The sequence below is a fragment of the Mesorhizobium intechi genome (assembly GCF_002879535.1).
Taxonomy (GTDB): domain Bacteria; phylum Pseudomonadota; class Alphaproteobacteria; order Rhizobiales; family Rhizobiaceae; genus Mesorhizobium; species Mesorhizobium intechi.
Map to the genome: position 1 here is coordinate 1 of NZ_PNOT02000203.1, position 50,676 is coordinate 50,676.

The following is a 50,676-nucleotide window of genomic DNA, read 5'->3' on the forward strand; positions in this document are numbered from 1 at the left end:
GCCGCGCGCATTCGAACAATCCGCGGGCTTCCTGCGCATCGCCAATGGCAGCGAGCCGCTCGACGCCTCCTCGGTGCATCCGGAAGCCTATGGCGTGGCCAAGAAAATCGTCGCCGCCTGCGGCCGCGACGTGGGCTCGCTGATGGGCGACAGTGCCGCGCTCAAAGCGCTCGATCCGCGCGTCTTCGTCGACGAGCGTTTCGGCCTGCCGACGGTGCGTGATATTTTGGCGGAACTGGAGAAGCCCGGCCGCGATCCGCGCCCCGGCTTCAAGACGGCGACCTTCGCCGACGGCGTCGACGACATCAAGGACCTCAAACCCGGCATGCTGCTGGAGGGCACCGTGACCAATGTCGCGGCCTTTGGCGCCTTCGTCGATATCGGTGTCCATCAGGACGGGCTGGTGCATGTCTCGCAACTGGCCGACCGCTTCATCAAGGACGCGCATGAAGTGGTCAAGGCCGGCGATGTGGTCAAAGTACGCGTCGTCGACGTCGACATCAAGCGCAAGCGCATCGCTCTGTCCATGCGCAAGGATGGCGGCGAGGGTGGTGCGCCGCGTGCTGGCCCGCGCGACAATGGCGGCGGCAGGCCGGCGCCGCGCTCGCCGGCGCCGCAACGCCAGCCGGAACGGCCGGCCCAGCAAGGGGCCTTCGGTGCGGCACTGGCGGATGCGCTGAAGCGGAAGTAGCTACCACGCCAGAACAGCCGGCTCCTTCTCGACCTGGTCTCGCAGCCAGTCGCGAAAGCTGGCGACGGGGGGATGGTCGCGCTTGTCGTGCGGGACGACGAGGTAATAGGCGCTGCGGCTTTGCATGGGCTGGCCGGGTGCCGGCACGAGTTGGCCGCGCTGCAATTCGCCCGCGATGAGGAGCAGCGGCAACAGCGCGACGCCAAGCCCCGCCATGCAGGCCTGGGCGGCGGTGCCGAATTGTTCGAACTGCATGCCGGGTCCGGCCGGAGCGCTCAGGCCCTGATGCTCGAACCATTCGGTCCAGGCGCCGGGGCGCGTCGCCATGTGCAGCAGTGGCAGGCGACCGATATCGGCCGGCGTGGTGATGGCGCGGCCGGCGAGGAATTCGGGCGAGGCCACCGGCGCCACGGTTTCGCGCACCAGCAGCGTCGAATCGGCCCCCGGCCAGTCCGGCAGGCCGTAGTGAATCGCGGCGTCCAGCCTTTCCCTGGCGAAGTCGAAGCGGCCGACGCGGGTGACGAAGTTGATGGTGATGTCGGGATTGTTCGCGACGAAATCCGGGATCATCGGCATCAGCCAGCGCGTTCCGAAGGTCGGCAAAATGGCGAGGTTCAAGATGCCACTATGCCGATTGCTCATCAGTCCCAGGGCTGCGTCGCGCAACTGGCCGAGGGCCGAACGCACCGCTTCGGCGTAGATTTCGCCTGCCTGTGACAGCCGGACATTGCGGCTGTCGCGCTCGAACAGCCGGCGCCCGAACTGGTCTTCGAGCAGCCTGATCTGCCGGCTGACCGCGCCTTGGGTCAGATCCAGCTCCTGCGCAGCGGCGGTAAAAGACCCAAGCCGGGCCACCGCCTCGAAGGCGGCGAGGGCGCTGATGTTGGGCAAAAGGCGGCGCTGGACACTCATGATCCATTCCTAACGCTCATTGATCCGTGAAGCAATTTCGTTTGATTTTTTGAGACCACGGGCCGATAAGCCGGGCTTCACCCGTTGAGGATCGAGAAGCCATGGCCGCCGAAAAGAATGCATTCGTCTGGGAAGACCCGTTCCTGATCGAGGACCAGCTCTCGGAAGAAGAGCGCATGGTGCGCGACGGCGCGGCGGCCTTCGCCGCCGACAAGCTCGCGCCGCGCATCGAGGATGCTTATCTCAATGAAAAGACGGATGCCGGCATCTTCCGCGAGATGGGCGAGGCCGGCCTGCTCGGCATTACCATCCCGGAAGAGTATGGCGGCCTCGGCGCCAATTATGTGACCTACGGGCTGGTCGCGCGGGAAGTCGAACGCGTCGATTCCGGCTATCGCTCGATGATGTCGGTGCAGTCGTCGCTGGTGATGTATCCGATCCACGCCTATGGCTCCGAAGAGCAGCGCAAGAAATATCTGCCCAAGCTCGCCAGCGGCGAGTGGATCGGCTGTTTCGGCCTGACCGAGCCGGATGCCGGCTCCGACCCGGGCGGCATGAAGACGCGCGCCGAGAAGACCGCGAACGGCTATAAGCTCTCCGGTTCCAAAATGTGGATCTCCAACGCGCCGATCGCAGACGTCTTCGTCGTCTGGGCCAAGCTGAAGGGCGAGACCGGCAAGGACGAGATCCGCGGCTTCGTGCTGGAAAAGGGCATGAAGGGGCTGTCGGCGCCTAAGATCGGCGGCAAGCTATCGCTGCGCGCGTCGATCACCGGTGAAGTGGTGATGGAAGGCGTCGAGGTCGGCGAGGACGCGCTGCTGCCCAACGCCAAGGGCCTTGGCGGCCCGTTCGGCTGTCTTAACCGGGCTCGCTACGGCATCTCCTGGGGCTCGATGGGCGCGGCGGAAGATTGCTGGCACCGCGCACGCCAGTACGGTCTCGACCGCAAGCAATTCGGCAAGCCGCTGGCCGGCACGCAGCTTTACCAGAAGAAGCTCGCCGACATGCAGACAGAGATCGCGCTTGGGCTGCAGGCATCCTTGCGCGTCGGACGGCTGCTCGATGCAGGCAAGATGGCGCCGGAGATGATCTCGATCGTCAAGCGCAACAATTGCGGCAAGGCGCTCGACATCGCCCGCCAGGCCCGCGACATGCATGGCGGCAACGGCATCCAGATCGGCTACCACGTCATGCGCCACGCGCAGAATCTGGAGACGGTCAACACCTACGAGGGCACGCATGACGTGCATGCGCTGATCCTGGGACGGGCGCAGACAGGATTGCAGGCGTTCTTTTGAACTGTGCCGATAATCAGGTAAGGCCGGCCTGCGAATGGCAGGCTTCCTGCGCTTCCCCGTTCTGCTGCGTCGCGGTAGAACCGAGCTCACGTACTTCAAAGTACGCTCCGCCGTCGCCAGGGCGACCCCGAAAGCCACCACTCTCGACTCGGCCTGACCTGAATCTCAACACACCGCACGCGAGCGCCAGCTGCTTAAATTAGGTGCACCGCAACATCTGTGCTTGGAGAATGGCCAGCAGATGTGTCAGGGTTCGGCGAATTCGTTTGAAACGCCGATCTCCGGGGTCCCATGGCAATTCTGGCAGCCGTCTACCATCTGACCCATTATAAATACGACCGGCCGGTGGTTCTCGGCCCCCAGATCGTCAGGCTGCAGCCCGCGCCGCATTCCCGGACAAAGGTGTTGAGCCATTCGCTCAAGGTTGAGCCGGCGAACCATTTCGTCAATCTGCAGCAGGATCCCTACGGCAACTTCCTCGCCCGCTTCGTTTTTCCCGAACCGGTGGCGGAACTGAAGATCGAGGTCGATCTCGTCGCCGACATGACGGTCTACAATCCGTTCGATTTCTTCGTCGAGCCGTCGGCCGAGACATTCCCGTTCGAATATCCGGAAGAGATCAGGGATGACCTTGCCATCTACCGGACACCAGAACCGGCGGGCCCCCTGCTCTCGGCCTTCCTGAGGACCATCGACACGAGCGCGAAGAACACCGTCAATTTCCTCGTCGACCTGAATGCCCGGCTGCAGCGCGAGATCGCCTATATCGTGCGCATGGAGACCGGCGTGTTCTCGCCGGAGGAGACCTTGGCCGCCGGCAAGGGCTCGTGCCGGGATTCGAGCTGGCTCCTGGTGCAGATCCTGCGCAATCTCGGCATCGCCGCGCGCTTCGTCTCGGGCTACCTGATCCAGCTGAAGCCTGATCTCGTGGCGCTGGACGGGCCGGCCGGAACATCGGTCGATTTCACCGATCTGCATGCCTGGTGCGAGGTCTATCTGCCGGGCGCCGGCTGGATCGGCTTCGACCCGACCTCGGGTCTCCTCACCGGCGAGAGCCACGTGCCGCTGGCCGCGACCCCGCATTTCCGCAATGCCGCGCCGATTTCGGGCATGGCGAGCTTTGCCAATGTCGAGTTCGGCTTCGACATGCGGGTCGACCGCATCGCCGAGCATCCGCGCATCACCAAGCCGTTCTCCGACGAAAGCTGGCAGGCGCTCGATGCGCTCGGCAACAAGGTCGACGCGGCACTTGCGGCAGGCGACGTGCGGCTGACGATGGGCGGGGAGCCGACCTTCGTGTCGATCGATGATTTCGAGTCCGCCGAATGGAACACCGCCGCCGTCGGTCCGACCAAGCGCGAAAAGGCCGATGCGCTGATCCGCAGGCTGCGGGAGCGCTTCGCACCGGGCGGCTTCCTCCACTACGGTCAGGGCAAATGGTATCCGGGCGAGAGCCTGCCGCGTTGGACCTTCTCGCTCTACTGGCGTGCCGACGGCCAGCCGGTGTGGAGCGATCCGTCGCTGATCGCACGGGAGAAAAGCGAAGCCAAGGTTGGCCCGCAGCAGGCCGAAAGCCTGCTGACGGCGATCGCCGGCGAGCTCGGCATCGACAAGGCCATGGTCAGCGAAGCCTATGAGGATCCTGCCGAATGGCTGCTCAAGGAAGGCAAGCTGCCGGAAAATGTCGATCCGTCCAACTCCAAGCTCGAGGACCCGGAAGAGCGCAGCCGCATGGCAAGGGTGTTCGAACGCGGGCTGACCAAACCGTCGGGCTATGTGTTGCCCGTGCAGCGCTGGAACAGCCAGGCTTCTGGACCGCGCTGGCGTTCGGAAAAATGGAAGACACGACGCGGCCGGCTGTTCCTGGTGCCGGGCGATTCACCGGTCGGCTACCGCTTGCCATTGGGCACGCTGCCCTACGTGCCGCCGGCACAATTCCCCTACATCGTGCCGGTCGATCCGTCACTGCCGCGCGGTCCATTGCCGGTACGCGAAGCGATCCTGCCCACCGTGGCGCCAGCCGAACTGGAGGGCGCCGACGAGATGGCGCGCCGGCAGCAGGCGGCGTCGTTCACCGCCGCGACCGGTCAGCAGGACCGGGTCGAACAGGAGATCACCGAGATTGGCGGCGCGGTGCGTACCGCACTTTCGGTCGAGCCGCGCGACGGGCGGCTGTGCGTGTTCATGCCGCCGGTCGAAGCGCTGGAGGACTATCTCGAACTGGTCGCCGCCGCCGAGAATGCGGCGCGTTCCATCGGCCTTCCCGTGCACATAGAAGGTTACGGGCCGCCGCATGATCCGCGCCTCAACGTCATCCGCGTCGCGCCCGATCCCGGCGTCATCGAGGTCAATATCCATCCGGCGTCGAACTGGCAGGATTGCGTGGCGACGACCACGGCGATCTATGAAGAGGCGCGGCTGACGCGGCTTGGCGCCGACAAGTTCATGATCGACGGCCGCCACACCGGCACCGGCGGCGGCAACCATGTCGTGGTCGGCGGTGCGACGCCCAATGACAGCCCGTTCCTGCGCCGGCCTGATCTGTTGAAGAGCCTGGTGCTGCAATGGCAGCGGCATCCGTCGCTCTCCTATCTGTTCTCCGGCCTGTTCATCGGCCCGACCAGCCAGGCGCCGCGGTTCGACGAAGCACGCCACGATTCGCTGTATGAACTTGAAATCGCCATGGCGCAGGTGCCGCATCCGGACCAAGGCTCGGCACCCTTGCCGTGGCTGGTCGACCGGCTGTTCCGCAATTTGCTGACCGACGTCACGGGCAACACGCACCGCTCGGAAATCTGCATCGACAAGCTGTTCTCGCCGGACGGCCCGACCGGCCGGCTGGGGCTGGTCGAATTCCGCGGCTTCGAGATGCCACCCAATGCGCGCATGAGCCTGGCGCAGCAATTGCTTGTCAGGGCGATCATCGCCCGCGCGTGGAAGAACCCGCTGGACGGCCGCTTCGTACGCTGGGGCACCTCGCTGCACGACCGTTTCATGCTGTCGCATCATGTCTGGGCGGATTTTCTCGACGTGCTCGACGACCTCAAGCTCAACGGCTTCGAGTTCCGCCCCGAATGGTTCGATGCGCAGCTCGAATTCCGCTTCCCGTTCTGCGGCGAGGTCCAGCATGCCGGCATCAAGCTGGAGCTGCGGCAGGCGCTGGAGCCGTGGCATGTCATGGGCGAACAGGGCGCGATCGGCGGCACCGTGCGCTTCGTCGATTCCTCGGTCGAGCGGTTGCAGGTCAAGACCGAAGGCCTCAATCCGGAGCGCCACGCCATCGTCTGCAACGGCCGCGTCGTGCCGATGAAGGTGACCGACAACCGCGAGGTCGCGGTGGCCGGCGTGCGCTTCAAGGCCTGGCAGCCGGCTTCGGGCCTGCATCCGGCGCTGCCGGTCAACACGCCGCTGGTGTTCGACATCTATGACCGCTGGTCGGGAAGGGCGATCGGCGGCTGCGTCTACCATGTCGCGCATCCCGGCGGCCGCAATTACGACACCTTCCCGGTCAACGGCAACGAGGCGGAAGCGCGGCGGCTCGCCCGCTTCGAACCGCGCGGCCATACACCATCGACCTATGTGCTGCGCGAGGAACAACCGGCGGAAGATTTCCCGATGACCCTTGACCTCAGGCGACCGGCAAGACTCTGATCAGCGATGGCAAAGGGGAATCACAAAAGGATACGCGGCAAGCCGCAGATCCATAGCCTGCTGGAGCACTACCAGCCCATCGACGGCGTCGTCGACGAGATGGTCGACGCCACAGGCAATCCCCGTCCGGTCTGGAAGCATTTCATCGAGGCGCTCGACGATCTCGGTGCCGAGAAGCTCGGCCAGCGTTTTGCCCGCGCCGACCAGTATCTGCGCGACGCCGGCGTCTATTACCGCGTCTACGACAAGGCCGGCGCCAATGAACGCGAATGGCCGCTGGCGCATGTGCCGCTGCTTATCGAAGACAGCGAATGGGCAGCGATCAGCGCCGGTCTCGTGCAGCGCGCCGAATTGTTCGAGGAAACCATCGCCGATATCTATGGGCGCAACCGGCTGATCGAAAAAGGCATCCTGCCTGCGGGATTGATCGCGGCCAGCCCCGAATATTTGCGGCCTGTCGTCGGTACCACGCCGGTCGGCGGCCATTACCTGCATATCTGTGCCTTCGAGCTTGGCCGTGGGCCTGACGGCCAGTGGTGGGTGCTGGGCGATCGTACGCAGGCGCCGTCAGGCGCAGGCTTCGCCCTGGAGAACCGCGTCGCGACGACGCGCGCGCTGTCCGACATCTATGGCGAGATGCATGTGCATCGCCTGGCCGGCTTCTTCCGCCGTTTCCGCGACGCGCTGATCGGCATGGCCAGGGAGAGCGACGGCCGCGTCGCCATTTTGACGCCGGGGCCGCTCAACGAAACCTATTACGAACACGCCTATATCGCCCGCTATCTCGGCATCATGCTGCTCGAAGGCGAGGACCTGACCGTTTCCGGCGGCAGGCTGATGGTGCGCACCGTTTCCGGCCTGATGCCGATCAGCGTCTTGTGGCGGCGTCTCGACGCGGCTTTTGCCGATCCGGTCGAATTGCGGTCGGATTCGCAGATCGGCACGCCGGGACTGGTCGAGGCGATCCGCCAGGGTGCGGTGGCGACCGTCAATGCACTCGGCTCGGGCCTGATGGAAACGCGGGCGCTGCTCGCCTTCCTGCCCAAGATCGTGCGCGAATTGCGTGGCGAGGAGCTGCTCTTGCCAAGCGTCGCGACATGGTGGTGCGGGCAGGCGACCGAACGCGCCCATGTGCTTGCCAATATCGACCGCATGGTGGTCGGCCCGGCGCTGTCGACGAGACTTGCCTTCGAGGATGATGGCCAGACCACGCTGGGCTCGGCGCTGTCGGCAGGCGAGCGGGCCGAGCTGGTGGCGCGCATCGAACGCGATGGCGGCGCCTTCGTCGGCCAGGAAGCTGTGACGCTGTCGACGACACCGGTCTTTGTCGGAGGCTGGCTGGAGCCGCGTCCGGCGAGCCTGCGCGTCTATCTGGCGCGTACGCCCGATGGCTGGACGGTGATGCCGGGCGGGTTCGCCCGTGTCGGCCTGTCGCTCGACCCGACGGCGATCGCCATGCAGCGCGGCGGCCAGGCGGCCGACGTCTGGGTGGTCAGCGACAGGCCCGTCGAGCGCGAGACGCTGCTGCCGCAGGAGAGTGATAGTTTCACCCGCACCAGGCCGGGCAGCCTGCCCAGCCGCGCTGCGGAAAACCTGACCTGGCTCGGCCGCTATATCGAGCGTTCGGAAGACACGGTGCGCATCCTGCGTGCCTATCATGTGCGGCTGGCCGAGACATCCGATCCGGACATGCCGCTGCTGGCCGACATCAGGGACTATCTCGAACCGTTCGGCATCGACGTCGAGACGGCGATCCCGTCGGGGCTGATCGGAACGCTCGATAGCGCCGTCTACAGCGCTGGCCAGATCCGCGACCGGTTTTCTCCCGATGGCTGGCTGGCACTCAAGGACCTGTCGAAGACCATCCACCAGTTCGCCACGACGGTGGCGCCGGGCGATGACGCGACGCGGGCCATGACGGTGATCCTGCGCAAGCTCGCCGGTTTTTCCGGCCTTCTGCATGAGAACATGTACCGCTTCGCCGGCTGGCGGTTCCTTGAGATCGGCCGGCGGCTGGAACGCGGCATCCAGATCGCCCGGACGCTGTCCCGGCTGACCAGCCCCAACGCGCCGGACGGCGCGCTCGACATGATGCTGGAGATCGGCGACAGCGTCATGACCCATCGCCGGCAATATCCGGTGCAGACCGGCCGGCGCACGGTGGTCGATCTTCTGGCGCTCGACCCGCTCAATCCCCGCTCGATCCTGTTCCAGCTGGAAAGGCTGAAGGCCGAGATCGGCCTGTTGCCGTCCGTCGGCGGCGAGGGGCACATGTCGGCCGCGGCGAAGGAGATCCTGCAGCTCAACACGGCCACAGCCATCAAGGAGCCTTCAGACATGACGGCAAAGGCGCTGGACGAACTCGCATATGAAATCGGCGGTCTCTACAACAGCCTCGCCAAAGCCTATTTCGGCTAGTCCATGCTCTACGACATCAGGCTTCATCTTCACTACGACTATGCCGCCGCGGCGGGCGGCGGCCGCCACCAGATCCGCGTGCTGCCATCGACGATATCAGGCGTCCAGCGCGTCATTGCCGCATCGCTGTCCTTTGCCCCGGCGCCCAATGAGCGGTCGGATTTCTCGGACTTCTTCGGCAACAACGTCACTTCGATTGCCTTTCGCGATGCGCATGACGCGCTCGACATCAGGATGAGCGCACGCGTTTCGGTGTCGCGGGCGGAGCCGGGGCTCGACGTGTCGCCCGATATCGGGCGGCTGCGGCAGGAACTGGCCGCGGTACGGTCGTTGGCGTCCGACTCGCCGCACCATTTTCTGGCCGGAAGCGTGCACTCCGGCCTGGACGCGGCGATCACCTCTTATGCGCGGGACAGCATCGGTACCTCGGCCGCCGGCACGGCAATGGATCTGTGCAATCGCATCCATCGGGAGTTCACCTATGACGGCGAGGCGACCACGGTGCGGACCCGGGCCAGCGATGCCTTCAGGCTGAAGCGCGGCGTCTGCCAGGATTTTTCGCACATCATGATCGCGGGCTTGCGCGGGCTCGGCATTCCGGCCGGTTATGTGAGCGGCTTCCTGCGCACCATCCCGCCCAAGGGCAAGCCGCGGCTGGAAGGCGCCGACGCCATGCATGCCTGGGTCAAGGTCTGGTGCGGACGTGACGCCGGCTGGCAGGAGTTCGACCCGACCAACGGCATGCGAGCCAGCAACGACCATATCACCGTCGGCTACGGCCGGGACTATCCCGACGTCGCGCCGATCGTCGGCGTGCTGAAGACCACGGGCGGACAGGTCGGCGAGCAGGCCGTCGACGTCATTCCGGTTGCGCTCGAGAAGGTATGACAGCGGGCGAAAAGCGCGAAGCGTTCCTGTACTGCAATTGTGGGTGGAGGAAGCGACTTCTCAAACATTGAAGGGGTCGCTAATCTCTATTTGTTTCGAGGGACAGCCATTTTTGCTGCCAATGGGCGGGCGCGGGGTCTTGTAATTGAAAGCGGTCAGCGTCGTCATCCCTGCCTACAATGCGGCGGCCACCATCGCGACAACGCTGGCGTCGCTTGGCAGTGAGGCCGACGTCATCGGCGAGGTCCTGCTGGTCGACGATGCATCGACCGACAACACGGCCGATGTCGCACGGCGGGCAGCGGCGCAACTGGCCTTGCCGCTGCGCGTGCTGCCGGCCGAATGCCGTGACGCCGGCGGCGCCCGCAACGTGGCGCTGGCGCAGGCGCTCCATCCCTGGGTGTATCTGATCGACGCCGACGATTTGCATCTTCAGGGCGGATTGCGCGCGCTGCTGCGGCAGGCGGAGAACCAGCCGAAAGCCGGCATGATCGTCGGCGCCTACCGGCGGCGGGTGAACGGCCAGGATCGGCAGATCAAGATCCCGAACGGCTATCAGGCTGCGTGCCTGGCAAATGCTTCGGCCTACGTAAAGGGCGACATACGCTCCGTCGCCGTGGGCAGCGTGCTGGCGTCCCGGCAACTGATCGGCGACACACGGTTTCCGGCGGGCCTCGCCTATGACGAGGACACGCTGTTCTGGGCGCGGCTGATGGGCAAGGCTTCGCTGGCCATGACGCCGCAACCCGTCATGGTCTATGAGGTTTCGCCGGCCCGTTCCGACGACCGCTTTGCAATCAACCCGGTGCGGCGCTTCCTGGAGTGGCGCCGGGAATTGCGCACGCTCACCGATTGCGGCATCCCGCTCTCGGCGCTCAAGACCAGGGAGGGGCTTGTCGCCCTCAAGATCGCCCGCGTCCACTATGCGCGCGGCGACCTGGACATTGCCGCGCGCTTCCTGGCAGTGGCCGCGGCCGCGCCAAAGCGACGGTCAGAAGCCTGGCGCTGCCTGCGCTACAGGCTCAAGCTCGCGGTGCGACGGCGGCTGTCGGCGCCGCCGGTGGAACTGCAGGGCGCCTTGTAGTCGTACGGTCCCGTCATTCGCTTGCCGCGGCCAGCCGACTTTCGCGCGGGGCGTGGAACCAGCTGTCGGCCAGCAGCTTATCTACGCATATTCGCGTGGAGCTTGCATGCTGCAGAGATCCGGATTGCCGCCCTGCCGGTCAACCGACGGTGACGCCGCGTCGAAGAACGGGGCGCAAAGCGCGGCCGAGCGCGCCGCACTGACCTATGTCAGCGATGCCGAGCCCGGTATCCGCCGGGTGAAGGCAGGCAAGGGATTTTCCTACAAGGGACCGGACGGGAAAGCGGTTTCGGATGCCGCCAGGGCGCGTATCGAGGCGATCGGCATTCCGCCGGCATGGACGGATGTGTGGATCTCACCGGATGCCGATGGGCACATCCAGGCGACCGGCAGGGATCAGCGGGGGCGCAAACAGTATCGTTATCATCCGCAATGGGCCGAAGAACGCGACGGTGCCAAGTATTCGAGCCTCGTCGCCTTCGCCGAAAGCCTAGCCACCCTGAGGGGCACGATAGACAGCGATTTGCGCCGCCACGGCCTGCCATTCGAGCGCGTCGTCGCCGCGGTCGTCTGGCTGCTCGACAACACGATGATCCGCGTCGGCAATGCCGCCTATGCAAGAGACAACAAGAGCTTCGGCCTGACGACGTTGCGCGACCGCCATGTCGATATCAAGGGATCCAGCCTGCGCTTCGCCTTCAAGGGCAAGTCCGGCAAGGAATGGAAACTGAGGCTGGTCGATCGCCGTATCGCCGGCATCGTGCGCGGTGCGCAGGACCTGCCGGGCCAGAAACTGTTCCAATATCTCGACGGGGAAGGCAACAGACGCCCGGTCCGCTCCGACGACGTCAACCGCTACATTAGGGATGCCGCCGGCGATACGTTCAGCTCCAAGCATTTTCGCACCTGGGGGGCCACAATCCATGCCGCGTCGCTGTTTGCGCAGACGGAGCTGCCTGGAACCCAGGTCCAGCAAAAGCGGGTGATGAACAGCGTCATCGACAAGGTGGCCGAGCGGCTGGGCAACACGCGCGCGGTCTGCCGCAAATGCTATATTCATCCGCTGGTCTTCGAGGCCTGGTCGCAGGGACGGCTGCTGGCAGAAATGGCGGAAGCCAACAAGCGCAAACGGCCCATCGAGGGTCTCGATGACGAGGAAGCGATCGTGCTGAGATGGTTAAAGATGCATCAACGGTGACTGGCGGCGATTGACGGTCGCCCTCCGTCTTTTTTTATCGACGCGGTGTCGGGATCGGTCATACTGTTTCGTCCTTCGATACAGAAAAGGACCTGCCATGCTCTACGCCATACTCTGCTATGCCTCCGAAGACGTCGTCAGCTCCTGGAGCAAGGCGCAGGACGACGAAGTCATGGCCAATCTCATCAACGTACAGGACAAGTACGCCAAGGCTGGCCGGCTTGGCCCGGTGGCGCGGCTTTTGCCGACGACGGCGGCGACGACGCTGCGGAAAGTGAAAGGCGAATCGGTCGTCATCGACGGGCCTTTCGCCGAGACCAAGGAGCAGTTCCTGGGTTTCTACACGCTCGAATGCGCCGATCTCGACGAGGCCGTCGAATTCGCCCGTGAGCTGTCCGAGGTCAACCCGAGCGGCGGCTCCTATGAGATCCGGCCGGTCTCGGTGTTCAATCCCACCGGTGTTGCGGTATGACCGAACTGGCCTGGATCAGCTCCGCGATCAGCGTCGCCAGGCCGCAGGCAATGGGCGCGCTGCTGCGCTATTTCCGCGATCTCGATACGGCGGAGGAAGCTTTTCAGGATGCCTGCCTCAGGGCGTTGAAGAACTGGCCGCAGAACGGGCCGCCGCGCGACCCGGCGGCCTGGCTGATCTTCGTCGGCCGCAACAGCGGCATCGACGCGGTGCGCAAGCGCGCCAAGCAGGCGCCGATGCCGGAAGAGGACCAGATCTCCGATCTGGAGGATGCCGAGAGCGACATCGCGGAGCGGCTGGACGGCGCGCACTATCGCGACGACATATTGCGGCTGCTCTTCATCTGCTGCCATCCGGACCTTCCCGCAACGCAGCAGATCGCGGTCGCGCTGCGCATCGTCTCCGGTCTCACCGTCAAGCAGATCGCGCGCGCCTTCCTGGTCGGCGAGAGCGCCATGGAACAGCGCATCACCCGCGCCAAGGCGCGCATCGCCGACGCCGGCGTGCCGTTCGAGACGCCGGGCGCGGTCGAACGCTCCGAGCGGCTCGCCGCGGTGGCGGCGATGGTCTATTTGATCTTCAACGAAGGTTACTCGACCAACAGCGGCGAGGCGCCGGCCCGCGCGCCGCTGTGCGAGGAGGCGATCCGGCTCGCCCGGTTGTTGCTGCGGCTGTTCCAGGCCGAGCCGGAGATCATGGGGCTGACGGCGCTGCTTTTGCTGCAGCATGCGCGCGCGCCGGCCCGCTTCGACAAAGACGGCGAGATCGTGCTGCTCGAGGACCAGGATCGCAGCCTGTGGAGCCGCAAGATGATCGACGAGGGGCTGGCGCTGGTCGACAAGGCGTTACGCCATCGCAAGCCCGGTCCCTATCAGGTGCAGGCGGCAATCGCCGCTTTGCATGCCCGGGCAGAGAAGGCCGAGGACACCGACTGGGTGGAGATCGACCTCCTCTACGGCCTGCTCGAACAGATGCAGCCGTCGCCCGTCATCACGCTCAATCGCGCGGTGGCGGTCTCCAAGGTGCGCGGCCCGGAAGCGGCCCTTGCGATGATCGAGCCGCTGGAAGAAAGGCTTTCCGGCTATTTCCACTTCTTCGGCCTCAAGGGCGGGCTGCTGATGCAGCTCGACCGGGGTGAGGAGGCGCGGGTTGCCTTCGACCGCGCCATCGCGTTGGCCAACACGGCGGCGGAAGCAGCCCATATCCGCATGCATATCGACCGTTTGATGAAAGACGGCGCCGTGCGCGTGCCGGCGAAAAAGGCCAACTGAGCCGCGTTCGCCCATCTGGCTCAATCGTGCCGCTCGGGCTTAGACCATGCCGGGGTGGCGATTTTCCCCTGAAACGAGTAAGGCCACGCCATGACTATGCCTGAAGTGCCTTTTCGGCACGCGGGCGGCGCGAGGCTTTGACCCGACGCCATATGATGACGACGGGATCCGAAAGGGACAAAAATGACCATTGCGAAGGAAACGGCCGAACTTCTGGCGAAACTGGGTGTGGCCAAGGACGCGCTTGTCGGCGGCGACCTGATCGTGCGCAGCCCGGTGACGGGCGAACAGATCGCCGCGCTGAAGACCATCTCGCCGGCCGATGCGGCCAAGACCATCGATGCCGCGCACAAGGCGTTCCAGTCCTGGCGGCTGGTGCCCGGGCCGAAGCGCGGCGAGCTGGTAAGGCTGCTCGGCGAGGAATTGCGTGCGCACAAGGCCGAGCTTGGCCGGCTGGTGTCGATCGAGGTCGGCAAGATCCCGTCCGAGGGGCTCGGCGAAGTGCAGGAGATGATCGACATCTGCGATTTCGCCGTAGGTCTGTCCCGGCAATTGTATGGTCTGACCATCGCGACCGAGCGTCCGGGCCATCGCATGATGGAAACCTGGCATCCGCTCGGCGTGGTCGGCGTCATTTCCGCCTTCAACTTCCCGGTTGCGGTTTGGTCGTGGAATGCGGCACTGGCGCTTGTCTGCGGTGACGCCGTGGTGTGGAAGCCATCGGAGAAGACGCCGCTGACGGCGCTTGCCTGCGAGGCGATCTTCAAGCGCGCGGTCAAGCGTTTCGGCACTGATGCGCCGCAGGGGCTGGCGCCGGTGCTGATCGGCGACCGCGCCGTCGGCGAGATCCTGGTCGACCATCCGAAGGTGCCGCTGGTTTCGGCGACCGGCTCGACCCGCATGGGCCGCGACGTCGGCCCACGCCTGGCCAAGCGCTTTGCGCGTGCCGTGCTGGAACTCGGCGGCAACAATGCCGGCATCGTCTGCCCGACCGCCGATCTCGACATGGCGCTGCGCGCCATCGCTTTCGGCGCCATGGGCACGGCTGGCCAGCGCTGCACGACCCTGCGGCGCCTGTTCGTGCATGAGAGCGTCTACGATGCCTTGGTGCCGCGACTGAAGAAAGCCTATCAGAGCGTCTCGGTCGGCAACCCGCTGGAGACCTCTTCGCTGGTTGGGCCGCTGATCGACAAGGCGGCGTTCGATGCCATGCAGAAGGCGTTGAAGGAAGCCACCGCCCATGGCGGCAAGGTGACCGGCGGCACGCGCGTCGTGAACGGTCATCCGGACGCCTACTATGTGCATCCGGCCCTGGTCGAGATGCCGAAGCAGGTCGCGCCTGTGACGGAAGAGACCTTCGCGCCGATTCTCTATGTGATGAAGTATTCGGATTTCGACGCCGTGCTCGACGAACACAATGCGGTGGGTGCGGGCCTGTCGTCGTCGATCTTCACGCGCGATCTGCAGGAATCGGAGCGTTTCCTGGGTGTCGACGGCTCGGATTGTGGCATCGCCAATGTCAATATCGGCACGTCGGGCGCCGAGATCGGCGGTGCTTTCGGCGGTGAAAAGGAAACCGGCGGCGGCCGCGAGAGCGGCTCCGATGCGTGGAAGGCTTATATGCGGCGCGCCACCAACACGGTGAACTATTCCAAGGCGCTGCCGCTTGCCCAGGGCGTGTCGTTCGACATCGACTGAGAACGCCGAGGTCTGCCCAAGATCAGCGTCGGTGATGCTCGGCGAGCATCAATCGACACAGGGTGTACACGGGGCTCTAATGCTGGACAGGTTCTGACGATTGTCCAGCATCGGCCGTACCGGTCAGCGGCCGGCGGCAGGGCCAAAGGCTACGTCGCCGGCGGCATCGATGATGGCCGGCTTCACCGCCTGGGCGGTCTGTATCTCCGACAGAATCGCGCGACACCCACATCACCGAATGACCGCGTTGGCCGAGCCAGCCGACGCTGCCGAGGTCCTCGGCGGCGCGCAGCTTGCGTGCAAGACTACCTTTTCAACTTTCGCGGCTTGTGCCCAGACGCCGCCCATCGATAGTGGTGACTGGGTGCTGGGCACTATGGTGGACGCAGCTTCTTCGCTACGCGGAAGCGCAAGATCGGCATCTCTCCTTGTCCGCCCCAATTACAGGCGGAAATCCGCCTCGCGCTTTCCCCAAGATCGGCCCTTGTGCGGGGCGCTGCTCAGTCATCGCGGTGGCGGAAAACAAGCCTTGAAGGCATTGTCGACGACAGCCAGCTTGGCTGCCTGCACCGTCATGTATTCCTCGTAGAACCCGTGCGACACCCACATCACCGAATGACCGCGTTGGCCAAGCCAGCCAATGCTGCCGAGTTCCTCGGCGGTGCGCAGTTTGCGGCCGAGATGGGTCCGCGACAGCTTCAGCCATTTGGCGAAATCGCCGATCGAAACCACGCCGGTCGGAATCCGCTCCAGGCCGGCATGATCCGGATCGATGCCGGACATCAGCCAGTCCATCACGATGCCGCCATTGTTGAGCCAGATGAAAAGGGAAAAGGTCTGGTTGGGTTCGCGCACCGGCTTTGATGCCAGCAGGCCGTCAGCGATCAGTGGCTGCAGCGTGGCAAGCATGTCGGGCCGTTCCAGGTACCTGCCCAGCCGGTCGCCGCCATCGATATGGTCAAGTGTGCGCAGATGGGCGGTCACCCAGCCGGTGAACCTCTCGATGGTGGCGGCCGTCGGTTGCAGGGGATGCGTGCGGCCGTCCCCGCCCGCCACATACTCGGCGATGTTGTAGTGCAGCATCTCCTTGATGAAAGCATCCGCCGTATTGCGGCTGGCCACGGCGTTCCTGTGCACGACCTCGATGAAACGCGATACGGTCAGTTCCTTTCGGCGGTCGTTCGGGTCCCGCCGGAAGTGCATGGCAAGGCCCACATGGGCCATCAACCAGCGTTGCTGCGTGGCAAAGATTGAAGCCAGTCGCGGGGTTTCCTCATAGATTCGGATCAGGGACTGCGACTGTTCCTGTACGTAGCGGTGCAAGGCCGGATGGGCGGCTATGTCTTCCAGATTCAGCGCGGATCTCCCGATCTCTTGAAAGCAACTCGGATAGCGAAGTTGCGTTCCCTATTTTTCAGCCTTCAACACTTGTGTCCAGACGTACCATTTGCTGACAACAGGGCCAGCCGGGGCATGGATCGGCAGGCACCGGTCCGTGGTTCAGTCCGCTAACTGATGCTTTGGCTTGGAAACTCCCGGGCGATAGTATCGCGCGGCGGCGGACCCTTGCCGCGTTCTACTTGGAAATGCGATCGACCGCCTGGATTATCGAACGAGTATCGCAATTCCCGCCATTTGCCAGGACCTTGGCGACGCCGCTTCCATCTGCGCCATCGCAATCGCAGGGATTGCGGCTCACTCCGCCGCTTGAACGCGGCTAGCCTGGATGAGGGCGCGGATCTCGGACCGGCAGGAGCCGCAATTGGTGCCGGCTTTCAGCGCGCCGCCGATGGCTTCGACGGTGGTGCAGCCGGCCGCCACCGCGGCGGCGATCTGGTTGGCTCCGACGTTGAAACAGGAGCAGACGGTGGCACCGGCGTCCGGCCGTTCGGCACCGGCGCGGCCGGCGACGATCCTGAAGCGCTCGCGCTGACTGGCGTGGACCTCTTCGAGCTGTTCGGCCGCCCAGCCGCGCGACACCGCAACCGGGCCGGGCGCGACGAACAAGGCGCCCGTCAGGTGCTGACCGTCGAAGGCGGCGATGCGGTGCTGGCCGGCGTCGCGGTCGTGATAGGCGAGCATTTCGGCCGAGGGGGCCTCGAAGAGCGAGGCGGCGAAGGCTGTCCAGTCGGCGCCATCGTCGGCAAAGGCGAGTTCGACACGCCATCCGCCCTTGCAACGAGCGACCGCCCAATAGTCAGCAGCAATCGCCTCGGGACGGCGGCGCATCACGGCGAAACCAAAGGCCTTTGCGGCAAATTTCTCGATACGGGCCGCGACATGTTTCAACGCCGGCTGACCTGAAACCGGATCGATGAGTGGTGCGGTCAATGCGTCGAGCCGGCCTTTTGCCGCGAACTGATCGGTCCAGTGCATCGGCGCGAAGACGCTGCCTTGGCGCTGGCGGGATGTGATCAGGGCGCGCACCAGGACGTCGCCGCGCGGGCTGGAGATACGTACGATGTCGGCGTCGCCGATGCCGTGGTGCTGCGCGTCCACGGGGTGGATTTCGACAAAGGGCTCGGCGATGTGCTGCGACAGGCGCGGGCTTTTGCCGGTGCGCGTCATGGTGTGCCAGTGGTCGCGGATGCGGCCGGTGTTGAGGATGAGCGGGAAGTCGGAGCTGGTACGGCTTTCCGTGGTGGCGCGGATGGCGATGAAGCGGGCTTTGCGGTCCGGCGTGTAGAAATGGCCGTTGGCGAAGAAACGGGTGGGATGGCGTTCGGTCGTGCCGCCTCGTGGACTGGGCGCTGGCCATTGGAACGGCGCCAGCCCTTCATAGCCCTCCGCATCCAGTCCACTGTAAGCGCCAATATCGAAATCCCGCTCACCGTCATTCTCGAACCCGGACAGGGCGGCATGCTCAGCAAAAACTTCCGCCGACGTCTGATGCCCGAACGCCTCGCCGAAACCCATCCGTCGCGCCACCTCCGCAATGATCCACCAGTCGGGCCTTGCCTCGCCGGGCGCCGCCAGAAACGACCGCTGGCGCGAGATGCGGCGCTCCGAATTGGTGACGGTACCGTTCTTTTCACCCCAGGCGGCGGCGGGCAGCCGGACATGGGCGTGACGCGCTGTGTCCGTGCTGGCCAGCACGTCCGACACCACAACGAACGGGCAAGCCTTGATCGCCGCTTCGACGGCGTCTGCGTCCGGCATCGAATCGACCGGGTTGGTGGCCATGACCCACAGCGCCTTGATGCGGCCGTCGGCCACGCCTTGAAACATCTCGACCGCCTTCAGCCCGGGCTTTTGCGCGATGTCGGGGGCATTCCAGAAACGCTGGACGCGATCACGGTGTTCGGGATTTTCGATCTCCATATGGGCGGCCAGCATGTTGGCCATGCCGCCGACCTCGCGGCCGCCCATGGCGTTGGGTTGGCCGGTCACCGAGAACGGGCCGGTACCCGGTTTGCCTATGCGGCCGGTGGCGAGATGGCAGTTAATGATGGCGTTGACCTTGTCGGTGCCGGACGACGACTGGTTCACGCCCTGGCTGTAAACGGTCACCGTCTTCGCGGTCGCGGCAAACAGGCTGAAGAAGCGGGCAAGCTCGTCTTCGCCAAGGCCTGTTGCGGTGGCAACACTGGCGAGATCGAGCGCCGATGCTGAAAAAAGAGCTTGTTCGAAGCCGGTCGTGTGCGCCGTGATATAGGCGCGGTCGAGCGCATTGTGCTGGCCGAGCCAAGCGAGCAGCCCAGTGAACAGAGCGACATCGCCATCTGGTGCGATCGCCAGATGCATGTCGGCGATATCAGATGTCATGGTGCGGCGCGGATCGACCAGCACGACCCTCATCTCCGGCCGCTTTTCCCGAGCCGCCGCGATGCGCTGATAGAGCACGGGATGACACCAGGCGAGGTTGGAGCCGACCAGCACGACCAGATCGGCGCGTTCCAGATCCGCATAGGTTCCCGGAACCGTGTCGGAGCCGAAGGCGCGGCGATGGCCGGCGACGGACGAGGCCATGCACAGGCGCGAATTGGTGTCGATGTTGGCCGAGCCGACGAAACCCTTCATCAGCTTGTTGGCGAGGTAGTAATCCTCGGTCAGCAGTTGGCCGGAGACATAGAAGGCAACCGCATCCGGTCCGTGCTCGGCAATGGTCCGCGAGAAGGTGGAAGCGACGTGGTCGAGGGCCTCGTTCCAGCCTGTCCGGCGGCCGTGGATTTCTGGATGCAGCAGCCTGCCGTCGAGACCGATGGTCTCTGCCAGGGCGGAACCCTTGGAGCAGAGCCGGCCGAAATTCGCGGGATGATCGGGGTCGCCGCGGACGGACACCTGCCCGCCCGCGGCGACCTTCGCAAGCACGCCGCAGCCCACCCCGCAATAGGGGCAGGTGGTCCTCACCTCGCGTGCTTCGTCGATCTCCATGGTCAGGCGGCGCGGCTGGCCAGCGCTTCCTGCGCCAGGAACAGGCGCTCGCCCTCGACCTTGACCGGAATGACGCGGACTGCGCCCTCGTCGGCGCCGAGCGCCTTGCCTGTCTCCAGCGAGATTACCCAATTGTGCAAGGGGCAGGTCACCGCCGCGCCATGGACAATGCCTTGGCTCAGCGGCCCGCCCTTGTGCGGGCAATGGTCGTCGATTGCGTAGACCTGATCGTCCTGGGTGCGGAAGACGGCGACCTTGCCTTGCGGGGTGGCGACACATCGCGCACCACGGCGGGGGATGTCGGAAATGACGCCGATCGATATCCAATTCATCTGAATTCCCTTCTTGCGCGTGTTCTTGACCGAAACCGGTTCGCACTTTTTCGCGAACACGCGCTTACTCCGCCGCCTGCGCAAACCCGACCGAAGCCATCGGCCGAAACTCGTGCTTGTCCTTGCCGGAGACGCGTTCCGACCACGGGTCGACCTGGGCGAATTTCTGGGAGAAGACAAAGCGGTCGTAATAGGCCTTGCGCTTGGCATCGTCGTCCATGATCTGGCGCTTGATCTCGGGAACGCCGATGCGCTTGGCCCATTTGTAGATGCGTTCGAGATAGCGGCCCTGCTCGCGGTACATCTGCGTCAGCGCCACGATATGCTCCAGCGCCTCGTCCTCGGTCTTCACAAGGCCGAGCACCTCGGTGCCCTTGATGTCGAGGCCGGCCGCGCCGGCGAAATGGATCTCGTAGCCAGAATCGACGCAGATGATGCCGATATCCTTGCAGGTCGCCTCGGCGCAGTTCCTGGGGCAGCCCGAGACCGCCATCTTGACCTTGGCCGGGGTCCACGAGCCCCACATGAATTTCTCGATACGGACGCCCAGGCCCGTCGAATCCTGCGTGCCGAAGCGACACCAGTCGGAACCGACGCAGGTCTTCACCGTGCGCAGGCCCTTGGCATAGGCGTGGCCGGAGACGAAGCCGGCCTGGCCGAGATCGGCCCACACCGCCGGCAGGTCCTCCTTGCGAATGCCCAGCATGTCGATGCGCTGCCCGCCGGTGACCTTGACCATCGGGATCTCGAACTTGTCGACGACGTCGGCGATGGCCCGCAGTTCGGCGGCATTGGTGACGCCGCCCCACATGCGCGGCACCACCGAATAGGTGCCGTCCTTCTGGATGTTGGCATGTACCCGCTCATTGATGAAGCGCGACTGGTAGTCGTCGGCGTAGTCGTCCGGCCAGTCGCAGACGAGGTAGTAGTTGAGCGCCGGTCGGCATTTGGCGCAGCCGCAGGAGGTCTTCCACTCCAGTTCCTGCATGACCGCGGGAATGGTCTTGAGGTGCTTTGCCTTGATCAGCCGGCGCACCTCGTCGTGGCCGAGCGTGGTGCAGGAGCACATGGGCTGCACGGCTGCGGGGTTGTATGTGTCGCCGAGCGTCAGCACCATCAGCTTCTCGACCAGCCCGGTGCAGGAACCGCAGGAGGCGGACGCCTTGGTGTGCGCCCTGACATCGTCGAGCGAGGTCAGGCCCTTGGCCGTGATCGCGCCTGTGATCTTGCCCTTGCAGACGCCGTTGCAGCCGCAGATTTCCGCATCATCCGGCAAGGCTGCAACGGCCGCCATAGGGTCCAGAGGGGCACCCCCCTGATAGGACTGGCCGAAGATCAACGTTTCGCGCATTTGCGAAATGTCCGTCTGTTTCTTCTTGAGATCGTTGAACCAGGCGCCATCCGCCGTCTCGCCATAGAGCACCGTGCCGATGATGCGGTCGTCCTTCAGAACGAGCCGCTTGTAGACGCCGGCGGCGGCGTCGCGCAGCACGATCTCCTGGCGGTCCTCGCCCTCGGCGAAGTCGCCGAGCGAGAACAGGTCGATGCCGGTGACCTTGAGCTTGGTCGGCGTGTCCATATGGACAAAGGCGGCCGCCTCGTTGCCGGCAAGCTGGTGGGCCGCGACGCGCGCCATCTCGTAGAGCGGCGCGACCAGCCCATAGACCATGCCGTGGACCTCGGCGCATTCGCCGAGCGCGTAGATGTCGGGGTCGTTGCTGCGCATGCCGGCATCGACGACGATGCCTCTGTTGACGGCGATGCCTGCCTCCTTCGCCAGCGCCGCATTCGGCCTTATGCCCACCGCCATGACGACCAGGGTCGCCGGTATGATGGTGCCGTCCGCGAGCTCCACCTGCTCGACCTTGCCGTTGCCCGTGATTGCCTGGGTATTGGCCTTGGTGATCACTTTGATGCCGCGTTGCTCCACCGCGCGCTGCAGCAGATAGCCGGCGGCCGGATCGAGCTGCCGTTCCATCAGCGTCGGCATGACATGCAGCACGGTGACGTCCATGCCTTGCGCGTTGAGACCCGCCGCCGCCTCCAACCCGAGCAGCCCGCCGCCTATGACGACCGCCTTGGCCCGCGACTGGGCGGCCAGCATCATGGCTCGTACGTCGTCGAGATCGCGGTAGGTCAGCACGCCCGGCAGGTTGTGGCCGGGCACCGGAATGATGAACGGCACCGAGCCGGTGGCGATGACGAGCTTGTCGTAGGGCTCGGTTACGCCATGGTCGGATGTGACGGTTTTCGCCTCCCGGTCGATGGCAATGATCTTGTGACCCTTGTAGAGGGTGATGCCATGCTTGATGTACCAGCCGTCGCCATGGATGATGATCTCCTCATAATCCTTTTCGCCCGACAGCACCGGCGACAGCATGATGCGGTCATAATTGACGCGGGGCTCGGCGTTGAAGATGGTGACGGCGTAGCGGCCCGGCGCGTGCTCGAGGAGGTGCTCCAGCATGCGCCCGGGGGCCATGCCGTTGCCGATGATGACGAGTTTTTCTGTCATGTCCGCTCTCACTCAGCCGCGTAGGAAAGGGATGAAGCTTCGGCGGATGCCGCGCGCTCCATGCGCCGGATGGAGAAATGCATCCAGGCAAGGCAGGTGGCGATAATGACGAACAGCAGCATGAAACAGCTCGACCACACGCCTGTGAGGTCGTTGAGCGCGCCGAAGGCGATCGGCAGGATGAAGCCGCCGAGCCCGCCGATCATGCCCACCACGCCACCGACCGCGCCGACATTCTCTGGATAGTAGGCCGGGATGTGCTTGTACACCGCGGCCTTGCCGAGGCTCATGAAGAAGCCGAGCACGCAGGCGACGGCGATGAAGGCGAGCGGGCCGATCTCGAAATGGAAGGCGATCGGCCCGCTAATGCCGCGCACGACGTAGTCTGCCGAGGGGAGAGACAGAACGAGAGTCGCGACGGCACTGACGGCGAACGTCGAATAGAGCACAGTGCGGGCACCGATCCGGTCGGAAAGCACGCCGCCATAGGCGCGGAAGACACTTGCGGGAATCGAATAGGCCGCACCGATCATGCCGGCAGTCGCAAGCCCGAAGCCGTAGACGCCGATCAGGTAGCGCGGCAGCCAGAGCGACAGCGCGACGAACGCGCCAAAGGCGAAGAAATAATAGAAGGCGAAGCGCCAGACTTGCACATTCTTGAGCGGTGCGAATTCCTGCCAGAAGCTTCTCGCGGGTGCCGCCTTGCCGGCGCGGCGCTCGCGGATGACGGGATCATCGCCGGTGGTGAACCAGAAGATGGCGGCCATGACGACGAGCGCTGCGGCCCAGATCAGCGCCACCGACTGCCAGCCCCAGGAGAGAAGCACGAAGGGGGCCAGGAATTTGGTGACCGCGGCCCCGACATTGCCGGCACCGAAGATACCGAGGGCCGTGCCCTGCCTGTCCGCGGGGAAGAAGCGCGAGACATAGGACACGCCGACGGCGAAGGAGCCGCCGGCGAGCCCGACGCCAAGCGCGGCGACCAGCATCTGCCCGTAGGTGTGCGCGAAAGCCAGCAAGAAGGTCGCCGCCGCCGCCGCAAGCATGGTCGCGGTGTAGACCAGCCGCCCGCCAAAGCGGTCGGTCCAGACGCCGAGAACCATGCGCACGAGCGAACCGGTGAGGATCGGCGTGCCGACGAGCAGGCCGAACTGCGTCTCGTTCAGCCCGAGATCCTGCTTTATGCGCACGCCGATGATTGAAAAGATCGTCCACACCGCGAAGCATACGGTGAAGGCGATGGTGGACATCACAAGCGCCTGCCGGGGGGCACTGTCCTGGCTGGGCGGGGCTGGGAGATTTGCGGTCAATGTCTGGCTCCGGTTTGCGGCGTGGGGCACCGCAGATATCTGGTGGGTGAATGATCAGCGGCGCGGCATCGATGGATGCAACGAGACCGAGTTCGCGACGGCCAGGTCCTTGCCTTGAATCTTGGCGTCTGTCGGAAACAGCAGGAGCGCGGCGGTGAACAGTGCCGCCGTCAGGGCGCTGCTGACCAGAAAATCGCGCCGCGTGAAGTCCGCGAGGGACGCGCCAGTTCCGATCCGTTTCGTCATCGTCGTCTCCGTTCGGGCGCTGCTTGGGCCAGCGCCACCGATCGCGAAAAACAAAAAAGCCGCCGGCCAGGTCTTCGCGCGTCCGTCCATCCGGGATCGCGCATTGACCTGAGCGGCAGCTTTGCCTGTGGCGCCCGCCATTGGACACCGTATCACTTGGTCCCTGCGGACCTGCATTCTGAAAAGCAGGAAGCGTGCCAATTCGAGAGCTTCCTAGATTATCGAATGAAATCAATGCGAATTGCAGCCGAACGACTTTTGATAAAGCCCGGCAGCGGATCAAAGATTAGTCAGTATGCCTTGCGTGGCAGCATAATATTTGTGCAGTGCGGCATGCTGCCTATTGGCGATGCACATTGCCAGTTGCCGATAATTGCGCTTTTTGCCGATAATTGCGCTTTCGGCCATGGCCTTACTCCGCGGCTGCGACGAAGCGGTGGCGTTCGTAGAGGAACTTCAGCACCGCCTCGCGGCAGCGCAGGAAGGTCCGGTCGGAAGAAAGTTCGACGCGCCGGCGTGGGCGCGCCAGCGGCACCGCAAGCACCTCGCCGATCGTCGCTGCCGGACCGTTGGTCATCATGACGATGCGGTCGGAGAGCAGCACCGCCTCGTCGACATCGTGGGTGATCATGATCGTCGTCGAGCCGAGCCTGGAATGGATGTCCATCACGGCATCCTGCAGATGGGCGCGCGTCAGCGCGTCGAGTGCGCCGAACGGCTCGTCGAGCAGCAGGATCTTCGGCTCCATGGCCAGCGCCCGCGCGATGCCGACGCGCTGCTTCATGCCGCCGGAGATCTCGGCCGGCCGCTTGTCCCCGGCATGCGCCATCTGCACGAGGTCAAGATTGCGCATGATCCAGTCATGCCGCTCGGCCTTGCTCTTCGAACGGCCGAAGACTTTCGAGACCGCCAGATTGATGTTTTCGTAGACGGTCAGCCAGGGCAGCAGCGAGTGGTTCTGGAATACCACGGCACGTTCGGGGCCCGGGCTGTCGACTTCCTTGTTCTCAAGCAGCACCGCGCCGGCGGACACCTTGGTCAGGCCGGCGATCAGGTTGAGCAAGGTCGACTTGCCGCAGCCGGAATGGCCGATGATGGAGACGAATTCGCCCTTGTCGATGGTCAGCCGGATGTCTCTCAGCACCTCGCTGACCTGGCTGCCACGGGCGAAGGATTTGTCGATATGGTCGAGTTTCAGATAGGCCGTCATCGCGCTGTCCTCACTTTGCCGTTGTTCCGCGGGTGACGACGGCGCCGACCGCCGCGACCAGGCGGTCGAGGCAGAAGCCGGTGACGCCGATATAGGCGAGCGCGACGATGATGTCGGGCAGCCGCGACGAGTTCCATGCGTCCCAGATGAAGAAGCCGATGCCGACGCCGCCGGTCAGCATTTCGGCGGCGACGATGGCGAGCCAGGACAGGCCGATGCCGATGCGCAGGCCGGTGAAGATGTAGGGGGCTGCGGCCGGCACCATGATCTTGACGAAGAACTCGAACGGGTTGAGCCGCAGGATGCGGGCGACGTTGCGGTAGTCCTGCGGGATGTTGCGCACGCCGACGGCGGTGTTGATGATGATCGGCCAGATCGACGTGATGAAGATGACGAACAGCGCCGACGGGCTGGAATCGCGGAACGCCGCCAGAGACAGCGGCAGCCAGGCCAGCGGCGGTACGGTGCGCAGGATCTGGAACACCGGATCGAGGCCGCGCATCGCCCAGACTGACTGGCCGACGAGCGCGCCGAGCCCCACCCCGACCACCGCCGCCATGCCGAAGCCGATGGCGACGCGCTGCAGCGAGATCAGCACTCGCCACGCCAACCCGATATCCTGCGGGCCATTGTCGAAGAACGGATGCGCGATCAGGTCATAGGCCTCGTTCCACACCTGGCTCGGCGGCGGCAGGCTGGCGGTCGGTGACGAGCAGGCGACCTGCCAGACGACGAGCAGGACGAGGATGACGATGGCAGGCGGCACCAGCGCCGTCGCGGCCTTGCCGGCAATGGCGAGCGGGTCGATGCGGCGTCGGGCCTTGGCCGTGAACGTGATCAGTTCGGCGGCGGGCTCTGCCGGAAACGCCTTCACCTTGGTGTCCTCGATGGTTTGGATGGACATGTCTTGGAACAACTCCTGGGCGCTGGGCGACAACGGCGCGAGCGCCGTTGGGCCTAAGCCGATGCCTTGATCTTCAGGCTGTCGAGATACGCGGACGGGTTGGCCGGATCGAAGACCTTGCCGTCGAAGAAGGTCTCGACGCCACGCGACGAGGAGGCCGGAATGTCGGCCGCGGCCACGCCGAGGTCCTTGGCGGCCTCGCGCCAGAGATCCTCGCGGTTGACCTGATCGACCAACGCCTTGACGTCGGTGGTCGGTGCGAACTTGCCCCAGCGGATGTTCTCGGCGAGGAACCAAGAGTCATGGCTCTTGAAGGGGTAGGAAACGCCGTCCTTCCAGAACTTCATGTAGAGATCGGTACCGTTGGCGACACGGCCGTTGCCGTAGTTGATGTCGCCCTTGAGGCGGCCGATGATGTCTGCGACCGGCACGTTCATCCATTGCCGCTTGCCGATGATGGCGGCCATCTCGTCCTTGTTCTCCTTGGCGTCGCACCATTGCTGGGCTTCCATGACGGCCATCAGGATCGCCTTGGTGGCGTTCGGGTTCTTGTCGATGAATTCGGCGCGCAGGCCGAGCGCCTTTTCCGGATGGCCCTTCCACACTTCGCCCGTGGTGGCGGCGGTGAAGCCGACGCCCTGGTGGACGAGTTGCTCGTTCCACGGCTCGCCGACGCAGAACACGTCCATGTTGCCGACCTTCATATTGGCCACCATCTGAGGCGGCGGCACGACGATGGTCGAGACGTCCTTGTCGGGATCGATGCCGCCGGCGGCCAGCCAGTAGCGCAGCCAGAGATCATGCGTGCCGCCCGGGAAGGTCATGGCGGCCTTCACTTCCTTGCCGGCGGCCCTCTTGGCGGCGAAGGTTTCCTTCAGCTTGGAGGCGTCGAGGCCGACACCGGTGCCGCTATATTCCTGCGCGACCGAAATGCCCTGGCAGTCGTAGTTGAGCCGCGCCACGATCGCCATTGGCATGGGCTGGTTGTTCTGCGTCACCTTGCCGGTGTGCATGAGGTAAGGCAGCGGCGTCAGTATGTGGGCGCCGTCGATGCCGTTGGCTGCACCGCCAAGCATCAGATTGTCGCGCGTGGCACCCCAGGAGGCCTGCTTCAGCACCTCGACATCGGGCATGCCGAATTTGGCGAACAGACCCTTCTCCTTGGCGACTATCAGGGGCGCGGCATCGGTCAGCGCGATGAAGCCGAGCTTGGCGCCGGTGACTTCCGGCGCGGCGGTCGCGGCGTAGGCGCCGGAGGGGAGCAGCGCACGCGCCGCGGCCATGGTTGCCGCGGTGGCAGCGCTTGCCATCAGAAAACTGCGACGGGTCATGCCCTCGAATGGGGTTTCAGTCTTGATGCGTTTCGTCATCGTCATCTCCCGTTGGGCACTGCCCGGATCAGCGCCGTCGATTGCGTGTTCGGTCAAAAACAAAAAAGCCACCGGCCAGGCAGCGCGCGATCCGTCATCCGGGATAGCGAGTTGACCTGAGCGGCAGCTTTGCCTGTGGCGCCCGCCATTGGACGCCTGTTATGTGACCCGAGAAGAGTCTGCCTATTGCAATGCAGGAACCGTGCCAGTTTCGGAACGGATGACAAACACAAATAAAATCAACTATATGCTGCTGCCATCGGCGAACGAACCGTAGGTTGGGCAAGCCAAAGATTGTTCATAGGTGCAGGCGTGCGCACAATCTTTGTGCAATGCACAATAGTGGCGCGGAAATGATCAGGTTTCCGCTCCGGCCGATTTCTGGCGTGCTATATATCCCTCGATCTCATCGGGATCGAAGATCTGGCCGTCGAAGAAACCGTCCGGGCCGAGCACCAGGCCGGCGCCGGTCGCACCGACCGCGGTGGCGACCTTGAGCGCGCCCTCGACCTTCGCATTAGCCCCGGGAAGCGCCACACCGAGCGGTTTCAGCGCCGAGCGGTAGAGGTCGGGCCGGTAGCAATCCCGGGCGATGGCGAGATTGTCGGGCGTGTGCGCCACATGCCCCCAACGCACCATCTGCGTATAGAGCCACAGCGCATGGCTCTTCCATGGAAAGTTGGCCGCCTTGTCGAATGGCAGGAAGAAGTCGTCGATATCCCGCTCCGCCCCGCCGCCCAACTGCAGGTGGCCGGTCAGGATCGGCATCTGCACGGCCGGCGGCAGGCCGAGGAAGCCGGGCTGCGCCATCACAACGGCCAGTTCGGCGTGGTTGGCCGGATCCTGGCACCAGCGCGCCGAATGATGCAGCGCGCGCAGCAGTGCCGAAAGCGCCTCGGGATTCTCATCGGCCCAGGCCTTGCGCACGCCGATCACCTTCTCCGGGCTGTTGCGCCATATCTGTGCCTTGACGGTAACGATATGGCCGGTGCCGGCGGCGACCGCAGCGCTGTTCCAGGGCTCGCCGACGCAGTAGCCGTCGATGCGCCCAGTGGCGAGCGCGTCGGCCATGAAGGGCGGCGGCACGATGACGATCTCGAGTGCGCGGCCGGGATCGATGCCGCAAGCGGCAAGCCAGTAGCGCAGTTCGTAATTGTGGCCGGAATGCGGGTGCACCACGGCAAAGCGCAGCGGTTCGCGGCCCGCGACCGCCCGATCGCGAATGAATGCGCGCAGGGCCGCGCCTGCGCGCGCGGGATCGAGATCGGGTTCGGCGCCATGCGCCGCCATGCCGGCCCAGACGGCGTTGGAGATGGTGACGCAATTGCCGCCGAGCCCGAGCGAGAACGGCACGATGGTCTCGGAAGCGAGCGGCGTCAGCCCGAGATTGCAGGCGAGCGGCATGGGTCCCAGCATATGCGCGAGGTCGAAATGGCCGATGGCGATGCGGTCGCGAATGTTGGCCCAGGACGTCTCACGGTGCAGCGTTAGCTCAATGCCTTCGCGGGCGGCGAAGCCAAGCTCGCTCGCTGCCACCAGCACGGCGCTGTCGAAAAGCGGCATGAAGCCGGCGGTGATCTGATGCCTCATGCTCATTCGTCCTCCGCCGGCCCCAGCAGGCCGGCTGCGGTCACCAGGCTCTGGGCGATGTCGCTGATCCTGCGGTTCTGGTTCATCGCCGTCTTGCGCAACAGCGTGTAGGCGGCCTCTTCGGAGAGGCCGCGCGACTTCATCAGGATGCCCTTGGCGCGATCGATGACCTTGCGGCTCTCGAGTTCGCTGCGCGCCTCTTCCAATTCGCGCGCCATGCGCGAGAACGCATTGAAGCGGCTCACCGCCATGTCGAGGATCGGCTTGACACGCTCTTGCCGCAGACCATCGACGACATAGGCCGAGACGCCGGCATCGACCGCGGCCTCGATCGAGGCCTGGTCGGAGCGGTCGACGAACATGGCGATCGGGCGCTTCACGGCGCGCGATAGCTGGAACATGTTTTCGAGCATGTCGCGGTTGGGATTTTCGAGATCGATGACGATGACATCGGGTTCGATCTCGGCGATCCGCCGGGCAATGCCGGTCACGTCATGGATGACCGTGACAAGCTGATGGCCGGCCTCGCGCAGGCCGGCCTCGATGATCGAGGCGCGGATGCGATTTTCATCGATCACCAGGACGGCTAGGGAGGATCGGACCATAGCCGCATTGTGGGCAAGGCCGCGAAATTGTGCAATGCGGCATAGCCACGTCCTTGAAGGGAACGTGCCTATGCTCGCCGCCGAGGATCACGTCCTGTCAGAATGGGCTGGGGCGCCGGTCAGCCGCAAACGCGAACGTCTTCGACCACCCTGTGGTGATGGCGCCAATGCACGACCGTTTCGACGTGGCAGCGATGGTGCCGGTGGTGACGCCGGTATTGGCCATAATTGTCGTATTGAACGCTCTGGTCGTCCTCGTATTGGTTGTCATAGCGCCGGTCATGGTGCCGGCGAATAACAATCCCGCCATTGTCGGAATCGTCTGGTGAATATTGGTTGCCGTCGTCGGACTGGATAATCACACTTGCAGCTTGCGTCGGCGCAATGACCGATGCGGTTGCGGCCAATGCCAAAAGGGACGCTAAAATCAACTTTCTCATTTTGTCCTCCTGCGCGTTCAACATGGATAAACGTGACATACAAACTCGCGGATGACCCGGAGCGTTCCACTGCAGATCTACACGCTTTGCGACGCCGGGGACATTATGGCGTTATCGGCGGAAACCGTGTGGTCCAGGCGAACGAATGCCGTGAGCGGCAGATGGTCGGAGGCGACGCGCGAAAGCGGCGTGTCATGCGCTTCGACCGCCGCAATCATTCCGTGCCGGTTGGTCATGATCCGGTCGAGCGCCAAAAGCGGCAGGTTTGAGGGGAAGGTGGGGACGGCCGGCGGCTGAGGCCCGAACGTCGCGTGCAGCGTGTTGAGCGCCGAGCGGTTGCCGAGCCGCCATTCGTTGAGGTCGCCAAGCAGCAAGGTCGGCTTTTCGTCCGGGCTGCTCATGAGATCGAGCACGACACGGGCCTGTTGCGAGCGCGAATGGCGCAGCAGGCCGAGATGGGCGGCGATGATGCGCAGCGTCCCGCTCCCGTTCAATTCGATCTCCGCCACCACCGCGCCGCGCGGCTCCAGACCCGGAAGCCTGATCTGATGCACGTCGCGGACGACTCCCTTCTTGAACAGCAGGACATTGCCGTGCCAGCCATGGCCCTTGCCGGTCGCCGATATCGGTACCGGCACCAGGCCAGTTTCCCGCTCGAGGCGAGGCAGATCCAGCAGGCCATCACGGTCGCCGAAGCGGTTGTCCGCCTCCTGCAGGGCGATGACGTCGGGGTCGATTTCGCGGATGACGCGGCTGGTGCGCTCGGGGTCGAACTTGCGATCGACGCCGATGCATTTGTGGACGTTGTAGGAGGCGACCAGCGTTCCGGAGGCTGCGGTCGCCTTGTGCGCGGCGGCGTTTGCCTTGCGCATCCGCCGGTCGCGGATGGTCAAAAGCATGCTCGCCGGCAGGCTGCGCCCGTTCATCCGCATCGCATGTTCGCCATTTCAGCCGCTCTCATCTCACACCTCAAATAGAACCTTTGCGTCTATGTTCCATGACCGACGTCAAACTATCCGGCAAACACGTCTTTTTGTTAAAGCAAGGCGGTCCTAGAGATAGGGCGATCCCAGCCACAGGATGCGGTCGAACAGCCGGATGATGAAGGGGCGGGCCTGCAGGGAGTCCAGCGTGACGGGAACGGCCGTTTCGATTGCCGATCCGATCCGGGCTTCGACCTCGCGGGCAAAGCCCGCGTCGAGGACCTCCAGATCGATCTCGAAGTTCAACCGCAGCGACCGAGCGTCGAGGTTGGACGAGCCGACATAGGCCCACACGCCGTCGATCGACAGCAGCTTGGAATGGTCGAATGGCCCCTCAGTGCGCCATATGCGGCAATAGTTCTTCAGGATCTGGTCGAATTGCGCGGTCATGGCGCGGTCGACGAGGAAGAGATTGTTGACCTCCGGCACCACGACGTCGATCTCGACGCCGCGCCGGGCGGCGGTGATCAAGGCGCTGATCAGTTCGCGGTCCGGCAGGAAATAGGGCGACATCAGCCGGATCGACCTGCGCGCGACCGAGAAGGCGCCGATCAGCAGCTTGTGGTTGGTCTCGTTGCTGGCATCCGGCCCGGATGCGACCGCCCGCACCAGCATCGGCTGGCCGGGTGCCGGCGACAGCGGGGCAATTCGCCAGGCATCGCCCTTCAGCGCTTCGCTGGTGGCGAAACGCCAGTCTTCGGCAGCGACCGAGAACAGGTCGGCGACGACAGGTCCGGTGACCTTGAAATGCGTATCCCTGGCGCTGCCGGAGCCCGCGAACTCGGCCGAAAAACCCTTGCGGATGTTCATGCCGCCAGTGAAGGCAAGCGTGCCGTCAACCACCAGGATCTTCCGGTGGGTTCTGAGATTGGCGTAGGGCAGGCGCAAGCCCATGACGATGTTGCCATTGAAGACATCGGCGGGGATGTTGGCGCGGCGCAGATGGCCGAGGATGCTGGGGACGGAGTAACGGGCGCCGACGGCATCGATCAGCACGCGAACGGTGACGCCGCGCGCGACGGCGCCGGCCAGCGATTCGACGAAAAGCAGGCCGACGGCGTCATTGTCGAAAATATAGGTCTCGAGCAGGACGCTGCGCTCGGCGCCGTCGATGGCCGCGCACATGGCGGCATAGGCCTCGTCGCCGGTCGCCAGCACCTCGATGGCATTGCCCGGGTTAAGCCCCCGCCGCGCCACCCTGTCTCCCAGCGTACGCAGGCCGGTGAAGCGCTGACCGTAGCGCTCGACGATCAAGGCCTCCTCCGCGGCGATGTCGCGCTCATCCTTGGCGGAGACCGCGTCGCCGGCAAGCGGGCGCTGCGCGGTAATCGTGGCGCGGCGAATGCGGTTGATGCCGGCCACGGCATAGATCAGCACGCCAAGGATCGGCGACAACACCATCACGCCGACCCAGCCCGTGGCGGCGCGCACATCCTCCTTGGTCATGACGGCGTGCGCGATGCCGACGGTCGCCATCACCACCGAGATGACAGCCAGAATCTGGGTCCAGTGAGTCGCAATGGTGTCGAGCATTGTGGGGACTATCCAGCGAGCGATTGCAGAAGGCAATGCGGCCGGTCATGCCTTGCATGCGGATGACGGTCGCGACCCGGTTGAGGAGAGCATGGTCCCATGCAGGGTTCGAGTTGATGAAGTTTCTCCTGAAGGCCCGCCCGGGGAAACCAACTTGACCCGAGGGAAAGCATCGGGACGGCATAGTCCTGCATCGTCCGGCGCTGCCTTGGTGGACCGAGCTTCCTGTACTTTGGTACCACATATATTGTATATCAGAGGGAACGAAATTAGCAGTATAACACTTTACCGGGAGGTGGGGGGAACGCTGAATGACGAGATTCAACTTCGAGGGGCCTCCCGTGGGAGACGGCGACATGTCGGCCCACTGCCGGCGCCAGTTGCTGCCTGTCGTCAATGAAATCGTCCAGGCGGCGGTCGTGGCCGGCTGGAACCAGGACGACGTCCTTCTGGCTTTTGTGGAACTCACCTGGGATCTGTACGAGGAACGTCGCGGTGATCACTAGCCGCCAGTCGTAACCCGTCGGCTCGGCGCCCCGTCTTGCCTGGCCGCCGATTTCGGTGCCAAAACCAAGCAATGGGTTCGCGCAACCCGCGCCACGGCCGATAAACGAGCCTCAGGGTGCAAAGGCCTGCCGTCACCGTGAAACAGAATGCTCGCCGACTTCCCATATCGGCCGTTTTTTCTTTCTTTTCCCGAATTTAAATTTTTCTTTGCGCGGGGAAGTTCTTCCCTATCCAAGGCCCGTGCGTTACGCTTATTTCGGGTCGGGCATAAGGGGGTCTCAAGCAACGGCAAGGCGGCTGAGGCGAGGCTGATGAGAAATGCTGGCGAGGCTAGGGAAGGCGGCGATTCCCGAGGCGTCGATCGGACGGCCCGATATGTCCTGGATATCGTTCCAGAAAGCGCCGGCCCCAGGAGAGCCACCGCACGTGGCAGCGTCATCCATTCCGTCCGCGGTCCCGGGTCGCAGACGTTCCTGGCCAAGGAACATTCCGCGGGCATCGTGCTGAAGCCCGGACGCAACTTCAGGGCTTCGCTCGGCAGCGACAGGATCACGGAATACGATGCGCCGGTCGGGTGCCTGGTCATCAATCCGGCGGGGGTCGACAGCACCTTCGCCTGGTCGCAGGCCAGGGAAAACGCCGTCGTTTCCATCTCTCCCGAAGCGCTGTCGGGGTTGGCCGCTCACGAGTCCGATTTCGCCGACGCGGAGCTCGATCCGCCGGCATTCGGCACCGTCGACCTGAAGGCCCTCAATATTGCACGGATGATCACCGCCGAGCTGACGGGAAAGCTGCCGCCGAACGAGCTTTACCTGGACTCGCTGCTTACCGTGTTCGGCGTGCATCTGTTGCGCACCTACACGGGCCGCGGCCGGCCGGCGGTATCGTCCAAGGGCAGGCTCTCCGCCGTCGGCGCCCGGCGCGTACGCGAATATCTCGACGAGAATTTCGCGCGCAAGGTCATGGTCGCCGAACTCGCATCGGTCGCAGGCATTTCCCCCAATCATTTCATCGCAAGCTTCGCCGGCACCTTCGGGATGCCGCCGCATCGCTACCTGATCAACCTGCGCCTGGACTTCGCCGAAAGGCTGCTCGCCGACGGCGAGCTGTCGATCGCCCAAGTCGCCTACCTTGCCGGGTTTTCGGATCAGAGCCATCTGGCCGCAACGATGAAGAAATTCCGGGGAAGGACGCCCACCAATGCCGGAAATGCTTCGGTCAAGGATTGAGAGTTCAACTATGGCACGGAAACCACACCAGCCGACCGCCAGGCAAGGAGCGGAGTTTCCTACAAAACTTCCGGAGTTTTTCAAAATACGCCAGCCGCAACATGCCGCAACGCTTAACGGGAGTCGTTCGAAATGCCATGCAGCCCCGGCATTGTTCGCCATCCGGCTGGGCCGATGAGATGAACTGGGCTAGCGATGCGGGTGCGGTGCGATCAATCACGAATTGTTTTTCGAGGGAACGGGGAGGGCGGCCTTGGGTTGAGTTCCATCTGGGGCATATCAGGAGGCCGGGACATGCGGCGTGATGATGGTTCCTCGGGATCTGCTTCCGGAACCAATTCCGAACAACCGCCTGCGCTGAATCCAAAAGGCGGACTTTCAGCGCGCGCCGCGCGCCGGGTGCAGGAGTTCCTGAACGCAAATTTTTCCCGCAAGCTGTCGCTTGCCGAAATGGCGGCGGTTTGCGGGCTGTCGCCCTATCACTTCATGCGGGCCTTCTCGCGGACGTTCGGGACGCCGCCGCACCAGTATGTTCTCAGTCTGCGGCTGGATTTCGCCGAGAGCCTGCTTGCCGACAGCCGTATGACGATCGCCGATATCGCCCATCTGGCCGGATTTTCAAGCCAGAGCCATTTTACTACCATCATGAAGAAATATCGCGGTGTAACGCCGCTGCAGGCGCGGTCGAGCAAGCTTAGGCGCGAAGCTTGACCGGCAACACAGACTGCGGAATTACTCTGACGTTGGCGGATGAGTCTCTTATTAAAGCAATTACTAAGGTAACGAGCCGTTAACCTCCACCATCTCGCGCCGATCTTTTCTCACGAGACAGCAATTTCCTGAAATACCGCAAGGCAGAATCATGGCTTTCTGGTGACGCTGGAATTGTCAGACATTTGATGACGGCTGGCGAACGGAGAGGGACCATGACCGACAATCGCATTTCGAGTGGCTCGTTTGTTCAGCACCGCACGGCGCATTTCGCCAGACATTGGATTGCGGGGGCCGAGCACGGCTCCCGCGCGCTCCGGCGCCGCCTGATGGCGGTGCTGCGCATGGCGCACCGCGTGCTTGGGCTCAAACGAAATCGCCTGGGGCTGGGAACGCTGGGTTTCGGTGGGGCGGCAGGAGCGCTGCTCGCCGTCACCGGGATCATGGTTCCGCAGGCGGCATTCGCGCAGGTCGCCATTGGCAACGGGGTTGTGACCAACGTGGCGAACTGCACGACTCCTTCCGCAGGGGTGCAAAGCGTAGCTATCGGTTGTGCGAGCACCGCCACTGGTTCTGCCTCAACCGCAATAGGCGCTGGCGCCAAGGTGAATGGCGACGACGCCGTGGCGTTGGGCACCGGTGTCACCGCAACGGGTAATGCTACGATCGCCATCGGCTACACGATGAGTGTCAATGGCCTCAATTCCATAGGCATAGGTGTCTTCGCGGGGGCAACCGGCGTCAATGCCCTCGCTCTAGGCGGGAACGCCAAGGCCAACGGGGACGGAGCAAGCTCCATTGGCGTCAACTCGGTTGCAACCACAGGCGCGGCCGCCTTTGGCCTGAACGCGCGTGCCGACGGACTGAACTCGACGGCGATCGGCTATGTTACCCGGGCGACCGGGCTACGCGCCACCGCGCTCGGGTTCGGGGCAACAGCGTCCGGGCTGGATGCGCTTGCCCAAGGTAACAGCGCCGTCGCAAGCAACCAAAATGCCATCGCCATCGGCTTCCAGGCGACCGCAACCGCGATCAACGCCGTCAATCTCGGCAACCGAACTGTTGCGGGAGGGGGTGCCCTTCAAGAAAGCGCCATCGCCATTGGCACGGATGTACTGGCGTCCCAGGTTGACTCCACTGCGATCGGACGCCAAAGCAAGGCAACTGGAACCTCAGCCATAGCGATGGGCGTCACAGCCGCTGCGTCGGGCATTAACTCCGTCGCCCTCGGCCCCACCACGGTTGCTTCGGGGGCTTTCGGGGTCGCCTTGGGTAACCAGGCGCAGACGCTCGCTGGCGGTGGCGCCGTTGCGATAGGCTCGGGTGCGATCGTTGCCAGCACCGCGACCTCCGGCGTCGCGCTCGGCAACAATGCAAACTCCGGTGGTGTTTTGTCGGTTGCCATGGGCGCTGGTGCCAACGCCAGCGGCGACAACTCCACTGCCACCGGACGCCAGGCCGTTGCGAGTGGCACAAACGCCTCATCATACGGGTCTGGATCGAGCGCGGCCGGCAACAATTCTCTCGCTGCCGGCGTCAGCGCCAGCGCCGGCGGAACCGCCAGTACCGCACTCGGCATCGGAACCGTCGCCAGCGCCACCCAGTCGACGGCCGTGGGTGTCAATGCCCAGGCTACAGGGTCCGACAATACCGCGCTCGGGTCCAGTGCCCAGGCGACCGGCGCGAGCGGCTCCGTTGCCGTGGGCGTTGCATCCAAGGCTTCCTCCATCAACGCGGTGGCGCTCGGCTTCGGGGCGAATTCGAGCGCTGCCAACGCCATCGCCGTCGGCACAAGTGCCAAGGCCGATTCGGCCGAGGCGGTCGCCATGGGCATCAACGCGGTGGCGACCGGCGGCAAGGCCGTCTCCATCGGCTCCGGCAACACCGCCTATGGCAATGGCGCGGTGTCGATCGGCGATCCTAGTTATGCGAGCGGCACCGGCGCCTTCACCGGCGGTGCCAACAACATCGCCAACAGCGACGGCACGGCAACCGCCACTGCCGCCAACCAGGCAGCGGGCGCTGTCGCCATCGGCAACAACAACAAGGCGATCGGACAAGGTTCCGTGGCGCTGGGCAATGGCACCACGGCGGGTGCCGCCGGCCTTGCGGGCAATGTCGCGCTGGGCAATGGCGCCACCGCTGCGGCGAGCTCCGGCGACGTGGCACTGGGCTCGGGCTCGGTGACCGCCGTCGCGGTCGGCACGCCCAATGCCGTGATCAACGGCACGACCTATGCGTTCCAGGGCACCAACCCGACCTCGACGGTCAGCATCGGCGCGCCCGGCGCGGAGCGCACGCTCACCAATCTGGCGGCGGGGCGGATCAGTGCGCTCTCGACCGATGCGGTCAACGGCTCGCAGCTCTTCGCAACCAACCAGGCGGTTGATGCCATTGGCACAACGCTCAACAACATCAATGTCGGCGGCGGCATCAAGTATTTCCATGCCAACTCGACATTGGCGGACTCGTCTGCGACAGGCACGGACTCCGTTGCGATCGGACCCACCTCGACGGCGTCTGGGACGAGCTCCATCGCGGCCGGTACCAATGCGAGCGCCTCCGATGTGAACGCCTCGGCCATCGGCACCGGCGCCGTCGCATCGGCTCTCGATGCAACGGCGTTGGGCTACATATCCAAGGCCTCGGGCCAATACAGCACCGCCATCGGCGCCAACGCCAATGCAACAGCCACGTCCAGCACGGCGATCGGCCAGAACGCCTTCGCAACCGGCTTCCAATCAACCGCTCTCGGCGTAGGAGCGAACGCCGGCGCCGCGAATGCGCTCGCGCTGGGTGCCGGCGCCAGCGCCGGCAATGCCGGCGACGTGGCGCTCGGCTTGAGTTCCGTGACCGCCGTCGCGGTCGGCACGCCCAATGCCGTGATCAACGGCACGACCTATGCGTTCCAGGGCACCAACCCGACCTCGACGGTCAGCATCGGCGCGCCCGGCGCGGAGCGCACGCTCACCAATCTGGCGGCGGGGCGGATCAGTGCGCTCTCGACCGATGCGGTCAACGGCTCGCAGCTCTTCGCAACCAACCAGGCGGTTGATGCCATTGGCACAACGCTCAACAACATCAATGTTGGCGGCGGCATCAAGTATTTCCACGCCAATTCGGCCCTGCCGGATTCCCAGGCCCTTGGAACGAATTCCGTCGCGGTCGGACCCAACGCCGTGGCCAACAATTCCGGTGACGTCGCGATCGGCCTGAATTCGACGTCAGGAGCAACGACAAATGTCGGCGGAGCAACGATCGGCGGCGTGAACTACACCTTCGCAGGCGGCACGCCGGCGGGCGCGTTCTCGGTCGGGTCGGCCGGCGCCGAGCGCCAGATCCAGAATGTCGCGGCCGGACAGTTGAATGGCGGCTCGACCGATGCAGTCAACGGCTCGCAGCTCTTCGCCACCAACCAGCAGGTGACGCAGAACACGACCGATATCGCCAATATCGGCAGTGGCGTCACCAATCTCGGCAACACGATCAACAACATCGCCGGCGACACCTCGACCGCCTATACCGACGCCAACGGCATAGGCATCCGCTACGCCCGCACCAACGAGGCCGGACTGGCGCAAACCGATTCCTTTGCGCAAGGGGTCGGCTCCACCGCCGTCGGCTACCAGGCGACCGCGACCGGCGTCAGCGGGCTGGCGCTCGGCCGCGACACACTGGCCAGCATCGACGGCAGCGTGGCGCTTGGTTCGGGTTCCGTCTCCGACCGGGCCGTGGCGCCAGCCACCGGCCAGATCGCCGCCGGTCCATCGAACTTCATCCAGTACAACACCACCGACAAGACGCTTCTCGGCGCCGTGTCGGTCGGCACCGCCACGTCCTACCGCCAGATCACCAATGTGGCCGACGGCACGCAGGCGCAGGATGCCGTCACCGTCCGGCAGCTGCAGGGCGTGATCGCCTCTGTCTCGGCAACGTCGACCAAGTATTTCCATGCCAATTCGACGGCAGGCGACTCACTCGCGGTCGGCGCGGAATCGGTCGCGGTCGGCCCGACCACGGTCGTCAACGGCGACAATGGCGTCGGCATCGGCAATGGCGCCATCGTCGACCAGACCGCGCCGGGCGGCACGGCCATCGGCCAGAACGCCCATGTCATGCTGGCCGACGGCCTGGCGCTCGGCACCAATTCGCTGGCGTCCGGCATCCAGTCGGTGGCGCTCGGCGCCGGCGCGCAAAGCACCTTCATCAACAGCGTGGCGCTGGGTGCGCAGTCCATCACCACGGTCGGCGCGCAGGCCGGCTACACGGCCTTTGCGCTCACCGCCCCGCAGACCTCGGTGGGCGAAGTGTCGATCGGTGCCGCCGGCGCCGCGCGCAAGCTCACCAATGTCGCCGGAGGCTCGGCCGACACCGACGCCGTCAACGTTTCGCAGCTGCGCGGCGTGGCGCAGAATGTCAGCAGTCTTTTAGGCGGCACCACGGTCGTCAACGCCGACGGCTCGGTCACAGGCCCGACCTATACCATCCAGGGCAACAATTATTCGACCGTCTATGACGGGTTCACCGCCGTCAACAATGCCCTGACCAACATCAGCAATGGCGGTGGCATCAAGTATTTCCACGCCAATTCGACGCTGGCCGATTCCACCGCCAGCGGCACCGACAGCGTGGCGATCGGGCCGGCCAGCGTGGCCAGCGGCACCAACAGCCTTGCCGCCGGCAATGGTTCGACCGCCACGGGCCAGGGCGCGGTGGCGCTCGGCCAGGGCGCCAAGGCCAACAACGCCAATGACGTGGCGCTGGGTTCGGGCTCGGTGACGAAGACCGCTGTCGGCACCTCCAGTACTGTCATCAACGGCAAGACCTACGCCTTTGCCGGCACCACCCCGACCGGGACCGTCAGCGTCGGCGACGCCGGCGCCGAGCGCACGATCACCAATGTCGCCGCCGGACGGGTCAATGCCGGCAGCACCGATGCGATAAACGGCTCGCAGCTCTACGCCACCAACACGGCGGTCGAGGATTTGAAATCGGGCCTCGGATCGCTCACCCAGAATGCCGTCACCTATGACACCAATCCGGACGGCAGCAAGAAGAACAGCATCACGCTGCAGGGCGGCGACGTCAACGCGCCGGTGGTGATCTCCAATGTCGGCCCCGGTGTGGCGGGCACCGATGCGGTCAACGTCAACCAGCTGAACCAGGGGCTGGCCACGAGCATCAACACGGCCAACAGCTACACCGACAAGGTGGCCGCCACGACGCTGCAGCAGGCCAACAACTATACCGACCAAAAGCTCAGCCAGCTCAATACCGACATCGACGGCATACGCGACGAAGCCCGCCAGGCGGCGGCGATTGGACTTGCCGCTGCCTCGCTGCGCTATGACGACCGTCCCGGCAAGCTCAGCGTCGCGGCGGGCGGCGGCTTCTGGCGGGATTCCAGCGCCTTGGCCTTCGGTGCGGGCTACACGAGCGAGGACGGCCGCATCCGCGGCAACGTGTCGGGCACGGCCGCCGGCGGTCATGTCGGCGTGGGCGCAGGCATCAGCTTCACCTTGAACTGAGGCAGGAATGAAAGGAATTGCCGTACTTACTTGCCTCGTGCTCTGCGGCGGCCTCGCGCCGGCCGCGGGGCAGGTTGCGTCGCCCTACAGGATCAAGCCTTCGGATGTGGTGCTGCCGCCCGACGTGAAACTGGGAACCTATCAGCGCACGATCCGTCCTTTCGAAAACTGGACGCTGATCTGCGACGAGAACCTCAAGGCGCGCAAGAAGGTCTGCAATGTCTCGCAGATTATCGAGGACTCCTCAGGCAAGATGGCCTTCAGCTGGTCGCTGGCCGCCACGCAGGAGGGCAAGCCCTACATGATCGTCCGCACCGCGCCGAATGCCAGGAGCGACGGCCTGGTGTCGCTGAAGTTCGACGGGCGGGACCAGGCGATCGATGTCCACCTGAACGGCTGCAATGAAGTGGTCTGTGTCGGCATGCTGCCGGTCGGCCCCGTCATGCGCCAGCAAATCTCGCAAAACGCGACGCCGGCGATTTCCTATCCGACCGTCGACGGCAAGACGGTCACCGTGACCGCAGCAACACTCAAGGGGCTGACGGCAGCCCTTTCGCCACTCAAATGACCGGGGCAGCACAATGAGCCAGCAGGACCAGTTCATGTCCGCAAAACGCAGCAGCGCGGCCGTCGAGGCGGATCGGCAGCGGCTCGTCGAACCGACGCGGCGGCGATGGCCGCGCGTCGTCGGACTTTCGTTGTTGGGGCTCGCCGTGGCCGGCCTTGGCTTCGCCGCCGGGAACTATGCCGCGATCGCCAATCTGGTCGGCAGCGCGACGGCCGCACAGGCCGAGACGGCCAACCCGGCGCTTCCGGACACGCCTTTCCTCGAGCATGTCAAGCAAGCCGGGGTGCAGGCCTGTTCAACTGTCTACCCGGTGCTCGGACAGATTTTGACGACGGGCACGAAATACAGCGTCAAATCCTTGTGGAACGACCAGGCCGCCGACAAGCATGCGGTCCAGGCCTTCGTCGGCATGGACTATGCGACCGAACGCTATAGCGGGCCTGCCGCCGGCGTCGTTTTCGCATCGCCCACCGCCTCCGGTTGCGAAGGGACGATGGTGCGGGTGGCGCCGTTCGCCAGCGCGTGCGCCGACATCCCGTCCATTCTTCCGCAAGGCAGCAAGATCACCGACCATCTCGGGCAGGTCGAGGTTTACGAGCTCGGCGGCAATGCCGGTGAGGCCCTTCTCCTGCCGACAGGCAAAAGCTGTGTGGTGATCTCCGTCGCTTCGGCGGCGAAGTAGGCAAAGCGACCAGGATCAACGAAAGGGGTGCCGACCATGAGATTACGGGCTTTGGCAGTTTTGGGCTTGACCCTGTTGTGGAGCGGACACGTCATCTCGGCCGACCTGGTGGCCCCGTCGGAACCGCAGCAGGAGGAAAAAGGCATTTGGGCGGCCATTGCCTATTCGCAGTCCGACAGCAAATACGGTTTCTTCTGGGGCGCCGACAAGCGGCAGGAGGCGAAGGACATCGCGCAGAAATATTGCGAGAACGCCGGCGGCAAGGCCTGCAACGTCGTCTCCGTCTTCCGCAACCATCGCCATTGGACTGACGACGACGAGACCGGCTTTCCCTACAAGCACTGCGGCGCGCTCGCCATGGCCGACAAGGTCGAGAACCGTTTCACGCCCTGGGGCGTGAACTCGGCCGAGACCCGCCGGGAGGCCGAAGACCTCGCCTTGCGGGCCTGCGAGGCGTCAGGGGCCAAGTGCAAGATCCGTGAATGGGTCTGCACATGAAGCGGTTGAACGGCCGCTCCCTTCGACGGAAAGAGAAAGTCGCAATCCTTGCTTCATAGACATGTTCTCCTGAAGTCAGCCGTCATCTCCGTGTCTGCCTTCGCCGCCACGATGCCGCCGGCTGCCCGGGCACAGCAACAGGAGCAAGTAGCGTCGCTTCCGAACGGTGCATCGTCGGTCCAGGAAACCTATCAGGACTGGCAGCTGGCCTGCAGCATGCAGGACAATGCACGGGTCTGTACGGTTACACAGGACCAGACGCAGAAAAACGGCCAGCGGCTTCTGGCCGTGGAGTTGCGCGTGGGGCAGAAGGGTGGATTGACGGGAACCCTGCTGCTGCCTTTCGGCATATTGTTCGATCCAGGCGTAACGTTTCAGGTCGACGATCAACCGCCCCTGTCGCAGCAGCGGCTAAGGACCTGCCTGCCAAACGGCTGTATCGTGGTGTTTTCGATCGATCGGTCGACGCTCGGAAAGATGAAAGTGGGCTCGGTGCTGAAGCTCAACGTCACCACCGCCGCCGAGACCCCGCTGACATTCCCGGTGTCGCTCAACGGCCTGTCGGCGGCACTCGAGCGCATGGTTGCGTTGAGCGAGCGGTGAAAGCGAAAGGCGGCTGCCTTCGATGGCAGCCGCCGTTGGATTCGCACGGCAGGCCGGAATCGTCGTCGCGGCGAGACCTTTTGGGCACGGTTCGATGCACCAGGACCTTTTGGGGGTCTTCGGGTGCTCGGACCGCCGCAGGCGGCGATCTTACGCAACGGCCCAGCGCCTGGGGTTGCGAGGGGGACTGGCAGCGGAAGGCCGCTGGGCCTGACCGACAGGGGCCCTGAGGACGGGCGGCGCCGGCTGACGGGAATATGCGCTGCTACGGATATCGGCGAAACATGCGAACGAAGGAAGTCAAAGCCGGCCGAGGGGCATGCGAGATGTCACCGGCAAGAAGTCCGAGTTTATCCGATGGAACTCCACGGGGCCGGTGCCGCTTCCTTCGGCTGGGTAGTCCAACAGGATTAATTGCAAACTTGCTAATATAAAGACAAACTCGTCGGAGCGGGGAGGAACCCGAAAACTCACCGCAATGGCCGGTGCGGCATCAGTCGCGCCCCAACGCCCACCCGCACCGGCCATTCCCCGACGGTTAGCCTATAGCCGATCGAAATCAGCGAGCCCGAGACGTCTTCGCTGGCCCTCTGCATATGTCAGGGCAAACGACTCTAGTTCGAATGCTCGGGTTAGTTCTTCGTCGCCATCGACCACACGGACGAACCACTCTCCGCAGGCTTCGATCACTTCAACGCAAGGATTGACCTCGCCGTCATGCGCCACGCGATCCATCGCAAGATCCTTAGAAAGCAATGGTGAACGTCGATTTTGTAACGGTCGCCCGAATCCGTTTTCAATATCAAATGTGTGTCGGCGCATTGGTGGTCTCTAAGAATTTATCGCTGCGGCAGCGCGGAGCCCTGCATCCTCAGCCGAAGATCGGGCCTTAAACCTGCCGGGCAGAGAAATGACCGACAATGCGGCCCCTCATCGTGAGCGTCTTTGACAGACGCGCCGGCGCACAATCGTGAGGACAAGGGACGTGCAAGGCCAAGGCCTTGAGCATGCGATGGACCGGGATCGCGTAGAGGCCCGGATCGAGGAGGTAACGCCGGGGCCGAAGATCCATTGAAGGACCAGGATGTACGGAACTACCACTGCATGGTCACGTTAGATGTCGTCGAGTTCACATCTGGTGTATCCAACATGGTCGCCTTCAGAGACTTACAAATCCGAGATATCGCCGAAAGCATTGGCCACTCCACAGAGGAGAAAGTCCAACTTTTGGTCGCCAACGCTCGCTATTGTCAGTGTCGCCCGCCGGAGGCGGCAGCGACGACCAATTGGGCGCCCTCATCCGTCTGGTCTTGCCTTATGGCAAAGCTTGCCTGGCCCGGCCTATCGGCAATGCGCTTCTTCAGCGACATCAGGCGGCGCTAGCTCCGGACGCGATATGAAACCAGCCACCGATGCAGTTGAGCGAGCTAAGTAGATGATTTTTGTTTGATGAAATTTGGCACCGGGAGAGCGCTACGGCCCTTCCCCCATTCGTCAGGCGACCAGTTGCGGCTTTGCTGCTAAAGCGAAGCTAAATCCATCGACGAATTCAGGGCTTAGAATGTTGGCCACAGGGCATATCCACTCAAGTTGGGCTCAATCCTACAAAAGGGCGCTTTGCAACGCGGAAGTCGGCGAAAAGGCCGTCTCACGCTTTTCGTTGCGCCTGCTTCTTCGCGCGGTTGCCGCATGTAGCCATGTCGCACCAGCGACGCGAGCTGTTTTTGGTGCGATCGATGAACAACCATTGGCAGTCATCGGGCGGACATTGCTTCAGTCGGGACAGCTCATCACCGCGAAAAAGATCCAGCGCCGACCAGGCGATAGCTCCGACGATCCTGTCGATTCCGGTAAACTTGAAGGTTGCAGGAACTCCCGAAACCTCGGCTGCTTGAAGGGCTTTCGCCGCAAGATCGCGAACGACGTCTAAGGCCCGTACGGGAGCATCCTTGCCATGAGCGATCGCCGCGCCCGCCTCGCGGATGGCTGAGCGTAGCGCAAGGGTGCGCCTTAGCAGGATCTCGCTTTCGCCCGCCGATATTTCGAAGTTGCGATCGACCAGGTCAGCTTCCTTCGCCCATGCGACGATCTCGGCGGCGGACATGAGATGGTCGGTCTCGCGCTCCGTTCCCCGCCAGGACACGGTGTTGGCGAGGTCCAGTGCGATGTCACCAGCGATGGGATGTAGTGATGACATAGGAGTTACATCAGGTTCTCTTGGGGCTGTGCTTCGCACTGTGCGACAGCGCGACGCCTGCCGCCAACAGAAGCAGTATGGCGCCGCCGATCCCGGCGGGGCCGATCACCTCGCCGAAGAGCCAGGCTCCAGCCGCGAGTGCGATGATCGGTGAGATGAAGGCGTACAGGCCGGCTCTGGCTGTGCCCCACACTTTGAGCAGCCGCAGATAAAGCGTATAGGCGACGATCGTGCCAAGGATGGACAGGTAGAGCAAGCTGCCGATCGCGGGCCAGCTCGCCATAGAGGGTTCGCATTCCAAAGAGAGCTGAACGGCGTTACGACCCACGCGATGGGTCGTGACAGCACCCACGCCTATCGGTGTCGCGATGGAAAGGCCGAGGTGACGGGTACCACATGGCAACGCGATCAGCGATGATTCGCCAAGGACTTTGGATCGAATTGCCGGTTGGGTAGGTCCACGCCCGCCGGCATGAAATAGAAAAAGATGACTGAAATCTCGTTTCTGAAATCATGCTGTCGATCGATGGCGCGGCGCGGGGCGAGAAATCGCCTGCCTATCACGGGTCCGCGTGCATCTGGCGGAATAGCCGCGGCGAGACGCCGAAGCGGCGCTCGAAGGCTTCGGTAAAGCGTGTTGCCGGGGAAAGGCCGACCTCGGCGGCTACCGACTTCAGCGAAAGCCCGCGGCAGAGCAGCATGCGCGCGCCATCGAGGCGCGCCGTCTCGACGAAGCGGGCCGGGGTTTGGCCGGTGGCGGCGCCGAACTTGCGGTGGAACGTCCGCTCGCTGAGGCCGGCGCGATCCGCCAGCACAGGAACGTCCAGAGGTGCATCGAGGTTTGCCAGGATCCAGGCGATCAGCTCGGCGAAAGGACTGTCGGCCTTTACCTGCGCCCGAAGCAGAGGGCTGAACTGGGATTGGTAGCCGGGGCGGCGCGCATAGAGCACGAGCCGCTTGGCGACCTCGCCTGCAATGTCGGCGGAAAGATCGCGGGCGACCATGGCGAGCGCCATGTCGATGCCGGTGGTCACGCCGGCCGAAGTCCATAGCCGCCCGTCAACCACGTAGAGCGAGTCGGAATCGACGGCGACCGTCGGAAAGGCGGCGGCAAGCGGCCGACAGGCGTCCCAATGCGTCGCCACGCGATGCCCATCGAGCAATCCAAGCCTTGCAAGGATGATCGCCCCGGAACAGACGGAGCCGAATCTTTGCGCCTTGCCAGCCAGCTTGGGAAGCCATGTTGCCCAGGCCGGCTCCGCCAGAGCCGGTAGCAGGTATTCGCGCTCCGCGCCGGCGACAAGGAGTGTGCCAAGCGCCTTGCGGGCACATTCTTCCAGGCTTCGTGTCTCGACAGTGACCCGGCTGCTGCTCGTCACCGGGCCACCCGCCGCCGATACCAAGTCGACGGCGTAGAACGGAGGCTTCCTGCTCAGCGCGAGGCTGCGGTTGGCGCTGGTGAAGACGGAAGCAGGCCCGGACATGTCGAGGAGCTCGAAGCCGGGATAAACGACGAACGCGACATGATGCATTGGCAGAAAATACGCTGTTTCTGTCATTTCCGCCAGGGAGGGCCCTCGATAGCCTGCGGATTAAAACCAACCTCCGATCGGAAGGCGGATGTCCATGCGCTATTTCATCTGGGCTGGACTGGCCCTTGTTTTCCTGCCTTTGGCGGGTTTAGGCCTGTGGCTGGCGACCCTGCCAGCCGGGCCTGTCGCCTTCGCGGCGCCGCCGGTCCCGCAGGCGGAAATGGACGTGATGCTGGCGGCGCTGAAGCCACCGAAGCGCAGCCGGCCGCTTGTTGCGGTCGTCGGCATAAACGACGCCACGGAGACGACGGACTACCTGATGCCCACCGGGATCTTACGGCGGGCGGACGTTGGCGAGATTGTAACCCTTTCGACCGAAGCCGGTCCCGTAACACTCTATCCGGCCCTCAGCGTCGAAGCCGATGCGACGATCGACGCTTTCGATGCACGCCATCCAGAAGGACCCGACTATGTGATCGTGCCGGCCATGAGCCGCGACGACGATCCAACGGTCATCGCGTGGCTGCGCAAGCAGGCAAAAGACGGTGCGGTCATCATCGCCATCTGTGCCGGTGCCAAGGTCATTGCCGCTGCCGGACTTCTCGATGACCGGCGGGCAACCACTCATTGGTACTATCTCGATGATCTGCTGAAGCGCCATCCGTCGATCCGATATGTTGGGGATCGGCGCATGGTGGTGGACCGGGGCGTTGCGACCACCACGGGCATCACGGCCTCCATGCCGATGATGCTGACATTGATCGAGGCGATCGCTGGACGGGATAAGGCGGAAGCGGTCGCCAAGGACTTGGATCTGGACCGCTGGGATTCCCGGCATGACAGCGCTGCCTTCAAGCTGACCCGCCCCTTCGCCACGACCATTCTGGGCAACAGCCTCGCCGTCTGGAGCCGGGATCGTTTCGGCATCGCGCTCGAGCCGAAGCTGGATGAAGTCTCGCTCGCGCTCGTGGCCGATGCGTGGTCGCGTACCTATCGCTCCCGGGTCGAGCTGCTCGCGGCCTATCCGACAGCCGTGACGACGCGCAATGGTGTGCGCCTCCTTCCGGATAGGGTGACCGCAATCTGGTCCGGCGAGCGATTGCCCCGTGAATGGGCAAGCAAAAGGCCAGCCGAGGCTCTCGAGGAGGCCTTGCAGAACATCGCAGCCCGGTATGGGCAAGCGACGGCCGATATCGTCGCCATGCAACTCGAATATCCGCGATCGGGAGCAGGATCGTGAAGGCGCTGATCGCGGGCGCCGGCATCGGTGGACTGACGACCGCGCTCTTCCTGCACCGGGCTGGAATCGAAGTCGAGATATTCGAACGCGCCGATGCCGTGCGCGAACTCGGTGTCGGCATCAACATGCTGCCGCACGCTGTCGGCCTGCTGGCCGAGCTCGGGCTGATGGACGCGCTCGACGCGGCCGGGATCCGGACGCGCGAGCTGATCTACGCAAACAGGTTCGGCCAGATCGTCTGGCGGGAGTTGCGCGGCCTCGATGCGGGCCATGCCGTGCCGCAGTTCAGCATCCATCGCGGCAGATTGCTGGGCCTGATACACCAGGCTGTCATCGACCGGTTGGGACGGGACGCCATCCGGACCGGCTGCAGCGTGACGGGCTTCGAACAGCACGGCAGCAAGGTCATTGCTTTCCCGTCCGAGGCCGGAAAGCCTCTGCAGGCCAGCGGGGACCTGCTGATCGGCGCCGACGGGATTCATTCCACGGTGCGCGCCAAACTCTACCCCGACGAGGGGCCGCCGATCTGGAATGGTGTCATGCTCTGGCGCGGCGCCACGCGGTGGCCGAAATGGCGGGATGGGCGCACCATGGCGATCGCCGGCGGCAACCAGGCCAAATTCGTCTTCTATCCGATCGAGAACGTTTCCAACGATCCGGGCATGCGCCTGACCAACTGGGCCGTGATGGCCAGAAGCCGGGAGGCAGAAGCCCGAAAGCTCACCCTTGGCGACTGGAGCCGCCCAGGCAACCTCGAAAAGGTCTTGCCATTCGTGCGCGACCGTTTCCATCTGGATTACGTTGATCCGGCACAGGTCATCCACGCCACCGACGCGTTTCATGAATACCCCAATTGCGACCGCGACCCGCTGCCGCGCTGGTCCTTCGGTCGCGTCACCCTGCTGGGCGATGCCGCCCATCCGATGTATCCGGTCGGCTCGAACGGCGCGAGCCAGGCCATCATCGATGCGCGCTCCTTGGCGGAACACCTGCGGGCCCATGGATCCGTGGAGGCCGCGCTCGGTGCGTATGACGCAGAGCGACGTCCCGCCACCGCGCAAATCGTCCATTCCAACCGGAAGGGCGGGCCGGAAGGAGTGATCGATCTCGTGGAGGCCCGGGCGCCCGATGGCTTCGACGATATCGATGCGGTGGCCTCCTACCCTGAACGCGAGCGGGTGGTGCGTGGTTACGCGCATCTCGCCGGATTTGCCGCAGGCAGGGTGAAACCTTGATCCATCACACGAAACTTGCCGTCTTCTCACCGTCGAGACCGTGCTGTGCGGACTTGCTTCCTTGGTCCATGCCACGGATTCTCGTCTCCGGTTTCGAATGCGCGTGCCATGACCGCCGAAGCGGCAATCGGGGCAGTGCTGGCTCTTGGCCTTGTTCTGTTTTGGGTATGGCCGGCATGCTCTCTGGCCGTGGCCCTTGTCGTGCAGGCCTTCGCGCCTTGCGGCACGCAGCTCTGCCCCTTAACGATCGCTGTCGGTTTTGGGGCGGCAGACGCCGGGCGATACCGTGTTCCACGCGGTTCTGCTGCTCCTCGTTGGGGCTGGCTTGCTCGCCGCCTGGAGGTCGCGGCGACGGTAACGTCCGGGTCCCAGGAAATTGAATTCGCGATCAGGGCCAGGCGTAATGGAAAGCCATGACGAACTCGAACAGCTGGCAACAGGCCTGACCGAGCTGAAAGGCCGGTTCGAGCAGGCCGGCCGCCGATATCTCCCGCTCGCCAGGCAAGCCAGCAAGCAGGCGGCCGACGAAGTCTGGTCCCGTTCCCCGGTCTATTCGGCCTTGCCGCTCGGAATCGAACGGGAATACCGGCATGCTCCGGGCAGGCCGCTGACAAAGAGGCCGAAGAGGCTCGCAGCGAGCCTCTGCGCGCGTCTCGACGGGATGCGGCGTGTGATCTGCATCGACGATTATGTTTCGCACGAAGCACGCTACGAAGAGTATTGGGAATATGGACCGAACACCATCCTCACCACGTGCTATGACTATTACGAGCCGGCCGACAATGTGATCAACGTGCAGACCGTCGTGATGGAGGCCGGCCGGCCCCGGGCCTTCCTGCGATATGCGAGGGTCGGAACACTTATTGAACTCTACCGATATGGCGACGGTGGTTTGGAAACGGTCTATAGCCGGTCGTTGGAACATCAGTCGGCGGCTGGCCCGATCTTTACCAGGGACGACATCACATATGACGGCGCCGCCGCGTTGAGCAGGATCGTCAGGTCCTGGGAGAACGGGGTTTGCGAGCAGATTTTTCCCAGGTCGCGATGAGCGTCTCGGCCTTCCACAAATGATCTCGGCGGGCGGCGCGGCTCAGACGATCCGGTAGCCGAACGCGGCCTGCGCCCATGGCGATCAGGCACCATGCTCGCC

41 protein-coding genes are annotated in these 50,676 nt (G+C 64.3%); 21 read left to right on the forward strand and 20 right to left on the reverse strand.

Features of this window, described 5'->3' with window-relative positions; genetic code table 11:
* Window positions 1-691: S1 RNA-binding domain-containing protein (locus C1D09_RS17000; protein ID WP_143975402.1), on the forward strand; the 691-nt coding region annotated here is incomplete at its 5' end.
* On the opposite strand, the gene C1D09_RS17005 is transcribed toward C1D09_RS17000, so the two are convergent.
* The gene (locus C1D09_RS17005) at window positions 692-1,603 is read right to left on the reverse strand and encodes a LysR family transcriptional regulator (RefSeq protein WP_143975403.1); all 912 of its coding nucleotides are present in this window, start codon (window positions 1,601-1,603) and stop codon (window positions 692-694) included.
* A gap of 101 nt (window positions 1,604-1,704) precedes the next feature.
* Between C1D09_RS17005 and C1D09_RS17010 the strand changes: the two genes are divergently transcribed.
* The 9 genes from C1D09_RS17010 (at window position 1,705) to amaB (ending at window position 15,581) form a co-directional block, all read left to right on the forward strand.
* A complete protein-coding gene (locus tag C1D09_RS17010) occupies window positions 1,705-2,901 on the forward strand; it encodes an acyl-CoA dehydrogenase (RefSeq protein ID WP_143975404.1) in 1,197 nt (398 codons plus the stop codon).
* Window positions 2,902-3,192: 291 nt separating this feature from the next.
* On the forward strand, window positions 3,193-6,552 hold the full coding sequence (locus C1D09_RS17015) for a transglutaminase family protein (protein WP_143975405.1): 3,360 nt from the start codon (window positions 3,193-3,195) through the stop codon (window positions 6,550-6,552).
* Between the two features lie 6 nt (window positions 6,553-6,558).
* Window positions 6,559-8,970 (forward strand): circularly permuted type 2 ATP-grasp protein, encoded by a 2,412-nt coding sequence (locus C1D09_RS17020; RefSeq protein WP_143975406.1) that lies wholly within the window; start codon window positions 6,559-6,561, stop codon window positions 8,968-8,970.
* A 3-nt stretch (window positions 8,971-8,973) separates the two neighbouring features.
* Window positions 8,974-9,858, forward strand: a complete 885-nt coding sequence (locus C1D09_RS17025; RefSeq protein WP_143975407.1) for a transglutaminase family protein — start codon at window positions 8,974-8,976, stop codon at window positions 9,856-9,858.
* Between the two features lie 145 nt (window positions 9,859-10,003).
* Window positions 10,004-10,942 (forward strand): glycosyltransferase family 2 protein, encoded by a 939-nt coding sequence (locus tag C1D09_RS17030; protein ID WP_143975408.1) that lies wholly within the window; start codon window positions 10,004-10,006, stop codon window positions 10,940-10,942.
* A gap of 106 nt (window positions 10,943-11,048) precedes the next feature.
* The gene (locus C1D09_RS17035; protein ID WP_143975409.1) at window positions 11,049-12,140 is read left to right on the forward strand and encodes a DNA topoisomerase IB; all 1,092 of its coding nucleotides are present in this window, start codon (window positions 11,049-11,051) and stop codon (window positions 12,138-12,140) included.
* 97 nt (window positions 12,141-12,237) lie between these two features.
* Window positions 12,238-12,612, forward strand: a complete 375-nt coding sequence (locus tag C1D09_RS17040) for a YciI family protein (protein WP_143975410.1) — start codon at window positions 12,238-12,240, stop codon at window positions 12,610-12,612.
* Window positions 12,609-13,883 (forward strand): RNA polymerase sigma factor, encoded by a 1,275-nt coding sequence (locus tag C1D09_RS17045; RefSeq protein WP_143975411.1) that lies wholly within the window; start codon window positions 12,609-12,611, stop codon window positions 13,881-13,883. Before C1D09_RS17040 ends, C1D09_RS17045 begins: the two co-directional genes overlap by 4 nt.
* A 183-nt stretch (window positions 13,884-14,066) precedes the next feature.
* Window positions 14,067-15,581, forward strand: a complete 1,515-nt coding sequence (gene amaB, locus C1D09_RS17050) for an L-piperidine-6-carboxylate dehydrogenase (RefSeq protein WP_143975412.1) — start codon at window positions 14,067-14,069, stop codon at window positions 15,579-15,581.
* Window positions 15,582-16,085: 504 nt separating this feature from the next.
* On the opposite strand, the gene C1D09_RS17060 is transcribed toward amaB, so the two are convergent.
* The 15 genes from C1D09_RS17060 to C1D09_RS17125 form a co-directional block, all read right to left on the reverse strand.
* On the reverse strand, window positions 16,086-16,805 hold the full coding sequence (locus tag C1D09_RS17060) for a hypothetical protein (protein WP_246135779.1): 720 nt from the start codon (window positions 16,803-16,805) through the stop codon (window positions 16,086-16,088).
* A 471-nt stretch (window positions 16,806-17,276) separates the two neighbouring features.
* Window positions 17,277-19,955, reverse strand: a complete 2,679-nt coding sequence (locus tag C1D09_RS17065) for a nitrate reductase (RefSeq protein WP_143975414.1) — start codon at window positions 19,953-19,955, stop codon at window positions 17,277-17,279.
* A gap of 2 nt (window positions 19,956-19,957) precedes the next feature.
* Window positions 19,958-20,287: a nitrite reductase small subunit NirD gene (gene nirD, locus C1D09_RS17070; protein ID WP_143975437.1), complete on the reverse strand. Its 330-nt coding sequence runs from the start codon at window positions 20,285-20,287 to the stop codon at window positions 19,958-19,960.
* A gap of 64 nt (window positions 20,288-20,351) precedes the next feature.
* Window positions 20,352-22,802, reverse strand: coding sequence for a nitrite reductase large subunit NirB (nirB, locus tag C1D09_RS17075; RefSeq protein ID WP_143975415.1), 2,451 nt, complete (start codon window positions 22,800-22,802; stop codon window positions 20,352-20,354).
* Between the two features lie 8 nt (window positions 22,803-22,810).
* A complete protein-coding gene (locus tag C1D09_RS17080) occupies window positions 22,811-24,052 on the reverse strand; it encodes an MFS transporter (protein WP_246135780.1) in 1,242 nt (413 codons plus the stop codon).
* A gap of 114 nt (window positions 24,053-24,166) precedes the next feature.
* On the reverse strand, window positions 24,167-24,499 hold the full coding sequence (locus C1D09_RS33815) for a twin-arginine translocation signal domain-containing protein (RefSeq protein WP_246135781.1): 333 nt from the start codon (window positions 24,497-24,499) through the stop codon (window positions 24,167-24,169).
* 138 nt (window positions 24,500-24,637) lie between these two features.
* Window positions 24,638-24,766, reverse strand: a complete 129-nt coding sequence (locus C1D09_RS34090) for a hypothetical protein (RefSeq protein WP_281288587.1) — start codon at window positions 24,764-24,766, stop codon at window positions 24,638-24,640.
* A 4-nt stretch (window positions 24,767-24,770) separates the two neighbouring features.
* Window positions 24,771-25,568 (reverse strand): ABC transporter ATP-binding protein, encoded by a 798-nt coding sequence (locus C1D09_RS17090; protein ID WP_143975417.1) that lies wholly within the window; start codon window positions 25,566-25,568, stop codon window positions 24,771-24,773.
* Window positions 25,569-25,578: 10 nt separating this feature from the next.
* The gene (gene ntrB, locus C1D09_RS17095; RefSeq protein WP_143975418.1) at window positions 25,579-26,472 is read right to left on the reverse strand and encodes a nitrate ABC transporter permease; all 894 of its coding nucleotides are present in this window, start codon (window positions 26,470-26,472) and stop codon (window positions 25,579-25,581) included.
* A gap of 53 nt (window positions 26,473-26,525) precedes the next feature.
* Window positions 26,526-27,842, reverse strand: coding sequence for a CmpA/NrtA family ABC transporter substrate-binding protein (locus tag C1D09_RS17100; RefSeq protein WP_143975419.1), 1,317 nt, complete (start codon window positions 27,840-27,842; stop codon window positions 26,526-26,528).
* 357 nt (window positions 27,843-28,199) lie between these two features.
* On the reverse strand, window positions 28,200-29,438 hold the full coding sequence (locus tag C1D09_RS17105) for a CmpA/NrtA family ABC transporter substrate-binding protein (RefSeq protein WP_143975420.1): 1,239 nt from the start codon (window positions 29,436-29,438) through the stop codon (window positions 28,200-28,202).
* Entirely contained in the window at window positions 29,435-30,037 is a 603-nt protein-coding gene (locus C1D09_RS17110; protein WP_143975421.1) for an ANTAR domain-containing response regulator, read from the reverse strand. Before C1D09_RS17110 ends, C1D09_RS17105 begins: the two co-directional genes overlap by 4 nt.
* A 119-nt stretch (window positions 30,038-30,156) precedes the next feature.
* Window positions 30,157-30,477: a hypothetical protein gene (locus C1D09_RS17115; protein WP_143975422.1), complete on the reverse strand. Its 321-nt coding sequence runs from the start codon at window positions 30,475-30,477 to the stop codon at window positions 30,157-30,159.
* A gap of 77 nt (window positions 30,478-30,554) precedes the next feature.
* Window positions 30,555-31,409, reverse strand: a complete 855-nt coding sequence (locus tag C1D09_RS17120; RefSeq protein ID WP_143975423.1) for an endonuclease/exonuclease/phosphatase family protein — start codon at window positions 31,407-31,409, stop codon at window positions 30,555-30,557.
* 120 nt (window positions 31,410-31,529) lie between these two features.
* A complete protein-coding gene (locus C1D09_RS17125; protein ID WP_143975424.1) occupies window positions 31,530-32,993 on the reverse strand; it encodes a phospholipase D-like domain-containing protein in 1,464 nt (487 codons plus the stop codon).
* Window positions 32,994-33,304: 311 nt separating this feature from the next.
* Between C1D09_RS17125 and C1D09_RS17130 the strand changes: the two genes are divergently transcribed.
* The 8 genes from C1D09_RS17130 (at window position 33,305) to C1D09_RS17165 (ending at window position 43,319) form a co-directional block, all read left to right on the forward strand.
* Window positions 33,305-33,499, forward strand: a complete 195-nt coding sequence (locus C1D09_RS17130) for a hypothetical protein (protein WP_143975425.1) — start codon at window positions 33,305-33,307, stop codon at window positions 33,497-33,499.
* A 147-nt stretch (window positions 33,500-33,646) separates the two neighbouring features.
* Window positions 33,647-34,729, forward strand: coding sequence for a helix-turn-helix domain-containing protein (locus C1D09_RS17135; protein ID WP_246135782.1), 1,083 nt, complete (start codon window positions 33,647-33,649; stop codon window positions 34,727-34,729).
* A 294-nt stretch (window positions 34,730-35,023) separates the two neighbouring features.
* On the forward strand, window positions 35,024-35,440 hold the full coding sequence (locus C1D09_RS17140) for an AraC family transcriptional regulator (protein ID WP_246135783.1): 417 nt from the start codon (window positions 35,024-35,026) through the stop codon (window positions 35,438-35,440).
* A gap of 215 nt (window positions 35,441-35,655) precedes the next feature.
* Window positions 35,656-40,968 carry a beta strand repeat-containing protein gene (locus C1D09_RS17145; RefSeq protein WP_143975427.1) on the forward strand — a complete coding sequence of 1,771 codons (5,313 nt, stop codon included), beginning with the start codon at window positions 35,656-35,658 and terminating at the stop codon, window positions 40,966-40,968.
* A 7-nt stretch (window positions 40,969-40,975) separates the two neighbouring features.
* Window positions 40,976-41,536 (forward strand): invasion associated locus B family protein, encoded by a 561-nt coding sequence (locus C1D09_RS17150; protein ID WP_143975428.1) that lies wholly within the window; start codon window positions 40,976-40,978, stop codon window positions 41,534-41,536.
* Window positions 41,537-41,549: 13 nt separating this feature from the next.
* Window positions 41,550-42,218, forward strand: coding sequence for a hypothetical protein (locus C1D09_RS17155; protein WP_143975429.1), 669 nt, complete (start codon window positions 41,550-41,552; stop codon window positions 42,216-42,218).
* A 36-nt stretch (window positions 42,219-42,254) separates the two neighbouring features.
* Entirely contained in the window at window positions 42,255-42,716 is a 462-nt protein-coding gene (locus tag C1D09_RS17160; protein WP_143975430.1) for a DUF4189 domain-containing protein, read from the forward strand.
* A 111-nt stretch (window positions 42,717-42,827) separates the two neighbouring features.
* Window positions 42,828-43,319 carry an invasion associated locus B family protein gene (locus C1D09_RS17165; RefSeq protein WP_143975440.1) on the forward strand — a complete coding sequence of 164 codons (492 nt, stop codon included), beginning with the start codon at window positions 42,828-42,830 and terminating at the stop codon, window positions 43,317-43,319.
* Between the two features lie 543 nt (window positions 43,320-43,862).
* Here the strand turns inward: C1D09_RS17165 and C1D09_RS17170 are convergent.
* From C1D09_RS17170 to C1D09_RS17185, 4 genes are all read right to left on the reverse strand, one after another.
* Window positions 43,863-44,141, reverse strand: coding sequence for a hypothetical protein (locus tag C1D09_RS17170; protein ID WP_246135784.1), 279 nt, complete (start codon window positions 44,139-44,141; stop codon window positions 43,863-43,865).
* Window positions 44,142-44,967: 826 nt separating this feature from the next.
* Complete coding sequence (locus tag C1D09_RS17175; protein ID WP_143975431.1) at window positions 44,968-45,516, reverse strand: CGNR zinc finger domain-containing protein; 549 nt, start codon at window positions 45,514-45,516, stop codon at window positions 44,968-44,970.
* Window positions 45,517-45,526: 10 nt separating this feature from the next.
* The gene (locus tag C1D09_RS17180) at window positions 45,527-45,799 is read right to left on the reverse strand and encodes an EamA family transporter (protein WP_143975432.1); all 273 of its coding nucleotides are present in this window, start codon (window positions 45,797-45,799) and stop codon (window positions 45,527-45,529) included.
* A 277-nt stretch (window positions 45,800-46,076) separates the two neighbouring features.
* Window positions 46,077-47,075 (reverse strand): GlxA family transcriptional regulator, encoded by a 999-nt coding sequence (locus C1D09_RS17185; protein WP_246135785.1) that lies wholly within the window; start codon window positions 47,073-47,075, stop codon window positions 46,077-46,079.
* 61 nt (window positions 47,076-47,136) lie between these two features.
* On the opposite strand from C1D09_RS17185, the gene C1D09_RS17190 reads away from it, so the two are divergent.
* From C1D09_RS17190 to C1D09_RS17200, 3 genes are all read left to right on the forward strand, one after another.
* Window positions 47,137-48,288 carry a DJ-1/PfpI family protein gene (locus C1D09_RS17190; protein ID WP_143975434.1) on the forward strand — a complete coding sequence of 384 codons (1,152 nt, stop codon included), beginning with the start codon at window positions 47,137-47,139 and terminating at the stop codon, window positions 48,286-48,288.
* Entirely contained in the window at window positions 48,285-49,523 is a 1,239-nt protein-coding gene (locus C1D09_RS17195; RefSeq protein ID WP_143975435.1) for a flavin-dependent oxidoreductase, read from the forward strand. Before C1D09_RS17190 ends, C1D09_RS17195 begins: the two co-directional genes overlap by 4 nt.
* 403 nt (window positions 49,524-49,926) lie before the next feature.
* Window positions 49,927-50,574: a hypothetical protein gene (locus C1D09_RS17200; RefSeq protein WP_143975436.1), complete on the forward strand. Its 648-nt coding sequence runs from the start codon at window positions 49,927-49,929 to the stop codon at window positions 50,572-50,574.
* Window positions 50,575-50,676 lie beyond the last annotated feature (102 nt).

What these genes read in the sequence shown, in the direction of transcription:
- C1D09_RS17130 (WP_143975425.1), top strand. Translation starts at nt 33,305, where the DNA reads ATGACGAGATTCAACTTCGAGGGGCCTCCCGTGGGAGACGGCGACATG.
- amaB (WP_143975412.1), top strand. Translation starts at nt 14,067, where the DNA reads ATGACCATTGCGAAGGAAACGGCCGAACTTCTGGCGAAACTGGGTGTG.
- C1D09_RS17100 (WP_143975419.1), bottom strand. Translation starts at nt 27,842, where the DNA reads ATGACGAAACGCATCAAGACTGAAACCCCATTCGAGGGCATGACCCGT.
- C1D09_RS17185 (WP_246135785.1), bottom strand. Translation starts at nt 47,075, where the DNA reads ATGACAGAAACAGCGTATTTTCTGCCAATGCATCATGTCGCGTTCGTC.
- nirD (WP_143975437.1), bottom strand. Translation starts at nt 20,287, where the DNA reads ATGAATTGGATATCGATCGGCGTCATTTCCGACATCCCCCGCCGTGGT.
- C1D09_RS17090 (WP_143975417.1), bottom strand. Translation starts at nt 25,568, where the DNA reads ATGACGGCCTATCTGAAACTCGACCATATCGACAAATCCTTCGCCCGT.
- C1D09_RS17145 (WP_143975427.1), top strand. Translation starts at nt 35,656, where the DNA reads ATGACCGACAATCGCATTTCGAGTGGCTCGTTTGTTCAGCACCGCACG.
- C1D09_RS17045 (WP_143975411.1), top strand. Translation starts at nt 12,609, where the DNA reads ATGACCGAACTGGCCTGGATCAGCTCCGCGATCAGCGTCGCCAGGCCG.
- C1D09_RS17035 (WP_143975409.1), top strand. Translation starts at nt 11,049, where the DNA reads ATGCTGCAGAGATCCGGATTGCCGCCCTGCCGGTCAACCGACGGTGAC.
- C1D09_RS17060 (WP_246135779.1), bottom strand. Translation starts at nt 16,805, where the DNA reads ATGGCCCATGTGGGCCTTGCCATGCACTTCCGGCGGGACCCGAACGAC.
- C1D09_RS17125 (WP_143975424.1), bottom strand. Translation starts at nt 32,993, where the DNA reads ATGCTCGACACCATTGCGACTCACTGGACCCAGATTCTGGCTGTCATC.
- C1D09_RS34090 (WP_281288587.1), bottom strand. Translation starts at nt 24,766, where the DNA reads ATGGCCGAAAGCGCAATTATCGGCAAAAAGCGCAATTATCGGCAACTG.
- C1D09_RS17040 (WP_143975410.1), top strand. Translation starts at nt 12,238, where the DNA reads ATGCTCTACGCCATACTCTGCTATGCCTCCGAAGACGTCGTCAGCTCC.
- C1D09_RS17190 (WP_143975434.1), top strand. Translation starts at nt 47,137, where the DNA reads ATGTCCATGCGCTATTTCATCTGGGCTGGACTGGCCCTTGTTTTCCTG.
- C1D09_RS17135 (WP_246135782.1), top strand. Translation starts at nt 33,647, where the DNA reads ATGCTCGCCGACTTCCCATATCGGCCGTTTTTTCTTTCTTTTCCCGAA.
- C1D09_RS17120 (WP_143975423.1), bottom strand. Translation starts at nt 31,409, where the DNA reads ATGCGGATGAACGGGCGCAGCCTGCCGGCGAGCATGCTTTTGACCATC.
- ntrB (WP_143975418.1), bottom strand. Translation starts at nt 26,472, where the DNA reads ATGTCCATCCAAACCATCGAGGACACCAAGGTGAAGGCGTTTCCGGCA.
- C1D09_RS17115 (WP_143975422.1), bottom strand. Translation starts at nt 30,477, where the DNA reads ATGAGAAAGTTGATTTTAGCGTCCCTTTTGGCATTGGCCGCAACCGCA.
- C1D09_RS17150 (WP_143975428.1), top strand. Translation starts at nt 40,976, where the DNA reads ATGAAAGGAATTGCCGTACTTACTTGCCTCGTGCTCTGCGGCGGCCTC.
- C1D09_RS17080 (WP_246135780.1), bottom strand. Translation starts at nt 24,052, where the DNA reads ATGTCCACCATCGCCTTCACCGTATGCTTCGCGGTGTGGACGATCTTT.
- C1D09_RS17175 (WP_143975431.1), bottom strand. Translation starts at nt 45,516, where the DNA reads ATGTCATCACTACATCCCATCGCTGGTGACATCGCACTGGACCTCGCC.
- C1D09_RS17200 (WP_143975436.1), top strand. Translation starts at nt 49,927, where the DNA reads ATGGAAAGCCATGACGAACTCGAACAGCTGGCAACAGGCCTGACCGAG.
- C1D09_RS17160 (WP_143975430.1), top strand. Translation starts at nt 42,255, where the DNA reads ATGAGATTACGGGCTTTGGCAGTTTTGGGCTTGACCCTGTTGTGGAGC.
- nirB (WP_143975415.1), bottom strand. Translation starts at nt 22,802, where the DNA reads ATGACAGAAAAACTCGTCATCATCGGCAACGGCATGGCCCCCGGGCGC.
- C1D09_RS17165 (WP_143975440.1), top strand. Translation starts at nt 42,828, where the DNA reads ATGCCGCCGGCTGCCCGGGCACAGCAACAGGAGCAAGTAGCGTCGCTT.
- C1D09_RS17140 (WP_246135783.1), top strand. Translation starts at nt 35,024, where the DNA reads ATGCGGCGTGATGATGGTTCCTCGGGATCTGCTTCCGGAACCAATTCC.
- C1D09_RS17015 (WP_143975405.1), top strand. Translation starts at nt 3,193, where the DNA reads ATGGCAATTCTGGCAGCCGTCTACCATCTGACCCATTATAAATACGAC.
- C1D09_RS17105 (WP_143975420.1), bottom strand. Translation starts at nt 29,438, where the DNA reads ATGAGCATGAGGCATCAGATCACCGCCGGCTTCATGCCGCTTTTCGAC.
- C1D09_RS17020 (WP_143975406.1), top strand. Translation starts at nt 6,559, where the DNA reads ATGGCAAAGGGGAATCACAAAAGGATACGCGGCAAGCCGCAGATCCAT.
- C1D09_RS17180 (WP_143975432.1), bottom strand. Translation starts at nt 45,799, where the DNA reads ATGGCGAGCTGGCCCGCGATCGGCAGCTTGCTCTACCTGTCCATCCTT.
- C1D09_RS17110 (WP_143975421.1), bottom strand. Translation starts at nt 30,037, where the DNA reads ATGGTCCGATCCTCCCTAGCCGTCCTGGTGATCGATGAAAATCGCATC.
- C1D09_RS17065 (WP_143975414.1), bottom strand. Translation starts at nt 19,955, where the DNA reads ATGGAGATCGACGAAGCACGCGAGGTGAGGACCACCTGCCCCTATTGC.
- C1D09_RS17170 (WP_246135784.1), bottom strand. Translation starts at nt 44,141, where the DNA reads ATGCGCCGACACACATTTGATATTGAAAACGGATTCGGGCGACCGTTA.
- C1D09_RS33815 (WP_246135781.1), bottom strand. Translation starts at nt 24,499, where the DNA reads ATGGCGGGCGCCACAGGCAAAGCTGCCGCTCAGGTCAATGCGCGATCC.
- C1D09_RS17010 (WP_143975404.1), top strand. Translation starts at nt 1,705, where the DNA reads ATGGCCGCCGAAAAGAATGCATTCGTCTGGGAAGACCCGTTCCTGATC.
- C1D09_RS17005 (WP_143975403.1), bottom strand. Translation starts at nt 1,603, where the DNA reads ATGAGTGTCCAGCGCCGCCTTTTGCCCAACATCAGCGCCCTCGCCGCC.
- C1D09_RS17025 (WP_143975407.1), top strand. Translation starts at nt 8,974, where the DNA reads ATGCTCTACGACATCAGGCTTCATCTTCACTACGACTATGCCGCCGCG.
- C1D09_RS17155 (WP_143975429.1), top strand. Translation starts at nt 41,550, where the DNA reads ATGAGCCAGCAGGACCAGTTCATGTCCGCAAAACGCAGCAGCGCGGCC.